Source organism: Paenibacillus sp. MB22_1 (assembly GCF_047200555.1).
In the GTDB taxonomy this organism is placed as follows: Bacteria; Bacillota; Bacilli; order Paenibacillales; family Paenibacillaceae; genus Fontibacillus; species Fontibacillus phoenicis.
On the sequence record NZ_JBLADV010000001.1, the window covers coordinates 288357 to 346027 of the forward strand.

The 57671-nt window shown below is 46.6% G+C and carries 40 protein-coding genes (2 of these 40 cut by a window edge); 36 read left to right on the forward strand and 4 right to left on the reverse strand.

The genetic code is table 11. From position 1 onward, the window contains the following. From ACL02P_RS01320 to ACL02P_RS01335, 4 genes are all read left to right on the forward strand, one after another. A protein-coding gene (locus tag ACL02P_RS01320) for an HIRAN domain-containing protein (RefSeq protein ID WP_316010949.1) crosses the window boundary here: on the forward strand, positions 1-194 show its 3' portion. Its footprint begins 184 nt before the window's first position; 194 of the gene's 378 nt are visible here — the last part of the coding sequence; its start codon lies off the left edge, out of view; its stop codon occupies positions 192-194. 54 nt (positions 195-248) lie between these two features. Further along, complete coding sequence (locus ACL02P_RS01325) at positions 249-1202, forward strand: helix-turn-helix transcriptional regulator (RefSeq protein ID WP_074730127.1); 954 nt, start codon at positions 249-251, stop codon at positions 1200-1202. Positions 1203-1384: 182 nt separating this feature from the next. Further along, positions 1385-4207, forward strand: coding sequence for a PD-(D/E)XK nuclease family protein (locus tag ACL02P_RS01330; protein WP_412836660.1), 2823 nt, complete (start codon positions 1385-1387; stop codon positions 4205-4207). Beyond that, positions 4200-5621: a UvrD-helicase domain-containing protein gene (locus ACL02P_RS01335; RefSeq protein ID WP_412836661.1), complete on the forward strand. Its 1422-nt coding sequence runs from the start codon at positions 4200-4202 to the stop codon at positions 5619-5621. The genes ACL02P_RS01330 and ACL02P_RS01335 overlap by 8 nt, the downstream gene beginning before the upstream one ends. A gap of 38 nt (positions 5622-5659) precedes the next feature. On the opposite strand, the gene ACL02P_RS01340 is transcribed toward ACL02P_RS01335, so the two are convergent. Beyond that, positions 5660-6550, reverse strand: coding sequence for an AraC family transcriptional regulator (locus ACL02P_RS01340; protein WP_412836662.1), 891 nt, complete (start codon positions 6548-6550; stop codon positions 5660-5662). Positions 6551-6678: 128 nt separating this feature from the next. Here ACL02P_RS01340 and ACL02P_RS01345 point away from each other — a divergent pair, with 128 nt between their 5' ends. From ACL02P_RS01345 to ACL02P_RS01360, 4 genes are all read left to right on the forward strand, one after another. Next, the gene (locus ACL02P_RS01345) at positions 6679-6900 is read left to right on the forward strand and encodes a hypothetical protein (RefSeq protein WP_412836663.1); all 222 of its coding nucleotides are present in this window, start codon (positions 6679-6681) and stop codon (positions 6898-6900) included. A gap of 111 nt (positions 6901-7011) precedes the next feature. Then, the gene (locus ACL02P_RS01350; RefSeq protein WP_009227150.1) at positions 7012-8340 is read left to right on the forward strand and encodes an IS1380 family transposase; all 1329 of its coding nucleotides are present in this window, start codon (positions 7012-7014) and stop codon (positions 8338-8340) included. Between the two features lie 189 nt (positions 8341-8529). Next, complete coding sequence (locus tag ACL02P_RS01355; protein ID WP_412837299.1) at positions 8530-9129, forward strand: phytanoyl-CoA dioxygenase family protein; 600 nt, start codon at positions 8530-8532, stop codon at positions 9127-9129. Positions 9130-9328: 199 nt separating this feature from the next. After that, positions 9329-10426: a glycoside hydrolase family 117 protein gene (locus ACL02P_RS01360; RefSeq protein WP_143811925.1), complete on the forward strand. Its 1098-nt coding sequence runs from the start codon at positions 9329-9331 to the stop codon at positions 10424-10426. A gap of 110 nt (positions 10427-10536) precedes the next feature. Here the strand turns inward: ACL02P_RS01360 and ACL02P_RS01365 are convergent, their stop codons facing one another. Then, a complete protein-coding gene (locus ACL02P_RS01365) occupies positions 10537-11331 on the reverse strand; it encodes an IclR family transcriptional regulator (RefSeq protein WP_412836664.1) in 795 nt (264 codons plus the stop codon). Positions 11332-11515: 184 nt separating this feature from the next. On the opposite strand from ACL02P_RS01365, the gene ACL02P_RS01370 reads away from it, so the two are divergent. The 15 genes from ACL02P_RS01370 to ACL02P_RS01440 all read left to right on the forward strand — a co-directional run bounded on the left by ACL02P_RS01370 (position 11516) and on the right by ACL02P_RS01440 (position 34038). After that, positions 11516-12619: a mandelate racemase/muconate lactonizing enzyme family protein gene (locus ACL02P_RS01370; protein WP_036645474.1), complete on the forward strand. Its 1104-nt coding sequence runs from the start codon at positions 11516-11518 to the stop codon at positions 12617-12619. Positions 12620-12642: 23 nt separating this feature from the next. Beyond that, entirely contained in the window at positions 12643-13659 is a 1017-nt protein-coding gene (locus ACL02P_RS01375; protein WP_036645471.1) for a (R,R)-butanediol dehydrogenase, read from the forward strand. A gap of 15 nt (positions 13660-13674) precedes the next feature. Next, complete coding sequence (locus ACL02P_RS01380; RefSeq protein WP_412836665.1) at positions 13675-14445, forward strand: SDR family oxidoreductase; 771 nt, start codon at positions 13675-13677, stop codon at positions 14443-14445. Positions 14446-14578: 133 nt separating this feature from the next. Then, the gene (locus tag ACL02P_RS01385) at positions 14579-15385 is read left to right on the forward strand and encodes a sugar phosphate isomerase/epimerase family protein (RefSeq protein ID WP_036645469.1); all 807 of its coding nucleotides are present in this window, start codon (positions 14579-14581) and stop codon (positions 15383-15385) included. A 92-nt stretch (positions 15386-15477) separates the two neighbouring features. Continuing rightward, on the forward strand, positions 15478-18555 hold the full coding sequence (locus tag ACL02P_RS01390; RefSeq protein ID WP_412837300.1) for a glycoside hydrolase family 2 TIM barrel-domain containing protein: 3078 nt from the start codon (positions 15478-15480) through the stop codon (positions 18553-18555). A 134-nt stretch (positions 18556-18689) separates the two neighbouring features. Beyond that, positions 18690-21050: a glycoside hydrolase family 2 protein gene (locus ACL02P_RS01395; protein ID WP_009225474.1), complete on the forward strand. Its 2361-nt coding sequence runs from the start codon at positions 18690-18692 to the stop codon at positions 21048-21050. Between the two features lie 123 nt (positions 21051-21173). Further along, positions 21174-22271: a CaiB/BaiF CoA transferase family protein gene (locus tag ACL02P_RS01400; RefSeq protein WP_412836666.1), complete on the forward strand. Its 1098-nt coding sequence runs from the start codon at positions 21174-21176 to the stop codon at positions 22269-22271. 42 nt (positions 22272-22313) lie between these two features. Continuing rightward, entirely contained in the window at positions 22314-23438 is a 1125-nt protein-coding gene (locus tag ACL02P_RS01405; RefSeq protein ID WP_412836667.1) for a CaiB/BaiF CoA transferase family protein, read from the forward strand. Between the two features lie 32 nt (positions 23439-23470). Beyond that, positions 23471-24649: an ABC transporter substrate-binding protein gene (locus ACL02P_RS01410; RefSeq protein ID WP_412837301.1), complete on the forward strand. Its 1179-nt coding sequence runs from the start codon at positions 23471-23473 to the stop codon at positions 24647-24649. A gap of 5 nt (positions 24650-24654) precedes the next feature. Next, on the forward strand, positions 24655-25845 hold the full coding sequence (locus ACL02P_RS01415; RefSeq protein WP_009225470.1) for a CaiB/BaiF CoA transferase family protein: 1191 nt from the start codon (positions 24655-24657) through the stop codon (positions 25843-25845). Beyond that, the gene (locus tag ACL02P_RS01420) at positions 25835-26608 is read left to right on the forward strand and encodes an enoyl-CoA hydratase/isomerase family protein (protein ID WP_009225469.1); all 774 of its coding nucleotides are present in this window, start codon (positions 25835-25837) and stop codon (positions 26606-26608) included. Before ACL02P_RS01415 ends, ACL02P_RS01420 begins: the two co-directional genes overlap by 11 nt. A gap of 77 nt (positions 26609-26685) precedes the next feature. Then, positions 26686-28152 (forward strand): aldehyde dehydrogenase, encoded by a 1467-nt coding sequence (aldA, locus tag ACL02P_RS01425; protein WP_412836668.1) that lies wholly within the window; start codon positions 26686-26688, stop codon positions 28150-28152. Positions 28153-28361: 209 nt separating this feature from the next. Continuing rightward, a complete protein-coding gene (locus ACL02P_RS01430; RefSeq protein WP_412836669.1) occupies positions 28362-30827 on the forward strand; it encodes a glycoside hydrolase family 2 TIM barrel-domain containing protein in 2466 nt (821 codons plus the stop codon). A gap of 286 nt (positions 30828-31113) precedes the next feature. Continuing rightward, the gene (dgoD, locus tag ACL02P_RS01435; protein WP_412836670.1) at positions 31114-32262 is read left to right on the forward strand and encodes a galactonate dehydratase; all 1149 of its coding nucleotides are present in this window, start codon (positions 31114-31116) and stop codon (positions 32260-32262) included. A gap of 267 nt (positions 32263-32529) precedes the next feature. Continuing rightward, the gene (locus ACL02P_RS01440) at positions 32530-34038 is read left to right on the forward strand and encodes a sulfatase (protein ID WP_144870467.1); all 1509 of its coding nucleotides are present in this window, start codon (positions 32530-32532) and stop codon (positions 34036-34038) included. A 235-nt stretch (positions 34039-34273) separates the two neighbouring features. Here the strand turns inward: ACL02P_RS01440 and ACL02P_RS01445 are convergent, their stop codons facing one another. Then, complete coding sequence (locus ACL02P_RS01445; protein ID WP_412836671.1) at positions 34274-35626, reverse strand: IS1182 family transposase; 1353 nt, start codon at positions 35624-35626, stop codon at positions 34274-34276. Positions 35627-35845: 219 nt separating this feature from the next. On the opposite strand from ACL02P_RS01445, the gene ACL02P_RS01450 reads away from it, so the two are divergent. The 6 genes from ACL02P_RS01450 to ACL02P_RS01475 all read left to right on the forward strand — a co-directional run bounded on the left by ACL02P_RS01450 (position 35846) and on the right by ACL02P_RS01475 (position 46155). After that, on the forward strand, positions 35846-36820 hold the full coding sequence (locus ACL02P_RS01450) for an ABC transporter permease (RefSeq protein ID WP_412836672.1): 975 nt from the start codon (positions 35846-35848) through the stop codon (positions 36818-36820). A gap of 18 nt (positions 36821-36838) precedes the next feature. Beyond that, positions 36839-37030 (forward strand): hypothetical protein, encoded by a 192-nt coding sequence (locus tag ACL02P_RS01455; RefSeq protein ID WP_412836673.1) that lies wholly within the window; start codon positions 36839-36841, stop codon positions 37028-37030. Between the two features lie 84 nt (positions 37031-37114). After that, entirely contained in the window at positions 37115-38020 is a 906-nt protein-coding gene (locus ACL02P_RS01460; RefSeq protein WP_412836674.1) for an IS1595 family transposase, read from the forward strand. Positions 38021-38076: 56 nt separating this feature from the next. Continuing rightward, positions 38077-38748, forward strand: a complete 672-nt coding sequence (locus tag ACL02P_RS01465) for a carbohydrate ABC transporter permease (RefSeq protein ID WP_412837302.1) — start codon at positions 38077-38079, stop codon at positions 38746-38748. 652 nt (positions 38749-39400) lie between these two features. Further along, positions 39401-41071: a sugar ABC transporter substrate-binding protein gene (locus ACL02P_RS01470; RefSeq protein ID WP_412836675.1), complete on the forward strand. Its 1671-nt coding sequence runs from the start codon at positions 39401-39403 to the stop codon at positions 41069-41071. Positions 41072-41163: 92 nt separating this feature from the next. Further along, positions 41164-46155 carry an S-layer homology domain-containing protein gene (locus ACL02P_RS01475; RefSeq protein ID WP_412836676.1) on the forward strand — a complete coding sequence of 1664 codons (4992 nt, stop codon included), beginning with the start codon at positions 41164-41166 and terminating at the stop codon, positions 46153-46155. An 87-nt stretch (positions 46156-46242) separates the two neighbouring features. Here ACL02P_RS01475 and ACL02P_RS01480 read toward each other — a convergent pair whose 3' ends face one another. Then, complete coding sequence (locus ACL02P_RS01480) at positions 46243-47175, reverse strand: AraC family transcriptional regulator (RefSeq protein WP_412836677.1); 933 nt, start codon at positions 47173-47175, stop codon at positions 46243-46245. Between the two features lie 126 nt (positions 47176-47301). Here ACL02P_RS01480 and ACL02P_RS01485 point away from each other — a divergent pair, with 126 nt between their 5' ends. The 7 genes from ACL02P_RS01485 to ACL02P_RS01515 all read left to right on the forward strand — a co-directional run. Then, positions 47302-48810, forward strand: coding sequence for a sulfatase (locus ACL02P_RS01485; RefSeq protein WP_412836678.1), 1509 nt, complete (start codon positions 47302-47304; stop codon positions 48808-48810). 533 nt (positions 48811-49343) lie between these two features. Further along, a complete protein-coding gene (locus tag ACL02P_RS01490) occupies positions 49344-51188 on the forward strand; it encodes a sensor histidine kinase (protein ID WP_412836679.1) in 1845 nt (614 codons plus the stop codon). After that, a complete protein-coding gene (locus ACL02P_RS01495; protein ID WP_089550019.1) occupies positions 51169-52788 on the forward strand; it encodes a response regulator in 1620 nt (539 codons plus the stop codon). Before ACL02P_RS01490 ends, ACL02P_RS01495 begins: the two co-directional genes overlap by 20 nt. A 27-nt stretch (positions 52789-52815) precedes the next feature. Further along, a complete protein-coding gene (locus ACL02P_RS01500) occupies positions 52816-54195 on the forward strand; it encodes an extracellular solute-binding protein (RefSeq protein ID WP_412836680.1) in 1380 nt (459 codons plus the stop codon). 177 nt (positions 54196-54372) lie between these two features. Next, positions 54373-55770: an extracellular solute-binding protein gene (locus ACL02P_RS01505; protein WP_412836681.1), complete on the forward strand. Its 1398-nt coding sequence runs from the start codon at positions 54373-54375 to the stop codon at positions 55768-55770. A gap of 63 nt (positions 55771-55833) precedes the next feature. After that, positions 55834-56703, forward strand: coding sequence for a carbohydrate ABC transporter permease (locus ACL02P_RS01510; protein WP_412836682.1), 870 nt, complete (start codon positions 55834-55836; stop codon positions 56701-56703). Positions 56704-56707: 4 nt separating this feature from the next. After that, positions 56708-57671 carry the 5' portion of a carbohydrate ABC transporter permease gene (locus ACL02P_RS01515; protein ID WP_412836683.1) on the forward strand. The gene runs 350 nt beyond the window's last position, so 964 of the gene's 1314 nt are visible here — the first part of the coding sequence; the start codon lies at positions 56708-56710; its stop codon lies beyond the right edge, outside the window.

Below are 57671 nucleotides of genomic sequence, written 5' to 3' on the forward strand. Positions count from 1 at the left end.
TACCGAAAGGATGCCGCAGCGCCGGCCGGATTTATGATAGGTTTGAGCATCATGTTTGCGGCATGGTGCGATTTGTCGTTAAGGATACGGCAATTGTTGAACTTACGCCGGGTCTAGAGGAAGTGTACATCATCAAAACGACAGAGAACGTTTCGTTTTCTCCTTATAGGCAGGAAGAACCAGGTAAAGCGTAGAATCCCAATGATGATAAGGATTTACATTCTATATGCCACGATAGGAGATATAGCATGACGGATAAAGTGATTCGGCTCTTTAAAATACTTCTCGCCATTCAATCCAATCCGGGGATTTCGGCCAAGGAGCTGGCGGACAAATGCGAGACAACGGATCGTACGATTTATAGGGACATGCGGATTTTGGACTTGATCGCACCGATTACAAACGAGGGTTACGGAAAAGGGTACCGTTTTGTCGGTAATTTCGCCATGTACCCGCTGAATTTCACGGAGCAGGAAGCGTTGGTGTTCTCTGTCCTGCCCTCCGTGTTGGACACCAGCAAATTGCCTCCAGGCTTTGAATCCGCCTACGACAAGGTGATGGCTACCCATGTGAAAGAAACCCGGAAGCGGTACGATACACTGGAAAATGTCGCAGACATGATCCAAATGGGCACCCCGGCTTATCGGGAGAACAGTGCCAACTTCTTGCTGCCCATCATGGAAGCGATTATCGCCAGTAAGACGATCAGGGCTGTTTACCATACCCAGAGCCGGAATGAATTGACGGAGCGCCAAATTGATCCGTACTATTTGGTCCCGCGGGATCAACGGTTTTACTTGATCGGCTATTGTCATTCCAAGCAGGACATTCGCACGTTTCGTATAAGCCGTTTCCGCCATGTAGAGTTGACAAGTAATCGATTCGACAAGGGTGATTTTAACATTGCTCAGTATATGAAGCATACCTGGTCGATTGAACGCGGGGATTCTTTAATCACTTTTAAGATTAAATTCCATCCGGATGTCGCCCGCTATGTGAAGGAAGAAGAATTGTTCGTGAGACCGAAGATGACCGATCTGCCGGACGGCAGCTTATTATTCGAGGTCACCGTCAACCACGAGCGGGAGTTTATGAATTGGGTGGTTCAGTACGGACCTTCAGCGGAGATTTTAGAGCCTGCATCTGTCCGGGAAAAGTTTAAGGAACAGCTACAGCGTTGGGGACAGTTGTATGGGCAGTAAGTTGCTGTTGTTGAAAGATAGACGAAAGGAAGGTATCCCTTTTGAAAATAGCAGGCACGTTTCTAGAACGTTTATATGATGCAATCCGTAGAGAGCCATTTCGCCGCAAAATTGTTATTGCTCCTTCCTACATCGAAGGACAGTCCTGGCTTATGCGAATATGCCGGGAATTAGGGCCGGTTATGAATGTGGAGGTCCAAACGGTTCAATCCTTTGTAAGAAGTCAGGTTCAGTTCTCCCTGTATCAACAAGGGCTGACTTTAATCGGGGAACAGCGGTCCTTTTGGATTATCCATCATGTCATGGAACAAATGGCTTCCAAGCCGGATTCCTACATCGCGGTGGATCAAGTAAAGCCTGGTATTGCCATGCATGTTCACCAAGCCATTATGGATCTGCGCCGTGCCGGAGTGAGTGCGGGGGAGCTTCGAGACGACCACTTTATGAGCCAGCAAAAAGGCAGCTATGTCAGAAAGGTGTTGTCAGCGTATGAGCGCTTTCTGAATCAGCGGAGCTGGATCGATTTCCCCGGCCTTTTGTCGCATATACCAACCCAATTGCCGGAAAACGTGGAGCTTATTCTGCCAGACCCTATGCCGCTTTCACCGGTTTCCGCTCGAATGCTGGAGCGGTTGTCAAACGGACGGATGACGAGGATTATAGCGGTTTCTTCCTTCACTGACGTCCAATCCACAATGCCGTTCGGAAAGGTTCAGTTCTATCATGCGACCGGAAGGCTGGCGGAGGTTCGCGAAGCATTGAGACGCATTATTCAGGGCCGGATGCCATTGGATGAAGTGGAGATGATCGTACCGGATGAAGAATATGCGTTGGTTATTTCGACCATGTGTGCTTCTTTCGGTATTCCCTGTTCCTATGCAGACGGGCTGCCTGTGATTACATCCGGAATGGGAAGAGCCGCACATTTTCTGCTGAACTGGTTGGAGTCCGGTTATCAGGTGCGGCAGCTCGTATTGATGCTGCAGCAGCAATTGATCACGTTCTCCGATCGTGACCAAGGAATAACGAATGCGGATTGTATTCGAGCCCTGGAGAAAAGCGGAATCGGCTGGGGGAAAGAACGGTATATCAAGTTGCTGGGGTCGGGGCATGTTCGGTTCCAAGGGGATGCAGATGAAAGACCCGAAGAACGGGAGCGGACGGAACAACAACAGCGGGATGACGACATCAAGAAGCATCTGACAAACCTCCTGGGAGAATTGTTTCCAGACGAAGCGGCGCTCTCATCTCCTAAGGGAATCTGGGGATGGCTCGTTAACATCTTGGATAGATTTGGTGTATGCGGAACGGAAGAGGATGCGATCGTCCTGCAAGAAATGAAAGGTATCGCTAAAGAACTGCAGGAATGTCCTGTTCCGGACTCGATGCCGTTTCAGCAAATGTTCTTGTATGCCCGAGACATGCTGCAGGAACTTCGAGTCGGGGTGCAACGGTTACCCAAGCCCGGATTCCTGTACATATCGAGTTTGGCGAACGGGGGGATCAGCGGGAGAAAACATACGTTTCTTCTCGGGATGGATGAACAGTCGTGGTCCGGGAATATCAGGCAAAATCCCATGCTTCTCGATGAAGAGTGCAGACGGATCGATGCCGGGCTTCAAACAGCCGTGCAGAGACAAAGAGATCGGCAACGCCTTCGTGATGGTCGGCTTGGGATGATAAGCGGCAATATCACATTTAGCTTCTCGTCGTATGACTTGGCAGAAGGAGCGACAGCAAGCCCGGCTTTTCAACTTCTACAGGTATTCCGAAAAGTATCCGGAAAAACGAATGCGGACTATGAGATGTTGCACCGAAGCTTAGGCGAACCTGTCGGGTATTTGGATGTAGAGCAGCCATCCTCTACTGAGCTAAATGGACTGCCATTGGACGCCTTTCATTACGTCTTCCGACAAATCCATGCGAATGTAAACCTTATGAGGGACCGGCAATCCTTCATCGAATCGGTCTATCCCTCGCTTCGTCAAGGCAGACTTGCACTCGAGGCACGCGGCAGCTCGCAAGTGACGGAGCATGACGGATATATAGCGGGGGATGAATGGGCTGATTATTGGAAAGGCCGGGACGAACGGACGCTTAGCGCAAGTCAATTGGAGAAGTACGCGGAATGTCCGATGCGATACTTTTTCCAATATGTGCTCAGGATTCGCGTGAAAGATCAGGTGACTTTTGACCGTACCTCCTGGCTGAAGCCGAATGAAAGAGGCTCGCTGCTGCACGAGGTTTATCGTCGTTATATGACGGAAGTCAACGCAAGTAAAGTCATGCCTATTACACACGATCATGCCCGTTTGCTTCGTATTGCGGAGGAGACGATTCTCTTGTATGCCGAGCGGATTCCGGCACCGAGCCCTCATGTGTTTGAGAGGGAACGGCAAGCGATGCTCCGGGATGTGGACGTGTTCTATCGCATGGAATTGCAGGCTAAGACGGCTCCCCGGTTTTTCGAACAAGAGCTCATCGTGGACGGCCAGCCGTTGCACCTTGAGCTTGGCGAGGACATGGCGATTACGCTGCGCGGGATCGTCGACCGGATCGATCAAGTTGCGCCGCATCAATATCGGATTATCGACTATAAGACCGGCAGTCCTCGGCCTTACAAGGAAAATGGCATGTTCGCAGGCGGTACGCAGCTGCAACACGCGCTTTACGCAATGGGGACGGAGCTATGGATGCGGCAAACGGGTGTGGATTCTGATGCAAAAGTGCTTGAAGCGTCTTACGTCTTTCCAAGCGAACGGGGGCACGGGCAAGTGATTGCACGCCCGCAAACCGAACGGAATCGAGTCACCGCGGTGATCCGAGGAATCCTTACGTCGATGGAACAGGGATTGTTTATTCCCGCTTCAAATCCTGCGGTCTGCCGATATTGCGACTATGCGGCTGTATGCGGAGAGCACGCAGAGATGATGGCCCATAAGCGAAAGGATGAAGCAAATTCGGAGCTGTTGCACACGCTGCTGGAGGTGGAGAACATTGAATGAACCATCCGATCAACAAGCTAGAAAGAGGATATTGGAGGAGCTGAACACGACCTTTCTGGTAGAAGCCGGTGCAGGCTCGGGCAAGACAACCAGCTTGGTCGGCAGATTGCTGGCACTCATCGAGTCCGGAACGGCGAAGATGGAGCATATTGCGGCGATCACCTTTACGAATAAAGCGGTGGATGAGATGAAGGAGCGTTTCCGCATTGCTTTAGAGCGGAAAACGGCTGATATTGAAGGCGAAACTAGAGAACGAATGGAAGAAGCTTTGGCCAATCTAGACCAAATCTTTATTGGAACGATCCATGCGTTCTGTTCCTCCATGCTTCGCGAGCGACCGATTGAGGCCGGATTGGACCCTTCTTTCGAAGAAATGGATGATGAAATGAATCGCGCGTTCCACGATCAATGCTGGGATGAATATCTGATTCAACTGCAGGAGGAAGATAGTGAAGCACTTGCCTCCTTTACCGAGGTGGGAATCGATGTAAGCATTCTTAAGAATGTCTATGATCGGGTATCCCTTTTTACGGACCTCCAAATCCCTTGCGAACCGGTTCATCGTCCTGATTTCAACCTAATCCGGCTCTCCCTGCTTCCCATGATCGAAGAAGCCAGCAGGTTTTTGCCGACATCTGAACCGGAAAAAGGGTGGGATAATCTTCAGGCAAAACTGCGTACTGCTAATCGTATGCTGCGGTTGTCGGATGAGCAGGACGATATGTTGATACTAACGCTTGCGAAGATGTTTGACTTCAAGCTGGATGTGAAGCAGTACAAATGGACGGAAAAGAAGCAAGCCAAAGCCATCTCCGAACGTTTTCACGATTGGCAAATCACGGTCCTGTTCCCCTTCCTTCAATCGTGGCGGGAATATCTGTATCCCAAGGTCATTCAATTTGTCCTGCCTGCATTGGATTATTGCAGAGAACGGCGATTGCAGGCAGGGAAGCTGAACTTTCAGGATCTTCTGATGTATGCATGCCGTCTGCTTCGTGATTACCCTGAGGTTCGCGCGTTTTTCGCCGGGCGTTACCAACAGCTTATGGTCGACGAATTTCAGGACACCGACCCGGTCCAAGCGGAAATGATGTTTCTCTTAACGGGAGCCGGCGATGATCCGAATGAACGGAATTGGCGGAAGCTTACTCCAAATCCAGGTTCCTTATTCGTCGTGGGCGACCCGAAACAGTCCATCTATCGATTCCGCCGTGCGGATATTTCCATTTATAACGAGGTTAAATCGCGGATTCAAGCATGTGGAGATGTGCTTCACTTGACCAGCAATTTCCGATCCGTCGATGCGATCGGCGATTTTGTGAACGGGCAATTTGTCGGCAAGCTTCCCGTCCGGGAAACCGATGTTCAAGCGGCGTATGTCCGGATGGAAACGAATATACCGAATCCATTATGAATAATATTTCACTACTGGATTATCATGCATAACAGAGACTATAGCAGCCTGCAGAACTTGCGATATTCGCCTGGAGGCATGCCCTCCCATTTATGGAATATCCGAACGAAGTAATGTACGTCGGAGTAGCCGATCGTATGTCCGATCCATTCGATAGTGCCATCTGTATCTCGGAGCAGGCGCTTCGCCTCAGTGTGACGGATCTGCTGGACAAATTTATTTGGGCTGACGCCCATACATTTTTTGAACAGACGTCCCATATAATCCACGTTGATGTTTAGCATGTCCGCCATCTTCTCGTTGGACCATCGATCCCCGACATTCTGCTCAATAGCAGAGACGAGTTCGGCGATTGCCAGTTGCATGCCTGCACTGGCAATCGCCCGATGCTGGTGATGCCGGAATGTTCTTGACAAATGAGAGAACAGCTGCAGCAGCAGGCCTTGGCAACACATCATATACCCGGCGGGCCGATGAGTGAATTCATGGATGATGGATTCCAGCACGCTGTATACCTCGGAGGTTGCATGCATGCTGCCAGTGCTCATCCATTCATGGAACTCCGCCATATTCGGCATAGTGCAATAATAATCATCGTCTTCATGATCAACGGAAACAATGATGTCCTCATCCTTAGTGATACGAAGCTCGTCGTAAAAATCGAAGTGAACGCCTAGAAAAAGCGCATCCGGATCCGATAGGACCTCTACTCGGTGCTTGAGTTTTGCTGGCAGCAGGAAGAACTGACCAGGTTGAACTAAATACGAAGGCTCCGATTCGATCTGTACCTCGACTTCACCATGTTCCAGCAGCAGGATCTCAAAATCCCGAATACGCCGTTCAATGACGCGTTCCTTAGTTTGCCTATGTTGCTGTGCCCAATGCACAACCGGGTTTAATTGTTTGGCTTGCGATGATGACTGCACCATAATTTTCCTCCTGTTTAATAAGTCGGTAAAGTACAACTATTGACCTCAATAGTTCAATTACAAAGAAGTATGGACATGATAACATAAGGGATATCAAGAGTCAAAAACATTTTGAGGAGTGAATAGGGATGTCGGATTTAAATAATCTACCAGAGCTTTCAAGTGATTATCAGCTTTCCAAGGAGCAAATTCAACAGTTTCAAGAAAAGGGACATATCAAGCTGAATCAGGTAGCTTCGAGCGATGAGGTTGCAGTATACCGTTCTATCATCGGGGAGAAAGTGAAAGAGCTTAATTATCATGATAAGCCGATAGAAGAGCGAGATACTTATGGCAAAGCTTTTACCTGAATCCGTGATAAAGGTTCTTTGAAAATTAAAGATAATTGAAGGAAAAAGCACCTCCGGTAAAGAAATTAAAAGAAAATCATAACTTTTCCAATTTCACCTGAGAGGTGCTCTATGAAGATCCAATTTGTCCGCTCGAAAGAGTTAATTCTCTCTACTCACGCCGGTCTTGCAACCGTTGGCGCTTTGCTTGCGCATACTGGACTTAGAAAGCGCCTGAATCATACAAAGATCAAAAGTATGAAAACACCGATTCATTCCCACGCCGATGTCATGAAGAGCTATCTGGGCCTGCTCTGCCAAGGCAAGAGCGACTTTGACCATATTGAGCCGTTTCGAAAAGACGATGTATTCACAATCTGCCTTCAGCTCCAAAAAGTCCCCTCCAGCCCGACTCTTCGCCAGCGTCTTGACGCCGCAGCACAGACGCCGGAATGGAACCGGATTTTACTTGAGGAATCCGCTGATCTCATTCGCAAGGTAAAGGCTCCATTAACAGGGCTGACAGCAGGTGAAAAGGCTTATGCGCCGCTGGATATCGACGTATCTCCTTTCGACAATTCCGGCACAAAGAAAGAAGGCGTATCTCGTACTTACAAAGGGACTGACGGCTATGCTCCCATCTTTGCCTACCTGGGCCAAGAAGGCTATGGCGTTAATGTGGAACTGCGTGAGGGCAGTGTGCATTGCCAGAAGGGAACAGCCGCATTTTTAGAACAGAGCATCGCATACGCCAAACGTGCAACGGACCTGCCGCTGCTCATTCGCATGGACGCTGGAAACGACAGCGCCGAAAATTTGCATGTTTGTCATCGCGAGAAAGCCGACTATATCATCAAGGCCAATCTCCGCAGAGAACCGAAGGAAATGTGGCTGCGCATTGCGGAAACGACGGGAATCGCCTGCCAGCAGCGCGAAGGAAAAGTCGAATATATCGGCGCGATAGAATTTCGCGAAAAGGGATTCGACCGCCCCCTTCGCCAAGTGTTCCACGTCATTCATCGAACGATTGATCGGGATGGACAAGTGTTGCTGTTCCCGGAAATTGAAGTGAGCGTCTATTGGACGTCGCTTCGCTGTGCCCCGTCACGAGTGATTGAGCTTTACCGCGATCATGGGACAAGTGAGCAATTCCACAGCGAAATCAAAACCGATTTGGATTTGGAGCGTCTGCCTGCAGGAAAATTCGCAACGAATGATCTCGTACTGCATGCCGGCTTGTTTGCCTATAACCTTCTTCGAATCATCGGCCAGGAGAGTCTGCGTGAGCATGACTCGCCGATTCGAAACAACGTGCAGCGTCGCCGTATTCGTACGGTTATCCAGAATATTATTTACATGGCGGCAAGATTGGTTCGACATGCGCGAGGTATTCGATTCAATTTCGGCTGCAACAGTCCGTGGTTTCCCGTTATCCGTCGTATTTACTGTGCCTTTACCTGACAGGATGGAATGTTATAGGGGTCAATAAGGCCTTGTCAGCCAAGGTCTGTTTGATCATGCGCTCCATCAGAGTGCGATCTCATTAAACAGTTTGTCAGCGTCAAAAATCGCACATTTTACAATAACAACCAGATTTTCAATCGAGCAATACAAAGCGTCACGGATTCAGGTTTTATCCAAATATCTAATATTTGGGAAAAATCCGCTGAAATCCAACGTTTCGTATTTGCGCGCCGGTTCGCCAAGATTGCAGCCGAGCTGATGGGGGTAGATGCGGTTCGAATTTATCATGACCAGGCGCTGTTCAAGGAGCCGGGAGGCGGAATCACGCCTTGGCATCAGGACCAAATCTATTGGCCTGTAGATACGGATAACTTCATCACGATGTGGATGCCGTTGGTTCCAGTCTCTGAGGATGTGGGCTCGATGAACTTTGCGAACGGCTCCCATAAATTTGGTTATATTAGCAAGCTGGCTATTTCTGATGAATCACAAAAAACGTTGGGTCAATATATCGAGGCCAAAGGTCTTGAGGTTGAAAATTATGGTGCACTGGCAGCGGGTGACGCAACTTGGCATTACGGTTGGACGCTGCACAGCGCACCTGGCAATCCGACCAACACTATGCGCGAGGTCATGACAGTTATCTATTACGCAGATGGCGCAAAGGTCATTGAGCCGGATACGAATGCCCGCAAGAAAGACCTGCAAAAGTGGCTTCCAGGCCTAGCTCCTGGCGATCTGGCGGCAAGCAAGCTTAATCCTATTGTCTATAAGAAGGATGTATAAGATCACAATTGGCTAACCCCAGTCTGCATACAGGCTGGGGTTCTTTCTTGAATTCTATTCTTCCACATATTCTTGACCAAAATAGAATAGAGAGTTATAATCTAAATGTCAAACAAAACGAAATGTATTCCGAAATTTATATTTATTTTATGGTAGAATGGTTTTATATCTTATAAAATTCAAGAGAGAGGGTATGGGAATGAAAAAAGAAAGCGCTGCAACAATTCGAGCCAAACAATATACAAAAAATGCTGACTGGTTCTGTGAGTTTAAGTATGAGCCTGTCGAAGGCTTGGGGTATGAAGAGGGAATTCATCGCCGTGATCCGAGTAGTGTAATTAAGGTAGGAGACTTATATTATGTATGGTATACGAAGTCGGTAGGAGAAGCCGTTGGTTTTAACACAGGCGATCCGGATAGTAAGGTGTTCCCGTGGGATCAATCCGATGTGTGGTATGCCACCTCTCCAGATGGCACAACCTGGACTGAACGTGGAATGGCAGTCGGACGGGGGCCGAAGGGGTCCTACGATGACCGAAGTGTGTTCACGCCGGAAATTCTGCATCATGACGGCAAGTTTTATCTTGTGTATCAAGTCATTGAAGGACAATATCTACTTAGAAAGTATGAGAATATTGCAATGGCAGTAGCGGAATCTCCAGAAGGTCCGTGGCGCAAGCTCGATGCTCCTATTCTTCGTCCTGCAATGAATGGCGAATGGTTCGGTGATGATGATAATCGCTTGACGGTGAAGCATAAAGGCGATTTCGACAGTTTGAAGGTGCATGATCCCGTTCTTTTTTATTATAATAATCAATTTTGGTTGTATTATAAAGGCGAGCAGAAGGGTGAAGAGATGAACTTTGGCGGACGGACAACCAAATGGGGGGTAGCGATTTCAGATCATCCTGAGGGTCCATACGTGAAATCGGAATATAATCCGGTTACCAATAGCGGTCACGAAACCTTGCTTTGGCACTATCGAGGCGGCATGGCTGCACTTCTCTCGACAGATGGCCCGGAGAAAAATACGATTCAATATGCACCTGACGGCATTAACTTCGAAATTGAAGCCGTTATCAAGAATCCTCCTGAAGCGGCAGGACCATTTCGGACAGAGGATACAGATCGTAGTCCGTTGGAGGGCATTCGTTGGGGCTTGTGCCACAATGTTCACACGAAATGGAATCATATTCTCAAATTCAGAACGGTTGAGGATTATAAGCATTATTATGCGAACAAGATTAATCCGGAGGTTCTCTGGTTAGGGAAGAAAGCGAAACAAAAGAAGGATTAAGAGGGATGAGCCGAGTTGTCTGCAAGGACGCTCGGCTTCTTGTATGCACACACTTGTATGCACACAATAAATAAGGACTCTGGCTCAAGAGCCAACGTCCTTTGTAGAAGTTAGGAAAGGTAGATGGAGCGCATGGAAGGCACGAAACCTAGTCGTTTGGAGATAAGAGAGGACTTCTCCTTGACGTACGCTTCCAGTTCATCCTGCTTTTCAAATATGCGAGCGGTTGGCCCGGCTACACTGATGGCTGCAATGACCTTGCCTGTATAATTAAAGATTGGTCCAGCGATGGAGCTTAATCCATCATCGTATTCCTCGCGATTGATGGCAATGCCCGATTGTCGGATCTTGCTCAGCTCTTGAAGAAATTGCTGATGGTCTGTTATCGTCGTTGGCGTATATTGCTTGAGCCCTTTTTCGTTGATAATCTTGTCGACAGCCTCAAGCGAGAAGTACGCCATAATGGCTTTCCCGAGACCTGTACAATGAACGGGGTTTCTTGAACCGAGAATCGCATTCATAATGACGGATGCGCTTCCGTCTACTTTATAAATGTAGATTACTTCACCTTCATTATAGACGGCGAGAAACGCAGTTTGGCCTGTTTGCTCAGCCAAGTCCTGTAAATGAGGAATCGCAGCTTCTACCAGATCAATGTTATGAAGTCCTGCCATACCGATTTCAATGGCCTTCAGTCCCACAAAATATTTCTCCGTTGACGGTTCCTGCATCACAAACCCAGCCTTCATAAGTGTCTCCAGTATGCGATGTGTTGTGCTCTTGGGCAACTGAGTCGCTTCCGATAATTCACCGATTCCGGATCCGCCTTTATTTAATGACAGCTGCTCAAGCAGAAATAATGCACGTTCTAACGTAGAATTTGTTTTATTCGCTTCAATTTTCAAAGAAAGCACCTTCTTTCATTTCATCTCTATTCCGTTATTTTAATTAATGTTTTGATATGAGTCAATCTTATTTATAAAATGGTACGTTGTTCTGATTTTATATTGACTAAACGCATTGTGTGTAATAACATTTAATTAATTGGAACGATTGGTTTCTGATCAATGATAATAAAGGGTGAACACAATGGCTAAAAGAAAGCGAATTACTGATATTCAAACCGACTATTTCCTCGTACCTTTGGTGGAGCAACTAGGAGATGCACGACATGGCATTCATTCTCACTTCGAATTGATTACCGTCACGATTGTGTTGGAGAATGGCAGTGAGGGGGTTGGATATACCTATACCGGAGGTGTTGGTGGAAGGGCTATCTGTCAGATGATCGAGCATGATCTGAAGCCATTTTTGCTTGGGAAGGACGCCAGCTGCATCGAGAAGCATTGGGAAGAGATGAATTGGAAGATTCATTATGTCGGTCGTGGAGGAATCGCCTCGTTCGCGATCTCGGCCATCGATATTGCCCTATGGGATCTTCGTGGAAAGAGCAGTGACGAGCCTTTATGGAAACTGCTTGGCGGTCATGCTTCTTCTACAAAAGCCTATGCGGGTGCGATCGATCTAAATTTCACTAAGGATAAGCTGCTGGACAATATTAAGGGTTATTTGGACAAGGGGTTCCAGGCAGTCAAGATCAAGCTGGGTCAAGAACGATTAGTTGAGGATATTGAACGAGTGGCAGCTGTCAGAGAGTTGATTGGACCAGATCGGATATTTATGGTTGACGCTAACATGAAGTGGTCAGTCGAGACCTCTATTAAAGCAGCACAACTGTTAGCACCATATAATATCTTTTGGCTGGAAGAGCCGACGATTCCCGATGATTATGATGGGTATCGTCGTATCGGTGCAGAGGGAGGCTTACCTATTGCGGCAGGAGAGAACTTTCATACCGTCTATGAATTTGTAAATATGATTACTCGGGGCAAGATTGATTTCCCTCAGCCGGATGCTTCTAATATTGGTGGTGTTACAGGCTGGTTGAAGATTGCGAATCTGGCATATGCTTATAACTTGCCAGTTTGCACACATGGCATGCAGGAGCTCCATGTCAGTCTGATGTCAGCTATGCCGAATGCTTCTTATCTGGAAGTGCACAGTTTCCCGATCGATCAATATACGAAACGACCGCTTGTCATTCAAGATGGAAGAGCTGTAGCGCCAGATGTACCAGGTACTGGTGTGGAATTCCGATGGGAGCTATTACAGCCTTATAAGCAAATATTTTAATGATATAACAGGGAGTGAACAGAATGAAAGCTGCATTTTATGAGGGAAATAAAAACATTGTAGTCGGAGCTGGATCGCGCAAAGAACCAGGACCTGGTGAGGTTGAAATAAAGGTGGCCTATGCAGGCATATGCGGTACGGATTTGCATATTTATCACGGGCATATGGATCATCGTGTAACGCTGCCGCAAGTGATGGGTCACGAGATGTCGGGAGTAATCGAGCGTGTCGGCAAGGAGGTGACATCCTATAAGCCGGGAGACAGAGTAACTGTAAGGCCGCTAGGGCCATGCGGTGAATGTCCTGCTTGTCAGGATGGATGCAGTCATATCTGTCATCGTCTTAAGTTTATGGGAATCGAGACAGACGGTGCTTTCCAATCATATTGGACTGTACCGGCCAGCACACTGCATATGCTGCCTGATGATCTCAGCTTGCAGCATGGTGCAATGATTGAGCCGTTGGCAGTAGCGTGTCATGACGTTCGATTGGGTAAGGTGGCGCCTGGAGAGTATGTTGTTGTAATTGGTGGAGGACCGATTGGTACGTTGATCGCACTCGTTGCCCGTGCCGCTGGTGCCAGAGTTGTCGTTGCGGAGATTAATCCATACCGGCTCCAACTGCTGTCTGAGATGGGATTTGAAATCTGTAACTCGAATGAGCAGGATCTGGCGGAATACGTTCAGGAGGCTACAGGCGGCAAAGGGGCTGATGTTGTGTTCGAGGTAACCTCATCGCTCGCTGGCGCCGAGGTTATGACCAAGCTGCCTAAGGTAAGAGGACGAATTGTAATCGTAGGTATCTTCAGTAAGCCTGTTCCAGTAGATTTGCATCGTTTCTTCTGGAGAGAGATTCAGCTACTAGGCGCACGTGTGTACGAACATGAGGACTTCGAGCAAGCGATTCAGCTTGCGGCGAGCGGTGAGCTCCAGCTTGAGCGTATTATCAGCAAGATTTACCCGATTGAGCAGATTCAAGAGGGCTTCGAGCAGATGGAATCAGGAAGCGGTGTTATGAAGATTCTTATCCAATGCAATTAAGTGGGAGGTAGCAAGATGGATATTTTGGAATTATTCTCATTGCGTGGCAAGAAAGCATTAGTGACAGGCTGCAAGCGAGGCATTGGCAAGTCAATGGCAGTTGCGCTTGCACAAGCTGGAGCGGATATTGTCGGAGTCAGTGCAACACTGGAGGAGTCAGGTAGCGAAGTGGAGCAAGAGGTTCGCAATGAAGGGCGAAGCTTCACCGGATATGCCTGCGACTTCAGTGACCGTAAAGCTTTGTATGCTTTCATCGCCAAGGTGAAGGAAGAGCATGCTGATATTGATATTTTGTTGAATAATGCCGGTACGATTATGCGCAAGCCGGCAGCGGAACATCCAGATGATTATTGGGATCACGTCGTCGAGGTGAACTTAAACTCCCAGTTTATATTGGCGAGGGAGATTGGGCAAGGAATGCTGGAGCGAGGTGCGGGCAAAATCATATTCACCGCTTCTTTGCTTACGTATCAGGGTGGAATCAACGTACCGGGATATGCGGCAAGTAAGGGCGGTATCGGACAGTTGACCAAGGCACTGGCTAATGAATGGTCCTCGCGGGGGGTTCAGGTGAATGCGATTGCACCTGGTTATATCGAGACTGATAATACCGAGCAGCTGCGACAAGACCCTGACCGCTACAAGGCGATCCTAGATCGAATTCCTGCAGCTCGCTGGGGAAGACCAGAGGATCTGAACGGGGCAGCTATTTACCTGGCTTCCTCTGCTTCAGACTATGTGACCGGAACTATTGTAACGGTGGATGGCGGTTGGATGGGCAGATAGCACTCTTAACGGGGGAAGGCGTTGGCATCACCGTGTCGTATGATTGCCATTTACGACCCGATTAGTGAGGAACGGGTGTTTGAGCTCGATTAGTATAAGTTGCATATGCATAGCTCGAAAAAAGGAGATATTCATGAAACTACAGTTATATAAAGCATTATGGGGAATGGAAGGCACGTATCGTGACCAATTCAAGCGGGCAGCGGATGCGGGTTATACCGGCATTGAAGCGCCTATGCCTCTGCCTGAGCAGGAGGAAGAATTCCGTGAAGCGCTTCAAGCCTACTCACTTTCTTATATAGCCCAGATCTTCACAGACGGTGAAGATCATATTCAATCTTTTAAGAAGCAAGTGGAGAGAGCTATCGGTTTCCAGCCGCAGTTTATTGTTTCGCACAGCGCTCGAGATCGCATGAGCGACAGTGAGCAGGATCGTTTCTTTGACGCGGCGCTGCGTATAGAGTCTGACAATGCCATTGTGGTTGCACATGAGACACACAGGCATCGGGCAATGTTTTCGCCATGGACAACAGCAAGGCTGTTGAACAAGTTCCCGCAATTACGCATTACCGCGGATTTTAGCCATTGGACGAATGTGTGTGAATCACTCCTTGAAGATATGGAGGAGGAGATCGCCCTGGCCATTACTCATACGCATCATATTCATGGCAGAATTGGCTTCTCGCAAGGTCCTCAGGTTCCGCATCCCGGAGCGCCGGAATGGACAGCGGAACGAGAACGCTTTGAGGGCTGGTGGAAGCGCATATTCAGCTACCGACTTTCTCAAGGCGAATCCGTCAGCACGATGACACCGGAATTCGGACCTGTTCCTTATATGCCGACACTTGCTTATACAAAACAGCCTGTAGCGGATCTATGGGATGTTAATGAATGGATCGCGACCAGGGTGAAAGCGAATTATCAGGTTTGGATATCTTGAGGAGGCAATAAATATTTGAGAGCACTTGGATCCCTTTGGAAACGAGTGCTCTTCGTATCATCTGTACATTTAACACTTACAATAATATAGGAGTGATAACGTTGTTGAAGATCGATAAATATTGGGAAGACCCCCATACCTTGCACATAAATCGTGAAAAGCCAAGGGCCTATTACATTCCGTATGCGAATGCAGAGACTGCTGCTTCGAAAAAGAGGGGAAGATCTCCCTATTATCAAACCTTGAACGGTGCATGGAAATTTCAATATCATTCCAGCGTAGAGGATGTGTGTGAAAGCTTTTACGAAGCCAACTTTGATGCAGAAGACTGGTCTTCTTTATTAGTTCCTTCCTGTTGGCAGAACAACGGATATGATCAAATGCATTATTCGAATCTCAATTATACGATACCGTGCGATCCGCCATTTGTGCCGGATGATAATCCAGCAGGACTGTATATTCGAGACTTTCACATCTCGTCGGAATGGAGTAACAAAGAAAAATATGTCGTGTTCGAGGGAGTGAATGCATGCTTCTATGTATGGGTTAATGGGAGTTTTGTCGGATATAGCCAGGGAAGTCGAATTCCCGCAGAATTTCGCATCAGCGATCACCTCGTTCCAGGCGTTAACCGAATGGCGGTTATGGTACTGAAATATTGTGACGGCACTTATTTGGAGGATCAGGATTTATGGAGATACACCGGCATATTCCGTGATGTATATATGCTGGCGCGGGATAAGGTGCATATTCGCGACGTGTTCGTTCGTACTTCGCTGTTGAACGACGACAAGGAAGCGAAGCTGAATATAGAGATAGAGATGACTGGTGAAGCTGTTGTACATGCTGTTCTGAGAGATCCAAGCGGCAATGTAATAGTAGAGATGCAAGAAGAAGTTAGACAGACAGGTCAGCTTCAGATGCAGGTTACTGAGCCTAAGCTTTGGAATGCCGAGCAGCCGGTACTATATGAACTTCTTCTATCCTCGGGAGAAGAGATTATTCGCTTCAACGTTGGTTTCCGCCGTGTTGAGATTCGAGAGGGCGTCTTTCAGATCAATGGCGTTCCCGTTAAACTGAAGGGTGTCAATCGCCATGATTCTCATCCGAGCCTTGGTCAGACAATTCCGCTGCAGCATATGATTAATGATCTTCAATTGATGAAGCAGCACAATATTAATACTATACGAGCTTCACATTATCCGAATGATCCTAGATTTCTTGAACTGTGTAATGAATACGGTTTCTATGTTGTGGATGAAGCAGATCTAGAATGTCATGGTTTAGCAATAGCTGAGACCTGGGACAACATGGCGAAGGGACTTGGCATGCAATCGTATCCTGCATTTCATGAGTTGTCGAACAATCCGGATTGGGAGGAAGCATTCGTCGATCGGGCGATTAGGATGGTGGAACGAGATAAGAATAATCCTTGTGTAGTGATCTGGTCGATGGGCAATGAGTCAGGCTATGGTCATAATCACATTGCCATGGCGAAGTGGACGAGGGAGAGAGACAACTCCAGACTGATTCATTATGAGGGAGCAGCATCCCTATATCTCGGTAATCCGGATGTAAGCGTGCTGGATATGGAAAGTCGTATGTATGCATCCGTTCCGGAGATTGAGGCTTATGCAAAAGATAAGTCAAATGACAAGCCGTTGTTTTTGTGCGAATACAGTCATGCTATGGGCAATAGCCCTGGAGATCTGCTGGATTATTGGAACGTGATCTATGCCGAGCCTAAGCTAATGGGTGGTTGTGTGTGGGAGTGGTGCGATCACGGCATCGAGAGGACGACCGAGCATGGAGAAGTGTATTATGCCTACGGCGGTGATTTCGGTGACAAGCCGAATGACGGGAATTTCTGCATCGATGGACTTGTTGCTCCAGATCGTACACCGCATACCGGTTTGCTTGAACTAAAGCAGGTGATAGCACCTGTTCGAATTGAAGCGATTGAGCTTGAGAAGGGACGGCTGTTCATTCGAAACCTGTATGACTTCATTGACCTATCCCATTTGGTGTTTTACTGGAAGGTGGAGCGAGAGGGCGTCCTCTTAGAAGAAGGCGAGCTGCGCGGACTGCGAACGCCTCCTCATTCCGGAGAAGAAGTACAGCTAGCATTTCAATCGGATAAAAGCGCGATTGGGACGATCTGCTTGACTATATCCTGCTGCTTAGAGAAGCAGAATATATGGGCGGAGCGTGGTCATGAGATCATGTTCCAACAATTTGAATATACGGCTAGTGAAGAAAGCTTGGCTCTTAATTCATATAAAAACAAAGCTTCTCATGTATCTATCCAAGTGCTTGAACAAGATCGCATGCTTCGTATAGATGGCTTCGACTTCAGTCACTCCTTTGATTTACGCAGAGGTGTGCCGAATCAGTTGACCAGACATGGCGTGCAGTTGTTGGAGCATCCTCTATCCTTCAATATGTGGCGAGCTCCACTTGATAACGATAGGGTGATAGCCTCTAGATGGGAATATGAAGGGCTAGAGCATGCCAGTATGAAAGTCTATCATTGCGATTGGGAGCAACCAAGCGAGGAAGAGGTTATTGTTACAACAGAATTTTCTTTAGGCATCTACACACGCAAGCCGATTGTGCGGGGGGTTGCTAAGTGGCATGTAGATGCTCAAGGTGCGATAACGGTGAAGACGAGTGTACAGGTGAAGGAAGAGATTGACTTCCTGCCTCGTTTTGGTCTGCAGCTTAGAATGCCTGCAGCAATGAATACGGTGGATTACGTCGGGTACGGACCGCATGAGAGCTATATAGATAAGCGTCAGAGCGTACGCAAAGGTAGATATTTGCAGCGTGTAGATCAGATGAGCGAGTGTTACATTATGCCGCAGGAGAATGGCTCTAGATGGGGCACGGAATGGGTCATCGTATCCAATGAGCTTGGCATGGGCATGTTGATGGATAGCACTGCATCTTTCTCGTTTAATGTTTCGAATTATTTGCCTCAGGATCTTACGGCAGCCAAGCACACGTATGAGCTGCGGAAGAGGAAGGAAACGATTGTTCAGCTCGATTACAAGATGAGTGGTGTCGGCTCGAACTCCTGTGGCCCTAAATTGATGGAGAAGTATCAGTTGAATGAGAAGCAGTTCGACTTCCAATTTACCTTAAGACCTGTATTTAAAGAAGATGAATGAAAACAGTATTGACGCAAAGTACAACCAAATGTATAATCGTTTAAAACGGAACAACGTTTCGAAAATTAGTTATAATTTATTATTTTTGGGTTGTTGTTCTGTAAAAATGCGATTGCAGTACTGGAGGTTCTGGAATGTCGAGAGTAGTGAAGGATTTAAGCGGAAAGCTCTGGCAGATGGAGAAGATGAGAGTAGGCGAAGGAGAACGAGAGGGATTCCATATCCTTCCTGCAGAGCGTCAAGGTGTAATCTTTAGCTGGAATTACGCATCTGTGCCAGGAGATGTATATACCGATCTTCAGCGTGCTGGCGAATTAGAGGACCCTTATTTTGGACGTAATATGCACAAGGCCAAGTGGGTGCAAGAATACGAATGGTGGTATATTCGGAGATTCAACGTCTCTGAAGAGATGAAAGGCAAGAAGATTCATCTGGAATTTGAAGGTGTCGATTATAGCTGTACCGTGTGGCTAAACGGCCAACTGCTGGGTAGTCATGAGGGTATGTTCTCTCCTTTTTCCTTTGAGGTCAGTCAATATTTGAACTTCGATAATTGGGCTGGTGGTTCGAATCAGCTGGCTGTCAAGCTTGATCCGCCGCCAAAGAACTTCCGCAATGTTGGAGGCAAGAAGGTGAACTTCTCCGGCGATTATTTCACTGGCTTGGTGCCATTCGGCATATGGCGTCCGGTACGCTTGGTTGCAACGGAGGATGTGCGAATTATTAATTATCGTTCAGAATCCGAGCTTAAGGAGGAAGGCGCTGTAGTCCATCTGCAAGTGGAACTCGACAACATGGCTGCAGAGAATCAAAGCATTCAACTTCAGATTGCGATGAAGGGCCACAACTTCACATCGGAGACAATCACTCGTACAGTGGAGGCTGATGTTCGATCAGGCAACGGTCTCGTAGAAGTAAGTGTAGAGGTTCCGGACGCAAAACTGTGGTGGCCTTGGGACATGGGAACTCCACATCTGTATGATCTGGAAATTACAGTTGCAAAGAATCGTTCTGAATTGGATCGTGTACAGGACAGAATCGGTATTCGTACGATTCAGATGGAGAAAAATCCGGGATTTACAGAAGAAGAATGCGAATATCCATGGACCTTCGTTATTAATGGTAAACGTCAATTCCTGCGCTCCGCATGTTGGGGAGGCCAGCCATCTTTCTTATATGGAAGGAACAGCACGAAGAAATATGAACATCTGCTGTCACTGGTGAAGGAATGCAATATTAACAATTTGCGAATTTTTGGCTGGCATCCGCCGGAGATACCAACCTTCTACCGCCTATGCGATGAGCTTGGTATTACAGTATGGACAAACTTCACGTTCTCCACACAAGCCTTCTCCAATGATCCAGCTTTTGTGGAATCCGTGTCGAAGGAATGTATTGAAATTGTGAAACTTCGCCGCAATCATCCATCCAATATTTATTGGATGGGCGGAGAAGAAGTATTCTTTACGGATGCACATGTAGAGAGCGGCAATAAAGAGCTTATGGAAGCGATCGGTGTAGCAATTGGAGCATATACGTCTGTTCCATACGGATTGGCATCACCGCTTAGCAATGAGTTCGGTCAGAGTATGGGATTCAAACCTAAGGAGTCCCAGCACGCTAATGAGCATTATTACGGCGGTGGTGGCACCTTCATGGAGGAATATTACCCTTCGCTTGATTGCTCGATCATTCCTGAATTAACCGCGGCGTCAGCTCCTTCGATTGAAAGCTTGAAGAAGTTTATTCCGGAGAATGAGCTATGGCCTATGGGACCAAGCTGGGGTTATCATTGGGCAGATATCCACATTCTCCAAGGATTGAACATTGAAGTGTTCGGCGATAAGAGAATGGATTCACTGGAGCAATTCGTAGAATCGACTCAGATTGCGCACGGCACAATTCTACAGTTTGCACTTGAATTGTACCGGAGACGGAAACCGCGGATGAGCGGTGTGTCACTCTGTCACTTCATTACGCATTGGCCCGACATTAAATGGGGACTCGTCGATTATTATGGCTTGAAGAAAATTAGTTTCGACTACGTAAAGACAAGTTATCAGCCGCTTCTGCCAAGCTTGGCATTTGAGAAAAGAAGATGGAATCCGGGAGAGACGTTCCAAGGCGAACTGTGGATTGTCAACGATTATCATAAGGAGTATGCGGATACGGTACTGGAGTGGACGCTTTGCAATCATAAGGACGAGGTCGTTCACAGCGGAGCAATAGCTGCACAGATCGCTTCGAATAGCGCCGCAAAATTTAGCGATATTGCATGGAAGGTTGATGCCGATGCCACAGGCCAGTTCACAGTCACGCTCAATCTGAAGCAAGCAGGCAGTGTTCTGGCAAGCAATGAATACAAGCTGCTCATTGGCGATCAAGCTGAGGCGAAGCGCATATGCAACGAGCATCTCGATGAAAGTAGGAAGCTGCGTGATGAATACGGTAGCAGCTATTACCGCTACAACCCAGAGCTCTGGGAGCTTGAGTAATCTAGAATATTTGGCACGAAGTTAACCATTCTTGATGCTGGAGGGGATGAACATACGCTCACGTTTGTTCGATCCCTTTCCCTGCTTTGAAGTCTGTTATGTCCATCGCTTAGGAGGGGTAGCTTGCTTCCGTTAGAGGGTTTGTTCGTTGTGGAATTCAGTACGCAGATTGCTGGTCCGTTCGCCGGGTTAAGACTGGCTGATCTTGGGGCACGTGTCGTCAGGATAGAGCAGATTGAGGATGAGCAGCTGCCGCTCAGCAGCTTGTACCGCAATAAAGAAAGATTGTTATTCAACCTCACTAGAGATCAAGATGTAGAGAAACTGCACAAGCTTATTGCTGAAGCAGACGTTCTAATAGAAGGTTTTCCTGTTGATTCCCCCCAGGCGGCCATGCTTCCTTATGAGAAAACGCAGGTGCTAAATCCTTCGTTGATTCATGCCAACATTACCGGTTACGGACGAGAGGGAGCATGGCGGAACAAGCCATATAGTGACTTGTTCGTCCAGGCGCTTACAGGTATACCCTGGTTGAATGGGAATGCGGATGATCCGCCAATTCCGTTTCCACTTTCGACTGTGGAAATGTTTGCAAGTGCCAACCTTGTTCAAGGTATTCTAGCTGCGCTTGTACAACGTTCCAAAGCGGGAGTTGGAATGCTGGTAGAAGTTAGTCTGCTGGAATCGGCGATTGATTATCAATTCGAGGTGCTGACCACTCATCTTAATGATGGAGGAAAGCTGCCGCAGAGAAGCTTGAGCCATAATGCGCATGCTTATCTTCCAGCACCATATGGTATTTACGAGACGGCGAGCGGATATCTGGCTCTTGCGATGGGGTCAGTGCTTGAACTGGGAAAGCTGCTGCAATGCCGCGCCTTAGCTTCCTATACAGATCCTGCTAGTTGGTTCTTGAAGAGGGATGAAATTAAGCAGTTGATTGCTGATCATCTGAGGAGCAAGCCGGCAGCTGTCTGGGTGAACGATTTGGAAGAAGGTGGATACTGGTGTGCCGAGGTGCAGACCGTAGACGATCTTCTTCGGCATGAAGGGTTTGTTGCCTTGCGTAATGTACAGAGCGTGCAAGTGGAGGAGCAAGGATTGTTCTTAACTACTTGTTGTCCTATTCGAATTGACGGTAAACACATGAGGAGTCGTCGAGGAATTGTACGAGCGGGCGAGGACAACTTCAGGATTGAGGAGGAATTCCAGTTGCTCTAGGCGTCATTGTTAAAGATTAAGTCGAAGTGAGAGTGAGATGTCATGATACCGAGACCGTTGGAGGGCTTATTAGTTCTTGATTTCAGTCAATTCCTGTCCGGTCCGTATGCCGGCTTGCGATTAGCAGATTTGGGAGCAAGAGTCATTAAGATTGAACGTCTGGACGGTGGGGATATATGCAGAAGATTGTATATATCTAATATGGAGCTGGACGGGGACAGTACGCTGTTTCATTCGATTAATCGGAACAAGGAAAGTTATGCTGTCGACTTGAAATCAGAATCGGACAGACAAAAGGTGAGGAAATTGTTAAGCCATGCGGATATTATGATCCAGAACTTTCGACCGGGTGTCATTGAGAAGCTTGGATTCGGATATGAAGAGGTAAAGGAGATCAATCCGTTTCTCATCTATGGTTCTATTAGCGGATATGGATGGGATACTCCTCTTCGTGGGAGACCAGGACAGGATTTGCTTATGCAGGCGTTCACTGGTCTATCCTGGCTGCACCGCGATGATGCGATACGCAGGCCCATCCCATTCGGTCTTGCCATCGCAGATATGATGACCGGTGCACATCTTGTGCAAGGCATTCTGGCAGCTCTTGTGCGTCGATCTGTACAAGGGGCAGGCGCACTGGTAGAGGTTAATATGCTGGAATCTACCTTGGACGTCATGCAAGAGATCTGGGATGAGAAGTGGATGCCGGGCAGGTGCTCTAACGAGGGTGCTGGAGAATCTGAATCCAGCCGATGGTTAAAAGGCCTGTATCCTACAGCTACCGAATATATAGCGTTAGAAGAAATGTCTCTGTATGAATTGGTGGAAGCGTTAGCAGCACACTTCCCTTCGGCAACAATCAACGAAGTGACAGCTGACAGCATACAACAATTATTACTAACAAAGCCTGCAGACTACTGGTGCATTCAACTGAGGAAAGCCGGCATTGCTTGTGAGGAGTTGCTTAACTGGGAACAACTTCTGGGGCAGGAGGCGTTCCTCGAGCTGAATATTACACAGAATATTTATAGAAGTAACGGTACTCGATTGACTGCGCTTTCTTGTCCCATTCGTTTGAATAGCTACCGGCTGCAATCCTCAAGGGGAGCACCTCACATCGGTGAGCATAACGGTGAAATCGAATTCGAATGGCTATCTCATTCGTAACTGTACATTTATGATTAAACCTTGTAGAGATGGTGATAAAATTGAAATTGAAAGGCATGACCTGGTCTCATGAGCGAGGCTTGAACCCATTGCTAGCCGCCTCAGAGGCATTTCGCAAGCTGGAGCCGGACGTCGAGATTGAATGGGATGCGCGTTCTTTATCGGATTTCGAGCTTTATCCGCTTGAGCTGCTTGCAGATAAGTATGATTTCATTATGATTGATCACCCTCATATTGGAACTGCGGTAGCGAAGCAGCTGCTGCTGCCCTTGAATGGTCTAGTAGAGGAAGCATTCCTGCAGGATCAGGAGATTCATTCGACAGGTCTGAGCTATGCCAGTTATACGTATGAAGGGAAACAGTGGGCGTTGCCTGTGGATGCAGCAGCTCAAGTCAGCGCATACCGGCAGGATTTGCTGGATCAGGCTGGACTGCAGCCTGCCCGAAGCTGGAGCGATGTGCTGTCGATTGTCAAGAAGCTGCCGAAGGGACAGTATATTGGTCTTCCGTTGGTTCCAGTACATGCCTATTCGACCTTCTTTACTTTATGTGCACAGCTGTCAAACCGGGCTTACTGGAGTGAAGGCATTGATCTTCCTATGGAGGTAGGGGAGCAGGCGCTCGCGCTAATGGAAGACTTGATGCCGTATCTTCATTCGGAATCGGTTCATCATGATCCCATTCAAATGCTGGATCTCATGGGAACCAGCAATGAAATTGCGTACGTCCCGCTTATTTACGGCTATTCCAATTATGCAAGAGAAGGTTTTAGACCATTCGTCACGAGTTTCGGCAATATTCCGTCTGACAGCGGTGTGCCAAGCGGAAGCATGATTGGCGGCGTGGGACTTGCGATCTCGTCGAAATGTCGGTATGTCGATATAGCTGCGAAGTTTGCAGTTATGGTGGCGTCTCCTTCCTTCCAACGAACGTCGTTTTTCTTGAATGATGGTCAGCCTGGTCATCGGGAAGCGTGGCTGGATCCCGAGGTGAATCGTATGTCCGGAGGTTTCTTCGAGCGTACATTGGAGACATTGATGCATGGCTCGCTGAGACCTCGATTCCATGGCTATATCAGCTTCCAGGAGCAGGCGGGTAATCTGATTCGTTATCGACTAATGAATCAAACACCTGAACGACAAATGGTCATTCAAACCTTAAACGAAATGCATATGCAAATCAGACGTGAATATCAGGAAGGGAGGAGGTGAACAGGATGAAGCTATTAGAGGATATCGTTGTATTGGATTTCAGTCAATATTTGGCAGGACCTGTATCTGCGCTTCGGCTAGCTGATCTGGGGGCTCGAGTCATCAAGATCGAACGACCGAATGCGGGCGATGGAAGCCGTCAATTAACCTTGTCTAATCTTCGGGTCGATGGGGAGAGTACCGTATTCCAATCGATGAATCGGAACAAAGAGAGCTATGCTGCCAACCTGAAGGATCCGGCCGATCTCGTTAGAGTCAAACAGCTGATACAGAAGGCGGATGTAGTCATAGAAAATTTTCGTCCCGGCACGATGCAGAAGCTAGGTCTGGACTATGAGTCAGTTAAGGAGCTGAATCCTGGCATTATATACGGCAGTATTACCGGCTATGGTGTGGAAGGTCCCTGGAAGAACAAACCGGGACAGGATTTGCTCGTGCAATCATTGTCCGGTCTCGCATGGCTGAACGGCGATGCCGAACAGCCACCGGTCCCCTTCGGACTGGCAACAATCGATTTGCATACAAGCTCGATATTTGTTCAGGCCTTACTTGGCTTGCTGTATAAGCGGGAGAAAACAGGTGTCGGAGGGTTTGTAGAAATTAGTCTGATGGAGGCAGCGCTAGACTTTCAATTTGAAGTGCTGAGTGCTTATATGAACAAGGAGCCTAGAGAACTTCCCAAGCGGAGTGGGTTCCACAATGCGCATGCCTATTTAGGCGCACCGTATGGCATCTATGAAACAAAGGATGGGTATATCGCTTTGGCTATGGGCTCCATTCTTACGCTAGGAAAGCTGCTACAGTGCGAAGAGCTGCTCCAATATACAGAGCAGGAGTCCTGGTTCGATGAGCGAGATACCATTAAGCAATTATTGAATTGTCATCTGAAGACGAGGTCGACAAAGCACTGGCTCGATATTTTGGAGCGGGCTGATTATTGGTGCGCAGAGGTGTTTGATTGGGAGCAAGCTCTCCAGCATGAAGGAATTAAAGTACTGGATATGTTCCAGGAGGTCGTAAGGCCAAGTGGAGCTGTGTTCAAGACGACCAGGTATCCGGCTAGGGTGAACGGCCAACTTCTTAAACATGTAAAGGGAGCGCCTCCTGTCGGCGAACATACTGCACAAATTAATAAGGATTTCGGGCTCGAGGCTTCCAAAGTAAACGATGATAGGGGGTTGATCGATGGAGAATAATGATATTCGGTATGAGGTTGACAACTATATCGGGACGATTACCCTATCCAGGCCAGACAAACTGAATACTGTCACTCGTGCGATGGGTGAGAGGTTGAGTCTTCTTTGTCAGGAAATTAATAGGGACAAAAGGATAAGGGTCGTCGTTTTGACTGGCGAGGGTGAGAAAAGCTTCTCGGCTGGAAGTGATATTGAGGTATTGGACGATTACGGAAGTCCATGGGATCTGCGTAACCGCGACGATTATTGTATGGCGATTCGCAGCATTCGCAAGCCCGTAATTGCAATGGTCAATGGCTATGCAATTGGTGGGGGACTCGAGCTTGCCTTGCATGCAGATATTCGCATAGCTTCTTCCAATGCTAAGTTTGGCGCAGGTGAAATAAAGCTGGGCTGGATCGGAGGCAGCGGCAGCACACAGCTACTGCCGAGAGTGGTAGGCGCAGGGAAGGCTGCAGAGATGGTCTTAACGGGCAGACTATTGACGGCAGAAGAGGCTTTGCGTTGTGGATTGGTAGAGCAGGTCGTTGAGTTAGATCAGTTGAAAAAGCTTGTCTACGAGACAGCGCACACAATTGCCGGATACAGTCCAATCGCTGTAGAGAACGCTAAGCTTGCGCTTCGTGCGGCTATGAATATGCCGCTTGATGCAGGCTTGCAATACGAGAACAGTTTGTTCTCCTTCTGCTTCACAACCAGGGATGCGCAAGAGGGAAAGGCAGCTTTTAAGGAGAAGAGAGCTCCAGAATTCAAGGGGATGTAAAGTTCGTAGAAGAAAGCCCTGTTAGAAAATTTTTATTCTTACTACCTCACTATAATAATTAAAGGAGATGGGTATACATGATGAAGGGCAATCGCAATGGACAGGAATATTATCGTTTATATATTGACGGTGAATGGGTGGATTCTGCCTCGGAACGACTAATTGAGGTGCAGAATCCAGCGAATGAAGAAGTGATTGGGCTTGTGAGCGATGCTACTGCCAAGGATGTACAGAGGGCACTGGAATCTTCTGAGCGGGCTCAACAGGCTTGGCAAGCGCTCCCTTCTGTGAAGCGCGCGTCTTATTTGGTGAAGTTGGTTGAGAAGGTGAAGGAGAAGCGAGAGTTTCTTGCCAAGCTTCTTGTGATGGAGCAGGGCAAGACGTACCGTGAAGCGCTTGGTGAAGTGGACGATACGATGGCTTATATGATGTACGCGGTGGAATCAGCCAACAAAATTAAAGGAGATATCCTTCCATCCAATAAGGAAGGAGAAATGCTGCAAATTCGCAAGGTTCCTTACGGTGTCACTATTGGCTTATGTGCGTGGAACTATCCGTTAGCCTTGATCGGCAGAAAGCTTGGCCCGGCACTGGTGACAGGCAATACTATGATTATTAAACCACATGAGCTGACGCCGATCGCATCGGCTGAATTTTTCAACCTGATTCATGAGGTAGGCTTCCCTCCAGGAGTAGCGAACTTCGTGACGGGCACAGGAGCTGAGGTAGGACAGCTTCTGGTAAGCAGTCCGATTACAAAGCTGGTAACTGTTACCGGCAGTGTACGGGCAGGTCAACAAATTTACAAGGCCGCTTCCGATAACATTACAGCTTTGTCACTGGAGCTCGGCGGAAAAGCTCCGTTCATCGTTCTGGAGGATGCGGATATTGACCAGGCGGCGGCAGCAGCAGTTTCCGCAAGATTCGCGAACTGCGGACAGGTATGTGTGTGCAATGAGCTGGTGCTGGTTCACGAACAGGTGGCCGAAGCTTTCACAGCCAAGCTGCTGGAGCATATGAAATCGATTAAAGTTGGAGATCCCTTCGATAGCAGTGTAACGATGGGGCCAAAAGCGAATGGCAATGATCTGAAGAAGATCGAAGAAATTGTTCAAGAAACGGTCGCACAAGGCGCCAAAGTAGCGGCAGGGGGCAAACGTCCAACTGGCGGCATTTTCGATAAAGGCTACTGGTACGAGCCAACTGTTCTTGTTGATGTGAAACCGGATATGGCTGCAGCACAGAAGGAAATATTCGGTCCGGTACTGCCGATTGTAAAAATCTCCAGCTTCGAAGAAGCGATTGAAATTACCAATTCAAGTGAGCTGGGCTTGTCTGCTTACTTGTTCACAAGCGATATGAAGAAGATGATGCACGGTACTGACGTGCTTCAGGTTGGCACCGTGTTCGTTAATCAAGGCATGTCGGGCTGTATGCAAGGTTATCATAGCGGACATAAGCTGAGCGGTCTAGGCGGCGAGGATGGAGAATACGGACTGGAAGGCTATATGCAGAAGCGTGTTGTCTACTTGAATTATAAGTAATGAGATTGGCCTGCGGTTTACCGACCGCAGGCTGATTCCCTATTAGGATTGGGTGATGAAGGAGACGACATCCTTCTTTACATTGATCCAATGGTTGAATTTATGATTGTATCAATCAGAAGGATCGTATAATGGCGCACGAAGAACAAGTTTTCTCTGTGTCGAGCGCTGCGTTTATAGATGAGGATAGATCAAGGGAGAGATAAGAGATGAGAGGTATTCCTTTTATTCAGGACTGGAAGTTTATGTTAGGGGAGCCAGAGGCTCCACACCTGCTGGCGACCGACGATTCCTCGTGGAGAACATTAAGTCTACCCCATGATTGGAGTGTGGAATTTCCCTTCGATCAAGAGAAAGGAGAAGCCTGCACTGGTTATCTGCCTGGCGGCATTGGTTGGTATAGAAAGCGCTTTATGACAACACCTGAGATGGACCAAAGCAAGGTAATTATTAACTTCGACGGTATATATAATCGAGCAAGCATATACTGCAATGGGGAACTTGTGAGTTTCCACCCTTACGGCTATTCGCCATGTCTGGTGGATGTAACCGATTACCTGAATGACATAGGTGAAGAAAATATCATTGCCGTGAAGGTTGATCATTCCCGATATGCGGACAGCAGGTGGTATACGGGCTCAGGCATTTATCGAAAGGTAGCCCTTCATATTGTTCCGAAGCTGCATATCCCAGTATGGGGCACCTATTATACAACGCCGGTAGTGAGTGACTCGTCAGCACTTGTGCAAGGCAGAATAACGTTGCAGAATGATGAAGCTGTTAGCAAGCAAGCTGAAATTATCGGCAAAATCTTTGGCCCTGATAATCAGCTTGTGGCCAAGCAAGTCAAGACTTGCTCCCTAGCAGCGAATCAATCGGAGGAGCTTTCATTAGAATGGACGATCCCAAATCCGCAGAGATGGGAGATTCATGCAGCCAAGCTGTACCGTGTAAGTGTTGAAGTTGTAACAAGCGGGCGAATCATTCAGACTGTAGAGGACACTATAGGGATTCGAGAGTTCAGATTTGATCCGGACAAAGGTTTCTTTTTCAATGGACGGAATACCTTGATCAAGGGTGTAAATCTCCACCATGATGGTGGGTTGGTAGGAGCAGCTGTTCCTCTGGATGTATGGAGACGCAGATTGGAGAAGCTGAAGGAATGCGGATGCAATGCGATCAGAACGGCCCATAACCCTGCGTCGGAAGATTTCCTGGATTTATGTGACGAGATGGGCTTTCTGGTCCAAGAGGAGTTCTTCGATGAATGGGATAATCCGAAGGATAAGCGAAGTAATGGCGGGGAACAGAAGGTTGATTATATTACTCGTGGACATGCTGAATACTTCCGTGAATATGCCAAACAGGACCTTCAGAATACTGTACTGCGGGATCGCAACCATCCTTGCATATTCCAGTGGAGCATTGGCAATGAAATTGAGTGGACGTATCCGAAATATAATGAGGCAACAGGATATTTTGGCATGAATGCATCAGGCAATTATTTTTGGACACTGCCGCCTAACGGGAAGGATAAAATACGTGAGATCATTCAGCAGCTGCCAAGAGATGCGTATGATATTGACAAAACAGCCCGGCTCTTGACTCGCTGGACCAAGGAGCTGGATACAACAAGACCTGTTACAGCAAATTGCATCCTGCCTAGCGCCAGCTACGAATCGGGATTTATCGACGAATTGGATATAGCAGGGTACAGCTATCGCAGAGTTATCTATGATTATGGGCACCATCATTATCCGGACAAGCCGATTATGGGAACAGAGAATGTGGCCCAGTGGCATGAATGGAAGGCAGTTCTGGAGAGAGAATATATTCCGGGAATTTTCCTCTGGACGGGCATTGATCATATTGGAGAAGCTATTCAGAAGCCTTGGCCTCGGAAAGGGTCGAATCTCGGTCTTCTGGACTTTGCTGGATTCGAGAAGCCTTCTTATCATATGTTCAAGAGCCTATGGAATGAAGAACCGCATCTTCATCTGGCAACGCAGGTTCTGGAGAAATCCTTGTACAGGCTAGATGAATCCGGTGAGCTGGTAGAGAAGAATCCGGGTGGCTGGCAGCAGCGGGTTTGGTTCTGGCACGACGTGAATTCGCATTGGAACTATCGGGATGGGGAGATCGTTGTAGTCGAGGTTTATTCGAACTGTGAGGAGGTATCGTTGTATCTGAACGATTCGCTGCTTGCTACGAAGCGTCTTGAACAATTTGAGGATCATATCTACAAGTGGGCTGTGCCTTATGGCGCTGGAGAATTGAAAGCCATTGGCAGACAAGGCGGAAAGGTAGTTGATTCGAAGCTTTATACGGTAGGGCCTGTGCATTCTATCAAGCTGCTAGCAGATAAGGATACGATTAGAATCGATTCAGACAGTGTCGTTCATGTAACCGTGCAGTTAGTGGATGCCAAGGGGCATGCTATTACAAACCAGAATGTAGAGCTTGAATTTGAGGTGGAGGGCGAATGCCGAATTCTTGGGGTGGACAATGGAAGCTCCGATAACGTACAACCTTATCAGAGCACTCGCCTTATGACGGAGCTGGGCAGAGGACTGCTCATTGTGCAAGGCTCTGTGCCAGGAAATCTCATGATCCGGGCTGTATGCACTCATATTCATAGCGTATCCAATACGTGTAATGTAAGCGTTATCGAGTAGTAATCCATTTCAAGGGAGGTCATCCGTTTGAACTGACATGCTTTTCTCCTGTTGTTCATTATAATCTGATCTTCTCCTTACCTGGACGCCGTAAGGCGTCATTGTAGTTTATAGAATGTATAGTCAGGTATGGCTGAAGGATGGATACATCGTTACTGTAAAGATTGAGAAGCTTGGCTCTCTGACCAATGTCATGAAGAAATGTTGCTCGTAGAATGTCTTGATTATCCGCAATCCTCAATATATGCAATTGGAAGAGAACCGTATTTTAAAGGAGGTTCATATTATGAAAATTAAAGCTGTGGAATTATTCCAGATCGAGCCTAGATGGTTGTTCGTGAAGATTAGCACCGATATGGGCTTTGAAGGCTGGGGAGAGCCTATTTTGGAGGGAAGAGCTTCTACCATTAGGGCAGCAGTCGAGGAGTTGAAGGACTATCTGATAGGGAAGGATCCGCTCAAGATCGAGGACCACTTTCAGGTCATGTACCGCGGCGGCTTCTACCGGGGAGGTCCCGTTCTCATGAGTGCGATTTCCGGCATTGAGCAAGCGTTATGGGACATTAAAGGCAAATATTATGACGCACCTATCTACGATCTTCTTGGCGGATCGGTTCGCGATAAAATCAAAGTATACGCCTGGATTGGAGGAGACAGGCCAAGTGATGTGAGCAGTCATGCTCAGAAGCAGGTAGCTCTTGGCTTCAAGGCGCTAAAAATGAATGTGACGGAAGAGCTTCATTATTTAGATGAATATAGGAAAATTGATCAGGCAGTGGAACGAATGCAGGCAGTACGGGATGCTGTCGGGCCAGACGTGGGAATTGCGGTTGATTTTCACGGCCGTGTTCATAAGACTATGGCCAAGATTCTAGTGAAGGAACTGGAGGCATACAGGCCAATGTTTATTGAGGAGCCTGTGTTGCCGGAGCATAATGAGGCGCTTAGGGAGATTGCAAGAATGACGAATACACCTATTGCAACGGGCGAGCGAATGTACACACGCTGGGGCTTTAAACAGCTGTTGCAGGATGGTTACGTAGATATCATACAACCGGATCTCTCTCATGCTGGCGGTATTTTGGAAACGAAGAAGATCGCAGCTATGGCGGAATCTTATGACGTTAGTCTGGCGCCGCATTGCCCGCTTGGACCGATTGCACTGGCTTCCTGCTTCCAGGTCGATTATTGCACGCCGAATTTCGTTATTCAGGAACAAGGGCTAGGTATTCAATATAATCAAGGTAGCGATGTTCCGGGTTACTTAATAGATCCGGACATATTCCAATATGAAGCCGGTTATGTTCGTGTGTCTGACAAGCCTGGTCTTGGTATTGCCATTAATGAGGAGGCTGTTAGAGAAGCTGCGAAAAAAGGCCATAATTGGCATTCACCTATTTGGCGCAATGAAGACGGATCCTATGCAGAATGGTAAAAAAGGTATTCGGATAAGGGGATTGTGCAGGAAACCGCTGTCCAATGGTGGCATTTGGCATATTGTTGTCATGGGCTTGAATTCGGATCAGCTATACATTGTCAGAACAATAGAGTTCTTGCTGTCCTCTGGTCAACGGGGCGTTCGTGAAGCAGGCCTGGATAGTGCATGAGTCATTGGATAATATTAAGGCTTGCTTCAACAAAGCACTGAGCGCTCCTGGTATCTTAGTGGTAATGTGATGAAAGAATGAATGGAGGAATATAGATGAAGCCTAACTTTCTTATATTTGTTGCAGATCAGATGCAAGCTCGTACACTGTCACTGCATGGACATCCCGATGTGCGAACGCCGAATCTGGATCAGTTGGGACGTGAAGGCGTTTCCTTCGCTAGAGCATATTGCAACAATCCAGTGTGTATGCCGTCGCGTGCGACATTGCTGACGGGGTTGACTCCCAGACAGCACGGCTGCTTGACGAATGGCAACGCCGTCCCCGAGCAGTTGCCTACACTGCCAGGGGTACTCGCTGAGGCAGGATATCGGACGCATGCCGTCGGCAAGCTGCATCATCAGCCGATCGGCTCTGTAAGTAATGGAGAGGAGATGGCCTTCTCCTGGGAGAGCAGGGAACGGTGGGAATCCGGGGAAATTACAGCATTGCCAAGTGGTTATTATGGCTACCAAACGACAGAGTGTGTAGGCGGACATGTAGACTGCTACGGCGATTATTTGACATGGCTTGAACAAGAGCTACCGGGAGGGAGACAGCAGCTACTGCGGGCAGGAGCCTATGAGAAGAATCTTTTATACGAGCAAAACTGGAAGATTGATCTGCCTGAATCGCTGCACTACAACCGGTGGATTGCAAACCGCTCTGTGGCTTTCCTTGAGAACCTTCAGCCGGAAGAGTCCTTCTATCTTTGGTGCTCCTTCCCCGATCCGCATCATCCTTTCGCTGCATGCCGTCCTTATAGTGAAATGTATGACCCACAGTCGCTGACATTGCCGGAGGGCTGGGAGAATGAAGCGGATTCGATCGATTGGCTAAAGGGATTACGGAAGGTTCATCCTGGTCATTCACAGTTCGATGAAACGACCTTAAGGGAAGTATTGGCACAAACGTACGGTATGATTACGCATATGGACAGCTGTATAGGAGAGGTGTTGGAAAAGCTGAAGGAATTAGGGCTATACGATAACACCGTTATCGTATTTATGGCTGATCATGGAGAATATTTGGGCTCCCATCGTCTATTGACCAAGGCGGAGTGGCCTTGGGAGGAACTACTGAATGTCCCGTATATATGGAAAGCCCCCCAAGCCGCTAAACAGGGCGTCTATCGAGACCGCGTAGTGAGCCTGCTTGACTTTGTGCCGACTATTCTTGATTTTGCGGGTATCGATCAGGCTGTAATGGATACTCGAGGCGTATACAGCGCACCTCCTTTAGGCTTGCCAGGACGTAGTCTGCGTGAAGCTGTTCAAGCGGGCAAGGAGCTGTCTGCTCGACCAGCATTGATTGAATATGATGAGGATTGGTATGCTCCAGAGACGACCCGTATGCGAACTCTGGTTGCAGAGCAATTTAAATTAACGTTGTTTATCAATTCGGAAGAGGGGCTATTGTTTGATCTTGTGGCAGACCCTCACGAGCATAACAATCTATGGAACGAACCGGAATACGCGCACGTCCGGCATACGATGACGGAGCAGTTGTTGCGGGAGCTGATTCGTACCGATCGATTTGATACGATTAGAATAACAGGAGCATAAGCAACTTGCCTAAGGCTGTCTAGGAGAGTGATTTTTTTACTTTCCTAGACAGCTTTTCTTTTTGTTCCATTTTAATAGGGATATTGACAATAACCGTTAGGTCAAATATAATAAAAACGAAACTAGTTTCGATTAATTACTAAACAATAAAAATATTGATAATATGAATCAATTTCATAATGTATAGTTACAGATTCGCAGATTAGCCCAATTTGTGCATATCCATTTTTGAAAATTATGCTGCTTGTTCATTCAAATGACGATTTAATCGATCACATACAAGTTTTGTACAATTGTAAACCAGTGCAACCAAGTTAAAATGAAACTTCGCTTTTTGACCGGTTCGATGTCGTATATTGTTCAATTGGAAGAATTCTTTTAAGTAAGCATTTACTCGTTCTACGGCAGATCGCTTCTTAGAGATTTCCTTCCATAGCTTCGAACCACGAGCTGGTGCCGTATATTTTCTTAGATCCGTTGAGATCTTCATTTTGTATACCTTTTGACAAAGTGTATCCTTCGCTAATGGGCAATGATCGCATTCTTTTGGACGAACATATTTCAGCGTTTCATACTTTGAATCATAACTGTCGTAACGATACGAATGCTCTCTGACACAAGTTGGCGCAAAGTGTTCGTCAAATCCAACAAGTTCTGGCTCTCGCCTACGGTTATAGGCAATCACGGCGTGTGCCTTCATTTTACGAACCTGTCGGTATATCGCTTCATAATCATAACCTGCGTCCATCGTTGCATAGGTGAATTTGAATTGTGGATGCTGTGAAACAAGCCCTTTTAGGAGAGGTATGGCGGCTTTACCATCATTCAAACTTCCAGAAGAGAGCATCGCTCCGAGAATATATTGACTCCGTGTACCTACAGCCAAATGACCTTTATAGCCAAACCAGAACGTGTTTTTCCCGTCACTGTTTTTCTTGACTCCCCACTGTGGATCAAGTGGCATTTGATCTTTTAGCACGTGGAAAGATACTTCAAGTTGTGCAGCAATTTCCTTCTCGAAGATAGGCTTTTGTTCCTCTTCTTCTTGCTTTTGTTTCAACCAAGCTTCACGTTCAGTCTTTGATTTTCGCCCACGCTTTTTAGGCTCCTGCTTATCCTTGTCTTGTTTTACAGGTGCTTGGTCTCGTGCTTCGATATGGGTAGCATCAATAGCAACTGTATCATCGGTAATGAATCCTTCTTTCATCGCTTGTGTAAGCAACTGGGTTTGAATCTCTTCAAGCGCATCGCATTGGCTCATCCTATTCACCAACCTAGAATAAGAGGCCGCTGATGGAATAGATTCTGACAACATAAAGCCACAATCCAAGCGGAACAAGATGTCATGCTGCAGACGTTTTATTAAATCTTTAATCGTCGGGATTCGTTCGATGATTCGGATGATCAATGAATAGACCATTGCTCTGTAATTCACTTCAATAGGCGCACCATAACGCGACGTTTTCTTGACCAAACGCAAAATAGGAGTGATGTCGATCGTAGCGAAGATTTCACGAAAACGATCTTTTTGTTCCATTTTATAAAGTTCTTGCAAGGTAAAAAGGCTCTCATGTCGAATATATGGCATAGGGAGTTCATCCTTTCATCTCATTCGGTATTGTGTCGTTACTGTACCTTTTCGAGATTTGGGGAGGTTCTCCTTTTTATGTGCCTTAAAATACTAGTCATAGCAAGACTTTCGATTTATGAAATTGATTCATATGTTTCATAAATATTTTTATCAGAAGATTGTAAACGTTTTCTAGGGAGGAATGAATTTAAGGATTACAGGCTTACTAGAGAAGGAGTGCTTTTTGTGGAAAATGTAAATGAATTCCGGCAGTTGAATGTTCCCGACATTAAGCGCAAGTTGCCTTTCAAACAAAAGGCTTCGAGGCTGATGAAGAGTTACCAGTTATACTTGTTTGTGCTTCCTGTCGTACTGTATTATGTGCTGTTCCATTACGTACCGTTATATGGTATTCAGATTGCCTTCAAGAACTATCTAGCCTTTAAAGGGATAGCAGATAGCCCATGGGTTGGATTCGAGCATTTCGAACGATTCTTCAATTCCTTTGAGTTTGAGAGAATTATTCTGAATACAATCAAGCTCAGCGTCCTGCAGCTTGTAGTGGGCTTCCCGGCTCCCATTTTGCTCGCGTTGATGCTCAATCAGTTAATGAACAAGAAATTCAAAAAATTTGTGCAGACCGTTATTTATGCACCTCACTTTATCTCGACGGTTGTTATTGCAGGCATGCTGTTTTTATTTTTATCGCCAGATACAGGCTTGATCAACAAAATCATTGAGGCGTTTGGCGGAGAACCCGTATTTTTTATGGGGGACCCGGATTGGTTCAGACCGGTATATGTGCTGTCGGAGATCTGGCAGAATACCGGCTGGGGAACGATTATTTATTTGGCAGCGCTTACGGCGATCAGTCCCGAGCTTCATGAATCTGCTGTTGTGGACGGCGCAAATAAATTTCAGCGGATCTTGCATATTGATATTCCCGGCATTATGCCGACAGCAGTCATTCTGCTGATTCTGAGTACAGGCAATATTATGAGTCTTGGTTTTGAAAAGGTATATCTTCTGCAAACATCTCTCAATCTTCCTTCATCAGAGATTATTTCAACTTATGTGTACAAAACAGGATTGGTCGGAGCCCAATACAGCTTCTCGACTGCTGTAGGACTATTCAACTCCATCATTAATTTCATTATTCTTTTAACGGTTAATCAAATAGCAAAAAAAGCTTCAAATACATCGTTATGGTAATAAGCGGGGAGGGTCAACATGTTTAAACGCAGTCTAGCAGATATCTGGTTCGATCGAGTGAATATGCTGTTGATTTTGTCAGGACTGGCCATCATTATCTATCCCCTCTACTTCGTAGTATTGGCCTCTGTTACGGATCCCGGAGCAGTTCAAATGACATTGTTCTGGCCGGAGAAGTTCAGCTTAGAGGGATACAAAAAAATATTTTGAATATCAAGTTGCCTCAGCAAATCCTTCACATACGAACATTTGTTTGATATACTAGGTGCAAACGAGTGTTCGGGAGTGGTTGGCATGGCACAACAAGAAGCGATGACGTTAAAGAGATTTCAAGAGAAATTTCATTCGGAAGACGCATGCCGCGAGCATCTGTTTCAGATTCGCTGGCCGAACGGCTTCTGTTGCCCCAAATGCGAGCACGATGCGTTCTACTTTCTGGAAAGCCGTAAGCTGTATCAATGCACGCGCTGCAAGTATCAGGCTTCGGTTACCGCCGGCACCATTATGCATAAATCCCATACGCCGCTACTGACCTGGTTCTGGGCGATTTTCCTTGTGGCGCACGATAAACGCGGCGTTTCCGCGGTTTTCCTTTCGCGCGAACTGGAAATCTCCTACCCCACAGCATGGTTAATGCTTCACAAGATTCGCAAAGCCATGGGAGATCGCGATGCCCACTACCAACTGGCCGGTTTGGTCGAACTGGATGACGCGTTCTTTGGGGCGCCGACCGAAGGCGGCAAACGCGGTCGCGGCACGGAACAAACCCCTGTACTGGCAGCCGTATCGCTGGACAGAAAAGGAGCGCCGAAATATGTGAAAATGAAGGTCATTCCGAATGTCAAAGGCAAGACGCTGGTCGATTTTGCCCGGCACCATATCGAGCCCGGTGCCACCATCAGCAGCGATGCGTACCGCTCGTATCGCAAGCTCGCGGAGGAAGGTTACGATCACCAGCCGCTCGAGTTTAACGTCAAGGAAAACCCCGATCATCTGAAATGGCTGCACACGATGATTTCCAATGCCAAAGCGTTTATTGGCGGCACCTATCATGGTCTGGCTCCCAAGCACCTGCAAGCGTATTTGGATGAATTTTGCTTCCGCACCAACCGCAGACGGTTTGAAGGCCAGTTGTTCAATCGACTGCTGACAGCCTGTGTTTCAACCGACACCATCACCTACCAGAAACTCATATCTTGACCTTAGCGGAGCTAACTTGATATTCAAAAAAAATATTAGATAGCGACAATCTATGGATTGGCTATAAAAACTCTTTTGTATACGCAATATTAGGTACCTTTATTAATTTATGCCTCACTCTTCCTGCGGCCTATGCTTTGTCGCGGAAGGATATGAAGGGGCGCAACTCGATTATGCTTTTCATTACATTCACGATGTTTTTCAGTGGAGGTCTCATTCCAACTTACTTGACAGTCAAGGAACTGGGTTTGGTGAATTCGGTATGGGCGATGGTCATTCCCAATGCCGTGGGTGCATGGAATCTCATTATTGCTCGAACGTTCTTCCAATCTACAATTCCAGATGAGCTTCTAGAAGCAGCGAAAATCGACGGCTGCTCGGATGCCAAGTTTTTCTGGAAGATGGTGCTGCCTCTTTCTCAGGCGCTCATCGCGATCATGATTTTGTTCTATGGTGTTGCTCACTGGAACTCCTACTTCAATGCATTAATCTATCTGCGTGATCAAGAGTTATTCCCACTGCAGCTCGTGCTTCGTTCCATTCTGGTTGAGAATCAGATCCAAAGTGACATGATGACAGATCTATCTACCGTGGGGGATCAGCTTCGAACGGCGGAGCTTATCAAATACGGCATGATCATTATTGCGGCGCTGCCGCTGCTGATCCTGTATCCTTTCCTGCAGAACTACTTCGTCAAAGGCGTTATGATCGGAAGCATTAAAGGGTAATTCAGAAGATCAAACGTTATTATGAAAGGGAGGTGAGCGCCTGGAAGTAACGAGATTTGCAACTGCTTTAAGCGTATATTTGCAATCTAGGATCTTGGAAATACAGCAGGGGTGTTAGTTCGAAACAAGGGGGGCGATATGGAGGAGGCGTCGATGAAAGGGTATGCATGAAATTTGTAATCGCTTTCGAAGATTGATGGGACGTTCCAGACTGGCTCGTAATGAATAATAGTTTTACTTTTCAGCTGGATCTTGAGGCTTGTAGCCTCTGGGATAGGAAGCGTAAGCCGAATGCATTAAGGAAGCGGTGGCGGACAGATCAATCTGCGTGATCCAGAAGATCAGGTCGTTGTAAAAGTGCCGCAAAACAGTAACTCTTCCAGTGAGTCGTACTTCTTATGAGATTGTTGGCTTACGAATGTCAAGTAGTCCTGGCGAGAACGAGATATAACTTTCAAAACAATCTCCAATTTCGTAAGAGTTAGAAAAATATCTTCTTAGCGATGATTGGGGCGTTCTGAAAAGTTCAGAGGACAGTTTGTTCACATTCCTGTTTTGGGATGAAAGAAGAAAAGCCTCTGGACGTCAGGTCGGAGCCGATGCGGAAAATTTAATTCCGGGAGGCTTAACAATAAATTGGGAGGTCGTCGAATTGGAAAATCGAAATAAAAAGTTGTTAGCTTTATTTATTTCAGTAGTTTTGATCATGAGTGTGTTATCCGCTTGTGGAGGGAATAACACAAATGAAAATGTACCGACTTCGAATGAACCGGATCAATCAGAAGCTTCGCAATCGCCTGAAGCAACGGATGGAGACGCAGAGAAGAGTGTATTCCCACTGGATGAGAAAGTTACGCTGGAGATGGTAGCTTGTAAGCATCCAAATAATGGACCATTTGATGAAATGGACTTTTTTCAGCAATATGAAGAGAAAACAAACGTGCATATTGATTGGACGGACATCGAATTCTCACAATGTGAGGAGCAACGCAATCTGATTCTTGCCAGCGGAGAGCTGCCTGATGCCTTCTACGGAACGCTTGCGCTGACAGGCAACGATGTCATCAACTATGGCGGTCAGGGCATGCTGGTTCCTCTAGAGCAATACATTACGAAGGAAACAATGCCGAATCTGTCAGCGTTGATCGAGCAGAATCCAAAATATAAAGCCATGTTGACGGCGCCGGACGGACATATCTATTCATTACCGAACATCCGTGAACTGATGCTGTGGCTCTCTCCCGACATGATGTATCTAAACAAAGAATGGTTGGATAATCTAGGACTTGAAGTGCCAACAACAATGGAAGAGCTACGGAACGTTCTGGAAGCGTTCAAGACGCAGGACCCGAACGGTAATGGCAAAAATGACGAAATTCCGTTCTCCTTCCTGTGGGATTTTGCGAACTACAATGTAAATGGCATCGGCTCTTTGTTCGGAGCCTTCGGCAGAGCGGACTCCGCTACCCATATCTTCGTCGAGGATGGCAAGGTGGTCTTCTCCGCGAAGGAGCCGGAGTACAAAGAAGCGATTAAATATTTCCATACCTTCTTCGAGGACGGATTATTTGATAAAGAGAGCCTTGCTCAAGACCGAAATCAACTTCTTGGTAAAGGAAGTGGAACGGAACAGCGTCTGGGTGGCTTCTTCGCCTGGAATGCTTTCTCTATAGTCGGCGTCGACAACGATCCGAAATATGTTGTTGTTCCGGCTCTGAAAGGACCGAACGGGGATCAAGTGTGGAGAAAAACAATGAATAATAACCAGGGCGTTAATCCGTTTGCCTTCTCGATGACAGTCGAAAATCAGCATCCAGAGCTTACAATGCAATGGATCGATCTGTCCTACGCAACGGATACCTCCATCGAAGCAGGTTGGGGCCCAATTGGAACGACATTGGAAGACAAGGATGGTACTTTGACGCTCAAGGATGCACCAGACGGCTTGACAACTGACGAATATGTATTTAAGACGGCACCAGTAGAAGCTCCTTACGCGATTCTAGAGAATACGTATGGTACTCGACTGGCAATGGCTGAAAAGGATAAAGTCAAGATTGACGGTATCAAAGAAAATTATTTGCCTTACATGACTTCAGAAACGTTCCCTCGCGTGATGTTCACTACTGAGGAGTCCCAAAGAATTAAAACGCTGGACACCGATTTGAACAGCTACATTAACCAAACGAGTGCCAAGTGGCTGCTTGAAGGCGGGGTAGAAGAGGAATGGGATAACTACCTGGACGATCTGAATAAGATGAAGGTTGACGAGTTAATCAGTATTTATCAGACAGCATACGACCGCTTCATCAGTGCCCAATAATAATTGCTTTCATAAGGAGGAGTTCCTCTGGAACACTGTTGCCAGAGGGAGTTCTCTATGTAAAACGCAAACAAAAATTAAGATGGGATGGTGTGCAAAAGTTGAAATCTTATTTAAATATTAAACGAATATTGGCTGTATTATTATGTACAGTATTGCTGATTGTATCTTGTTTCGCAGGCCCGACAACTGTAAGCTATGCGGTTGAGGCAAGCGATGAGCTTCCAGAGAATATCAGAATTGATAAAGCTGATTTCGATACGATTCCTGATGTTGCCGAGCATTACAAGCAACTGTTCGGTGATAATGCGGTATCCTATTTCAAAAGTGTAAACGGAGAGAGTCGTATTCAGCGTATTAATTTTTTGCAATATCCAGAAGGCGAATACCTGGAGGTTAATGGGCAGGTGACAATTGACATTCCTGCGATGGATGCGAGAGTATGGCGTCTGTTTGGTGATGTGCGATTCGAGGGTTCCGTTGCACAAACGATGGAGCTTTATGTCATTGACCCAAATGGCGTTGAGACACAATGGACGGTATTCAAAAATGGTGGCTGGAAAGACGGTGTCACAGGATTATATACGAACTATACGAAGATGGGATTCCAGGAATCCAACTCAACAGAAGGAATTACGCATCCTTGGTTAATTAAGGATGAAAACGGCGACGTCATTTATGACGGTTATAAAATGAAAATCGTCGGTAATGGTACGCTTCGAAGTGTCTATCATTGGGAAGAGGAAGGCGTACCGTTGGAATTCGATACATCCGCATGGACTGTTCTCGGAGGAGACAAGGAGATTCTAGATGTATCCGTTGATGTGGATGCGCTTACAAATTTAAGTATGAACGGTGTCAACAAGCTTCCTGAAGAGGTGTTCAAGCGCTATCATGTGAATAGCGGTCCGATCGGCGTTGAGCAAGCAGGCGGTGAAATCACAGTGCTGGACGAGGCCTATCACAAGACAACTAATGATTATGGGTTTATTCCTGGCCGCGGCGCGTTTCATTACACACTGATGACAAGCTGGGCTGGTCTTAAGGAAGATTCGGAGCGTCCTGGCTATGCGGACTTTACAACGACGAAAGAGATTTATGCGAAGAGTCAGCCAGCTATTGATAAATTCGAAAGCTTATATCCATCAATTGGCAAAGATTATGTGCTTACACTTGATGGATGGCCGAAGTGGATGTGGGAGAACCCGAATTCCGGTCAATCCGAGCATTTCGGCACACCGTCTTACTCGAACTTTGATGCTGCAGCGGATGCAGCTGCCCAGTTGATTAAGAGCATCGATACCAGATTCGATGGACTTGGTCCCAAGTACGTGGAAGTCAAAAATGAATCGACCATCCCGCAGGAATGGTGGTTCTTCCAGTCGGAGCCGGAGCAGGCTTGGAGCTATTTGTCCGAGTTCCATAACAAGGTAGCTGAGGCAGTTAAGGCGGAAAATCCAGATGTATTAGTCGGCGGTCCGTCAAGCGCATTCATGTATTTGGAAAAAAATGATTTTGACGAGGCGCGTGCCCAGTTGAAATTTATGGATGAAACAAAAGATTCTCTGGACTGGTACTCTCACCACTTCTATGAAAATTCGAACTTGTTTATTCACGACAGAGAGAACAATTCGGATGGCTTCCTGAGCGGACGAATGGAAGCGGTACTCGATTTGCTCAATGCTCACATGGTGAATACGGATAATGTGAAGCCCATCTATATTACAGAGGAAGGTACTTATAATACAGCCGGTAGTGATGCTGACTATTTCCAGAAGCTGGTTGCTCATAATGGCTACATGCTGCGCTTCATGAACTATTCCGATACGATCGGCATGCTGGTTCCATACCTGTATCCTATTATTAACTGGCGCCCTAACTCCAACGATACGTTCTATAAATATAATGAAACGATGAACGGGTTAATGGAAGAAATGACGCCACTGGAAGCTTATTTGGACATGTGGAAGGATTATCGGGGAGCGTTCCTGCCTTCAGAAGCAGATCAGGAGAGGGTCTACACGAATGCGGTTCGCTACAATGATAAGGTATATGTGGCCGTTCACAATCTCAACACGCAGCGTGTCAATCTTGATCTGAATGTTTTCACAGGAGATGCCAATATTGCAAGCGTGACACGGAAGCACTTCTTCCTTGAGAAGGGGAAGCTGACCTATGAGGAAGAGAATGTTGCAGATTTGGATAACGTGTACATGAGAGTGCAGGAGATGAGTGTTTTCGAGATCACGCTTGATTCCAATCCGTCGTTCACGAAAACGTGGGAGAGACAGTTTGCGTATGCTCCTGAGGAGCTTGTGCCTACAAGCCCAAATGCCCCTGCTGTGTTTAAGATTGAAAGTTTGCCGACAACTCTAGCTAAAGCGACGCTTCGCATAGGCTTCGGCAAAACAGGCAGCGGATTTACGACGGACATGTCCGTTGTTGTCAATCCGGACAATCCGGCAAATACGCAAAACTTCAGTAAGGATCTGGAGTACACGAACAAGCCGGGTGATTTGCTAACCTTTGCCGAATTTGAATTGGATGCGAGTAAGCTGCTGGCGGACAACACCATTCACATTACGATTCCGGAAGATGGCGGCTATATTACAAGTGTACAAATGATTCAGTACGATGAACAGGAAGCTCCAACAGGCGTGGCTACTGATGCGCTTACTGCCTCTATCGCGGATGCCAAGTCGAAGCTTTCGTCAACTGTTGTATCATCTACAGGCAATGAAGTTGAACCAGGAAATAAATGGGTGAAAAAACATATTCACGATACGCTTAACATTGAAGTGATGAAAGCGGAGGTTGTTGCACAGGATGCTTTGGCCACAGACAGCGAAATTAATACAGCGCTAGAAGATCTGACCAAGGCGATGGGGATCTTTGATCAATATACGAAAACGAAGGACACCCCTACAGGTAATCGTGGAGCTAAAATCTCTTTTGAAGACGGAGAAGCAGTAGATTATACGTACAATGTCGATACCGTGACGACAACGACAGACTCACAAGGCGCGACTGACGGCAGCAAAGCGCTTCATACAGAATTTACGTCCTTCACCTCCTATGCATGGGATACAACAGGCACATACTCAGGCAGTCTTGATTTCACAGCGCCAGAGGAAGGCTGGAGTCTGGGAGAGGATCCATTCACATTCGACGTTACGAATCTGAGAAATTACAAGATACAGCTGCGCGTAGAAATTTCGGACACGTCGGACATTAAAGGTACTTATTATTATGCATTAGGAGCAAACGCTTCGCGGAGCATCAGCATTGAAGATTTCGGCGTTGCGGGAGGAACCTGGCTTGCAGATGGCAATTTCCCAAGAAATACGGCAATTGATACAGAGAATATAAAGTTCATTCGATTTTATGTATTTTCTCCAACAGAAGAACCTGTTACAAACGCAGCACTTGCCTTTGACAGAATAATTATAGGCAATGTTCCGAACGAGCCCACTGAGGAGCAGCTGGCAGCCGAAGCGGCGGATGCGTTGTCGGCAGATTCATTAATCTTTGCAGAGGGAGATACGGCACAAGCTGTAACGAAACACATTTCGTTGCCATTAGTCGGATTGCATAATGCAAGCATTACATGGACATCCAGCCATCCGTCGATAGTGACGAATGACGGGGAAGTTTCGCGACCTAGATATGGAAGCGGGAATCAAATTGTAACGCTGACAGCAACCGTCACGATTGGAGCAGCAAGCACAACCAGGGATATTGAAGTAACTGTTCTTCAAAAGACTGCTACTTCTACTTCACCTGGAGGCAATAACAGTCCGATTAATCCAATGCCAAGTATTCCGCAGACAGCTAACGTAGATGTTCTGGTGGATGGCAAGAAGCATGACAATATTGCCGAATCGGTTACAACAAAAGAGGGAGATCGTACGGTTACAACGATTACTGTCGATCAGCAGCTCTTGAAGAACAGTCTGGGCAATATAGATAATGACGCCATCATTACGATTGTTGTTGCTAATAGCTCTGATGTTGTGCACGGCAAGCTTAATGGTCAGAGTGTGAAGGATCTGGAGCAGAAAAATGCTGTTATTGAACTACGGACCGATACTTTCTCATATAAGCTTCCTGTTCAGCAGATCAATATGATCGAATTATTTCAAGAACTGGGCTCGGATGTTAAGCTTGAGGATATATCCATTGATATGAAAATTAGTTCAGCGGCTGCCGATGACACGAAGGCACTGGAAAGCTCAGCAATGAAGGGGGGATTCACAGTTGTGTCCCCACCTGTGAATTTCAATATCACTTACACTTATGAGGGGAAAACGATTGAAGTTGATACATTCAACACGTTTGTTGAGAAATCCATCGTCATTCCGGAAGGCGTTAACCAGACTCAAATTACAACAGGGGTAGTGGTGGAAGAGGATGGCACAGTAAAACCGATTCCAACTAGAATTGTCAGACAGGATGGCAGCTATTATGCAATTATGAACAGTCTGACGAATGGCACTTACACAGTCATTTGGAACCCTGTCGCTTTTCAGGATGTGTCTGGACATTGGGCAGAGAACACTGTGAATGACTTGGGATCCAGATTGATAATATCCGGTGTTGAGGGCAATCGCTTCGAGCCTGATCGCACGATTACCCGTGCTGAGTTTACTGCTATTGTAATAAGAGCTCTTGGCTTAAATGCAGAGGAAGGCGAATCGGCATACAGCGACATTGCCAGAGGAAGCTGGTATGAAGCTTATTTGAATACTGCAACAACGTATGGCTTGATCAATGGCTATGCGAATGGTCAATTCGGACCGAATGAACTCATCACACGTGAACAGGTTATGAGTATCATGGAAAGAGCAATGGAGATTACCGGTTATGAGGCTGTTACGGACATGACCGAAGTGGATGAGATTCTGACAAGATTCAAGGATGGAACCGAAGTGGCGACATATGCGAAAAATGGTATTGCATCCAGCATTAAGGCAGGTCTTGTTATGGGCAGAAGCGAGGATGTACTTGCGCCCAAGGCAGCCATCACAAGAGCGGAAGTAGCTGAGATCGTTCGTAGATTGCTTGTCAATTCTGATTTAATCTAGTTGGGTATAAAAGATGCGTGAGAGACTTCTCTATGGCGGTCTCTCGCGCGTTATTTTTTGCGGGAATGAGAAATTTGTGTTGTATGCTCATTCTTGTTGTCTTCTCGCATCGCTCGGCGATATACCGTAATATCGGGAGAACGCCCGCGTGAAGGTGAACAGATCTGGATATCCGACAGTGAGTGCGATCTCGTGAATGGGCGCTTCTCGGTCTGTTGTGACGAGCTCGTGTGCTTTTGTCATTCGAAGCTTTGTCAAGTAGGCTTTAGGCGGCATCCCAAAGCGCTCACGGAAGGCAAATGAGAAGTGAGAACGGTGAACACCTACCTCGGCAGCAAGATTGTCAACCCGCAGCGGCTCTGCATAATGCAGCTGCATGTAGCGTGCGCAATAGTCGAGCCAGAGTGCTTGGACGGACGTTTCTCCCTTGTGTTGCTCCACTTCAGTTATTGGCTCCTTATGCGGCATGTGCCCGTTTTTTTGGGGGTTTACTGCGGACATTGTTAGCTGATGTCCGGACGATTGCTCACATCCGAGCAGCAACAAATCCAATAGTGCGTATACGTTGCTGAGTTGCTGATACGGTCGTCCGCCCATGGAGGTATGGATGCGTCGTAACAAGATACGAAGCTCTGCATTGAACCGTATGGACATAGACGGCCGACTTTGTGTCAGTCCCAGTGCTTCCACTGCAGCTGAAGTCTGCGGCCCTCCCATTGCAATCCAGCTGAGGGACAGTTCTGGACTGCTTTCTGCCTTGTAGTACCTGTAGGAGACATGGGGGAACAGGACGAACAGCTGTCCCTCCTGCAGCTCGTGTGAGTTTTCTTCATCCTCTAGGCACAGCTTTCCTTTCAGTATGAAGTGGAAGCTGTAACATTCAATTCGCTTCGGCCCGACATCATAGCCCGGCTTCGCGCGGTTGAAACCGGAGCGGAGCACATAGAGACCGGCGCTTCGCTGTAGGTCGCTCGGCACCTGCATGCGGATGTCCGCGTACTCGTGGGTGTATTCCTTCATGTGTCACCAACCTCTGATCTAACATTTTGTTAAACAGTATAACATTATGATATGTAGCCTGTGTACATATTTTGATAACATATCAATAATATCAAATATTTATAGAAGAGAAGGAGTTGGCGAACGATGAAAAAACCGAACATTTTACTAATTACGAGCGACCAGCAGCATTGGAATACGATCGGTGCCTTCAATCCGGAGCTGTCGACACCGAATCTGGACCGTCTTGTGCAAGAAGGGACGACCTTCACGAGGGCGTATTGCCCAAATCCGACATGCACGCCGACCCGCGCTTCCATCATCACTGGACAATATCCGAGTCAGCATGGGGCGTGGACGCTTGGTACGAAGCTACTGGAGGATCGGCCCGTTGTCGGGACTAATTTCAAGGAGGCAGGCTATCGTACGGCTCTGGTCGGCAAGGCACATTTTCAACCTTTAATGGGGAATGAGGAATATCCATCGCTGGAGTCATATCCGCTGCTGCAGGATCTTGACTACTGGCGTCAGTTCAGTGACAGCTTCTATGGCTTCGACCATGTCGAGCTTGCACGCAATCATACGAACGAGGCTCATGTTGGGCAACATTATGCGATTTGGATGGAGGAGAAGGGCTGTACAAACTGGCGCGATTATTTCTTGCCGCCGACGGGTACGATGAGTCCGAAGCAACTGCATCGATGGGACTTGCCTGAAGAGTACCATTACAATACATGGATTGCGGAGCGTACGAATGCGTTGCTTGAGCAGTATAAGAACAATAACGAGAGCTTCTTCTTGTGGGCCAGCTTCTTCGATCCGCATCCGCCGTATCTCGTGTCCGAGCCGTGGGATACGATGTATGATCCCGAGTCGCTGACCATTCCTGAAGTATCTCCTGGTGAGCATGATAACAACCCGCCACATTTCGGGATGACGCAGCAGAAGAGTCCGGACTTCTCGGCTTGGAAGGAGACTGGGCAGGCTATTCATGGCTACCACTCCCACTTGATGCCTGAGTCGGAGCGCAAACAGCTTGTTGCAACGTATTACGGCATGATCAGTATGATGGATAAGTACATCGGACGTATTCTGGATCGTTTGGATGAACTCGGTCTTGCCGAGGATACGATTGTAGTGTTTACAACAGATCACGGCCATTTCTTCGGTCAGCATGGGCTGCAGGCGAAAGGTGGCTTCATGTACGAGGACTTGATCAAGTTGCCGTTCATCGTCCGTTATCCGGGCAAGGTGCCAGCGAATGTACAATCGGATGCGCTCGTGTCGCTTGTCGATCTCGCACCGACGTTTTTGTCATTTGCAGGGCTGCCAATTCCGGTCTGGATGACTGGCGTTGATCAGTCTGCAGTATGGACGGGTAGCAAGAGCAGTGCGCGCGACCATATCATCTGCGAATTCCGACATGAACCGACGACGATTCATCAGCGTACGTATGTCGATCAGCGCTACAAGCTGACGGTTTATTACAATCAGCCATATGGCGAACTGTTCGATCTTCAGGAGGACCCTGGCGAGTTGAATAATCGATGGAATGATCCGTCCTACGCAAACTTGAAGTCGGAGCTTCTGCTGAAGTATGTATGGGCCGAGCTTGGCAAGGAACCGCTAGCGATGCCAAGAATATATCACGCTTAGAAACAGATACACCAGAACCTGAGGTTTCAAAGTGGATAGGGGTTGTTCCCAATAATCGACAGACCATTGAGTCAGACATTGTTTTTTAAATGTTTGGCTCGATGGTCTTTTTTTTTGAACGGAACGCTCAGCGAATCGCCTCTTCTAGGTGATGTAAGTCCAGTCGCGGGGAGTGCCAAGCCTCCAGCCAGCGTGAGGGAGATTAATAATAAAATCATGCAAAAATATAGTAAGGAATGACTGAAATGCTGATGTCTCAACTAAACAAAGCACTTGAGTAGGCAAAGATTTCAAGCTGCATTATTTATGCCAAAAGCAAGCTTATTTATCATGAACGTGCTAGCAGACGGAATCTTGCGTCGCATGCTGAGTAATATTTGTTTCATTAGGTGTGTTATATAATTGAGTTCAGCGAGCTTGTAACAGCGCTCATTTCTATTTTTGATTCCAAGCATTCATCTTGCAACAGGTTAGTGAAATCATGTAAGATCGCATTAACCGGATGAATAGATAGCAAGGATGGTGAAACTGGATTGCGGTCGTTCTTAAGAAAGATTTCGCTTTACCGTTATATCGGAAAGTCCTTATATCGCAAGGTGCTTTTTTCTTTTACACTCATTATTGCACTTATTATCTTCATTCTTGTATATGACTTCTATACACGAACAGCTGCTGATTTAAGATTGCAGGCTGTTGATATGCGTGTGAGTATGACGCAGCAATCGGCCTCGACACTTAACGCGTATCTATCGAATGTAAAGAGTTTTGCCTGGAATTATTTTGGCGATTCCGACTTTCATCAATTTGTACGGGGAATGGAAACAGATCCCGAAGGCCAAAGCTCCTATAGAAGCAAAATTTCCAACTTTTTATATAATCACCCCATTGTGTCTAATGTAGTCATATCGCAGCTGGATGGAGTCTCAATGAGAGTCGGCGGCATGATCAATACCTCTATTTCTGAGGATGAGATGCGTCGATTGAATAGTATTGCTATAGAAGGAAATGGAAGGGGAGAGTGGCTATCTACACATATGTATAGCGTCAGTTCCAATCAGCTGGATTATACACTATCGTATGTGCAGGCTATTCGTAATATTTCTCTGACCTCTCCTGGTCCTATTATTGGTGTAATGATCTATATGCTCTCCCCTGAATTCTTGAAGCAATGGTTGATGGAAATCGAGAGAGATGGTACGAATCGCACATATATCATCGATAAGCAGAACGGAACGATTGTTTACTCTGCCATGATGGATGAGAGAAGCAGTCAGGTTCTATCTGCAGAGGAGCTGGATATGATACGTACAGTAGACAAAGGATATTATTACCGGACAAGCTTCTCTGAAGATCAGCTTATTGTCTTCGAGAGTCTTGGTCAAACAGGCTGGCTCCTTGTATCTGAAGTGCCTGATCGGTTGTTGACGAATTCGGTTAATGACTTGACAAAGCGCACGATGTGGATTGGCGGTTTCACTTTAATGGTCTCCATGCTGTTGGCTGGCTGGATTTCGTCGCGTACCATAACCCCGCTCAAGGAACTGAGCAAAGGGATGAAAGCGATTGAGAAGGGGAATTATTCTGTTACTCTTCCGGTACGAACAGAGGATGAGATCGGCTATTTGAGTACATCCTTCAATCGAATGACACGAGAAATAAATCGTCTGATCAGCAAAGTGTATGAATCGGAAATTGTGAAAAAAAATGCTGAAATCAAGTCGTTGCAATCTCAGATTAATCCGCATTTTCTCTATAATACACTTGGCATCATCGACAGTATTGCTTCTGTGAATGGAGACGATCGGGTGTCAACGATCAGCAGGTCGTTGGCCAAGATGTTCAGATACAATATTAATGGCAATGATGTATCCAATCTAGCAGCAGAATTTCAACAAATACGACTGTATCTGTCGATACAGAAGATACGATTCGATAGTCGTTTGGACTACTCCATATATCTGGAGCCGGGACTTGAGAAGGTGCCTGTTCCGAAGTTGCTATTCCAGCCGCTTGTAGAAAATAGCGTGAATCATGGCATTAGTCCCAGTATTGAAGGAGGAACCGTTCGAGTCGAGGCGGAGCGTATTGATGATGACAGCTTGCAGGTGAGGATATGGAATAACGGAACTATTATGAATGAGGAGCGTCAGCGTTGGCTTCATCATCTGCTGCACGACGGTTCAATTGATGATGAAGGCAAGAGTAGTCACTCTTCAATAGGCTTGAGAAACGTAAAAGCTCGTATACGAATGCTATATGGTTCTCCATATGGTCTTTCATTTAGCAGTGATGAGGAATACGGCACAACCTTTACTATAACGATCAAAATGAGCTTGCCAGAGCAGGAAGGAGAGCAGGATGAACATTATCGTTCTTGATGATGAGCCGATTATCCGTCAGGGTATTGTTCACAAGATTCGACAAATTCAATTGCCCGTTGCAGTTATCGCTGAGGGTGGTGATGGTGTTAAGGGGCTTGAGCTTATAAAGGAATATCGACCGGATGTTATTATTACAGATATTCATATGCCGGGAATGGATGGCTTGAGCTTTATTCGACAGGCGATAGAGCTTGATCCAAAAGTGAAGTTTGTTATCGTTACCGGATATGACCAGTTCGAATATGCTCGTCAGGCGATTCGCCTTGGGGTATGCAATTATCTTGTCAAGCCGGTTGAAGACGAAGAGCTGTACACGACACTCACTACTCTGCTTGAACAGAAGGAATCCGAGATGCAGACTAATCATATGATCAAGGAGCTGAAGATAGTAGCCGAGGTCAGTCAAGAAGCTGCGAAGCAGCAGGCGTTGACTCAATTTCTTCAAGAAGAGGACTTTTCTGTTGCCGTTGAAGAATTAGACGAATTGGCTGCTTATGCGAATAGGTTCACAGCGATCGTTATCCAACTGGAGCCGTTCAAGATGCCGCATGAATCCTTCGGAGTTGAGGAAGAGGAACTCTTGTGGTTCGCTATCAAAAATATTGTAACAGAACGATTTTTAACGAATCGATTACAAGGAATATTTGTCCACCATTCCTTGAGACGTTATGAGCTTGTATACGTGTTGGGTCTTAAAGATGGACAAGATGCAGCGGTTGTAGTCTCAACACTGGAATCTATATCTTTCGGTATTCGCAAATATTTGAAACTAAGCGTTACAATCGGTGTTGGCCCTTATCAGATAGAAATTGCCAAGGTGCAGGAGAGCTATCGGGAGGCGAAGCAACTTGTTCGGAATGCCATTCTACATGGCAGCAATCGCATTTATCAGTTTAATCAAGTGATGGAGTCCTCTCATAATACCCAGCGCAAATCGTTTATCGGGAATGAGGATGCGAAGCTGCTGGGAGAATGGATTAACAAATTGGATACTGATAAAGTACATCGTTGGATAGAACGCCGACTTGGAGCGATCGTACAAGATCCAAGCTCTACTTATCTAATGGTAGAATGGTTCTGTGTGGACTTGTACCTATACCTCAACAAATATTTGCTAGCCAATGCTACCGATTCCAAATGGGCAATCGGAGAATTAGCGGATCTACAGCGCGAACTCCAGCAATCGACCACATGGTCTGACATTATCGATCGAATGAAGCGGCTTGTTACCAATATGATTGCTTTATTATCCAAGCATAGTAGTCTGGAGGGAAAGGAAATTATGGAAGCTGTGCGACTATACCTGGAGCAGCATTATGCCGAGCCGATTCAGTTGCAGATGATAGCGGAACGTTTCTTCATACATCCGAACTACTTCTCGAAGCGCTTCAAAGAAAAGTATGGGGAGTCTTTTGTCGATTACTTGAACAGTATTCGAATGAAGGAGGCTGCAGCCCTGTTGGGTGAAACGAATTTGAAAATTCGTGAAATAAGCGAGCGTGTTGGATTCGAGGATGCGGCCTACTTCAGTAGTGTGTTTCGCAAGTGGTACGGTGAAACGCCAAAACAGTACAGGGAGAGACAGTTGAAAAAATAAATTTTATATGTGGAAGTGGGTGTGACGATGAGGAGCTACAGGCAATGGAGAGCGGCTGTCGTACTTTCCTTATTTTTCTTGTCTTTACTCACAGCATGCTCCAAGCAAGAGACTTTGCACCTCAAAGGAGATTCCTCTCAGCAGGTTGTTGAAATTGTAGTGTGGGATAAGCCTTTTTCAGGTCAAGCAGATAAACCTTATTTCGATCGAATGTTCAAGGAATTCGAAAAGTTGTATCCGAACATACGGGTTATTCATTTGGAAGCGGCGTATGAGAAGGAAAGAGAGCAATTTATGACAGCGGTTGCGGGAGGAGAGCAGCCGGATCTGTTCAATGCGTCTTTTCCGGATATGGAATCCTATATCGATCAAGGCATACCAGCAGATATTACGGAGATGTGGGAGGCGTATGAGGATAAGGATCAATTCTCATCTATTGCGATGAGTGTGGCGACTAAGGATAAGCGAGTATATGGCATTCCCAATTTTATGTATGTGACAAGCCTACTTTATAACAAGAGAATATTCGAGGAGCAGGGATTGAATCCAGCTGAAGCGTTTCGTGATTGGGAAACCTTTGCCTTGGCTGCTCAGGCGGTTACTGACAGGAAGGATAATCGCTATGGATACGCTATTCTCGGAACAGAGTGGGCAGATTGGTTTTTTGAATATTATGTGTGGCAGGCAGGTGGCGATCTTACAAACAAGAATGATGATGGTACAGTCGAGTTGACTTTTACTTCCGAGGCGGCAGTCAAGGCTCTTCAATATTACAAGGATCTTCGGTTTCGCTATATGGCTACACAGTCGAATGTTCTTCAAAGTTTAGACGATAACAAAAAGGATTTTTACTCGGGTAGAGCGGCCACAATGATCACGACATCGAATTGGTTAGGTGAAATGATAGCAGCAGGGATAAATATGGATGACATTGGTGCAACTATGCTACCCGCAGGTCCATCGGGTGATTCCCTTGCTCAGATAGGAGGAGGAATATGGATTCTGAATCCGAATGCCTCCGAGGAGAAGCAAAAGGCTGCGTTTACCTATGCAACCTTTTTTATGTCCAAGTATGCAGTGGAACAACTACTGCAATTTCAGAAGGATAATTCCAGTATGCCGAATTTATTATCAGTTCGTACAGATGTTGATCCTTTCTCTTATGTGGAGGAAATGCCGGAACATCTGATTCATACTATTCAGGATGCGGTAGGTGAAAGTCGCCTCGAGTATTTCCTTAAGGCAAGGCTAAGCCCATATGTTGCCAAAGCCGTTCAGCAGGTGCTGCTGGACGAAGAAGCAGATCCCTTCGAGGTGCTGAGTGAGGCTCAGGAGCTTGCTCAGCGCGAGGTTGTGGACCCTTATAACAGTGAGATAAGGATGCAGACGAGCGGAGCTCCCAGGTAAGGGAGCCGCTCGTTTTTTTTATTGGCTACTTGTATGCGAAAGTTAAGATATTCATATGAACAGCTTAATATTTTCTTACAGTTCCATATCATTGTCTCTTTATAATAAAAGTTGTAAAGAAAAACAATAATAAGAGTTGTAAAGAAAAACACATTATTCGAATGAGGGGGTATATCAATGAAAAATAAGGTGAAACTAATGTCTGTTCTTGCTCTGACTCTCGTTGCATCGCTGTTCATGTCAGCGTGTTCCAGCAATAACGGCGGTAATAATGGTAGCGTTAACAATTTAAGTGGAGGCGATTCGACTTCAACATCGTCTGAGAGTGATAATGTAGTCGAGATCGTGGCATGGGACTTGCCACAGGATGGCGACCCGGCAAAGCCTTATTGGGAGCAAGTCCACAAGGATTTCGCAGAGAAGTATCCGAACATTAAAGTTGAGCATGTAATGCAGACGCTGACAAAGGAAAGAGAGCAGTTCATGACAGCAGTCGTGGGCGGTGAGCAGCCTGATCTATATGCGAATGCGTTCCCGGATATGGAGTCTTATATTGATCAAGGTATTACGGCTGATATTACTGAGTTGTGGAACAACTATGCCGAGAAAGATATGTTCTTGCCTTCCGCAATACAGGCAGCAACAAAAGACGGCAAAATTTATGGCATCCCTAATTTTATGTATGTAACGGGGCTTGCTTACAACAAGCAAATGTTTGCAGATGCAGGACTGGATCCAGCGGAAGCGCTGAAGAATTGGGAATCATTTGGTGAAGCGGCGCAGAAATTGACTGATTCGTCTAAAAATCAATACGGTTATGCCTTGCTTGGCACGGATTGGGCCGACTGGTTCTTTGAATATTATGTATGGCAAGCTGGTGGAGATCTGACAGAGTTGCAGGATGATGGTACAGTAAAGCTGACCTTTACGTCTGAGCCTGCTGTGCAAGCATTGCAATACTATCAGGATCTTAAGTTCAAATACAATGCGACGCAAAAGAATGTCGTACAGAGTCTGGATGAGAACATCAATGATTTCTATCAAGGTCGTGCGGCATCTATGATTGCGCCATCCAACTGGTTCGACGATATGGTATCCTCAGGTATGGATATTGAAAACATCGGGTTCTCTGTATTACCGCCGGGACCTGGCGGCACATCGCCAGCACAAGTAGGCGGCGCGGTGTGGATCTTCAATCCAAAGGCAACCCCTGAGAAGCAGCAAGCAGCGTTTACGTATGCGACGTACCTGATGTCCAAGGAGGTACAGGACGGCTTACTGCAGTATCAGATGGATAACGGTATGTTCCCGGATTTGCTAAGCGTAAGAACCGATGTGGATGCGTCGCAATTTGTAGAAGGCATGCCTCACGATTTGATTGAGAGCGTGCAAGCGGCAGCTGGCGAAGGACGTATGGAATATTTCTTGAGGAGTCGTCTGAGCCCTTACGTTGTAAAGGCCATTCAACAAGTTTTGATGGATGAGAATGCTGATCCGCTGATGGTTATGCAGGAAGCTCAAGACTTGGCACAACGTGAAGTCGTGGACAAATACAACGAAGAAGTTAAAAAATAATAGCCATTGGGATTCTCCTTGTTGGGAGGATCCCGATAGCCATTTTTGAGGTGAGGGAGACATATGTTGCGTAAATTAAACATTCGCTGGGTGCCTGTTCTGTTTCTGTTGCCTTCCGTGATTTGTTATTTACTTTTTAAGTATTATCCGTTATTGAATATGGCATATATCAGTTTTTTTGACTACAGCATCATTAATCCGCCTGGCAAATTTATCGGTTTTGCTAACTACGTCGAATTTTTACAATCAGCTACGTTTTGGCAAGCGATTTCAAATACATTTATCTTTTTCGTCTTATATTTAACTTTGACGTTCTGGATTCCTATTGTTCAGGCATTGTTTCTATATGATATTCGTAAAGGCAACGCGTTCTTCCGTTTCATGTATCAATTGCCGACCATCATGCCGCTTGTAGGCGGGGTTCTTGTTTGGAAATGGATGTATAACCCGGATTTTGGATTGCTGAACTATTGGCTTGATTTCATTGGATTAGGTCCTTATTTATGGTTGAATGATGCAACAATGACGAAGCTTGCGATTGTTCTGCCTGCCGTATTCGCCGGTAATGGTATTTCCCTGCTATTGTATTATTCTGCATTGAAGTCGATTCCAACTGAAATATTGGAGGCGGCCAAGATGGATGGAGCAGGTCCTTGGAGAAGGATGTGGACGATGCTATTGCCTAATATCAAATTTATTATTGTTATTCAATTTATTGCTTTTATGTCAAGCGTACTGCTTGCATATGACAATATATATATTATGACACAAGGCGGACCGGCAGGAAGCACGACCGTAGTGTCCATGCTTGTTGTTAATTCCGCATTCCAGCAATCCCGATTCGGTGTATCCGGGGCTATATCTGTGTTCATGTTTATTGTGATTGCGATATTGACCATCATTCAGAATAAAATTTCTGCAGAAAAGGATTGATCATATGGAACGTACACGCATAAGGGAAAAAGGGGAAAGATCACTCAAGATTACGGCTTATGTTGTGACGATATTGTTTGTAATCTTTGCGTTGATCCCTATTCTGTGGATGTTCGCTTCTTCACTCAAGACCGAAAAGGATATTAATTCCTATCCGCCCAAGTGGCTTCCAACGATTCCCCAATCTATTCAAGTAACGATTGACTACACGGGAATAGAGGAGACAGATCCGGAGTTCTATGAGAAAGACGCCATGAGAGCGATGTGGTATCCATGGATGAAAAATATCCGTGAGAGCATCGGAGATGTGACTGTCACAGGCGTGAAGGATGGTCACAGGATCTATACGGCAGAGACTATCTCCTCCATGTTCTTCGTAGGACAGCAGAAGGTAGTGCCAACAACGATCTTCAACGATAAGATGATGGATAACAAGTTGCCTATCATCCGGGAGAACAAGTATTCCAAGTTCAAATGGGAGGGTGACAAGGGCGAGAGCATTCAGGTATCTCCAGCTATTGAAGATTCTGATTTGTCAGGACGCTTTTTCGAATTCTATCAATCCAATGATTTGGTCAAAGGTCAAGTTGTTACAATTAGCGAGGAATCCAACTGGATTCGCATCTTTAGCAGCTATACGGCGTTGAATAAGATAGCGCAGGATACGGCTGGCTCACTGGGCTTCGCTCAATACTTCTTGAACAGTGCGATTATTACGGTAGCGAGTGTCCTTGTGCAGATGGTACTGGGGGGACTTGCAGGTTATGCCCTTGCTCATCTTATCGAGAGCAAGAGATGGAAGTTTTTCTGGATCATGTTCTTCTTGGCAACAATTATGATTCCCGATATTTCTTTGCTACTTCCGTTATATCTGCTTATGAAAGACTTAAATCTTGTCAATTCCCTGCTTGCCGTTATCTTGCCTCATACCGCTTGGGGGATTGTCATCTTTCTATTCAAAGGCTTTT

Excerpts from the sequence above, each read along its gene's own strand:
- ACL02P_RS01415 (WP_009225470.1), top strand. The coding sequence starts at position 24,655 with ATGAAGCTATTAGAGGATATCGTTGTATTGGATTTCAGTCAATATTTG.
- ACL02P_RS01385 (WP_036645469.1), top strand. The coding sequence starts at position 14,579 with ATGAAACTACAGTTATATAAAGCATTATGGGGAATGGAAGGCACGTAT.
- ACL02P_RS01350 (WP_009227150.1), top strand. The coding sequence starts at position 7,012 with ATGAAGATCCAATTTGTCCGCTCGAAAGAGTTAATTCTCTCTACTCAC.
- ACL02P_RS01345 (WP_412836663.1), top strand. The coding sequence starts at position 6,679 with ATGTCGGATTTAAATAATCTACCAGAGCTTTCAAGTGATTATCAGCTT.
- ACL02P_RS01380 (WP_412836665.1), top strand. The coding sequence starts at position 13,675 with ATGGATATTTTGGAATTATTCTCATTGCGTGGCAAGAAAGCATTAGTG.
- ACL02P_RS01440 (WP_144870467.1), top strand. The coding sequence starts at position 32,530 with ATGAAGCCTAACTTTCTTATATTTGTTGCAGATCAGATGCAAGCTCGT.
- aldA (WP_412836668.1), top strand. The coding sequence starts at position 26,686 with ATGATGAAGGGCAATCGCAATGGACAGGAATATTATCGTTTATATATT.
- ACL02P_RS01360 (WP_143811925.1), top strand. The coding sequence starts at position 9,329 with ATGAAAAAAGAAAGCGCTGCAACAATTCGAGCCAAACAATATACAAAA.
- ACL02P_RS01370 (WP_036645474.1), top strand. The coding sequence starts at position 11,516 with ATGGCTAAAAGAAAGCGAATTACTGATATTCAAACCGACTATTTCCTC.
- ACL02P_RS01485 (WP_412836678.1), top strand. The coding sequence starts at position 47,302 with ATGAAAAAACCGAACATTTTACTAATTACGAGCGACCAGCAGCATTGG.
- ACL02P_RS01375 (WP_036645471.1), top strand. The coding sequence starts at position 12,643 with ATGAAAGCTGCATTTTATGAGGGAAATAAAAACATTGTAGTCGGAGCT.
- dgoD (WP_412836670.1), top strand. The coding sequence starts at position 31,114 with ATGAAAATTAAAGCTGTGGAATTATTCCAGATCGAGCCTAGATGGTTG.
- ACL02P_RS01455 (WP_412836673.1), top strand. The coding sequence starts at position 36,839 with ATGTTTAAACGCAGTCTAGCAGATATCTGGTTCGATCGAGTGAATATG.
- ACL02P_RS01445 (WP_412836671.1), bottom strand. The coding sequence starts at position 35,626 with ATGCCATATATTCGACATGAGAGCCTTTTTACCTTGCAAGAACTTTAT.
- ACL02P_RS01460 (WP_412836674.1), top strand. The coding sequence starts at position 37,115 with ATGGCACAACAAGAAGCGATGACGTTAAAGAGATTTCAAGAGAAATTT.
- ACL02P_RS01340 (WP_412836662.1), bottom strand. The coding sequence starts at position 6,550 with ATGGTGCAGTCATCATCGCAAGCCAAACAATTAAACCCGGTTGTGCAT.
- ACL02P_RS01325 (WP_074730127.1), top strand. The coding sequence starts at position 249 with ATGACGGATAAAGTGATTCGGCTCTTTAAAATACTTCTCGCCATTCAA.
- ACL02P_RS01510 (WP_412836682.1), top strand. The coding sequence starts at position 55,834 with ATGTTGCGTAAATTAAACATTCGCTGGGTGCCTGTTCTGTTTCTGTTG.
- ACL02P_RS01420 (WP_009225469.1), top strand. The coding sequence starts at position 25,835 with ATGGAGAATAATGATATTCGGTATGAGGTTGACAACTATATCGGGACG.
- ACL02P_RS01430 (WP_412836669.1), top strand. The coding sequence starts at position 28,362 with ATGAGAGGTATTCCTTTTATTCAGGACTGGAAGTTTATGTTAGGGGAG.
- ACL02P_RS01480 (WP_412836677.1), bottom strand. The coding sequence starts at position 47,175 with ATGAAGGAATACACCCACGAGTACGCGGACATCCGCATGCAGGTGCCG.
- ACL02P_RS01330 (WP_412836660.1), top strand. The coding sequence starts at position 1,385 with ATGAATGTGGAGGTCCAAACGGTTCAATCCTTTGTAAGAAGTCAGGTT.
- ACL02P_RS01495 (WP_089550019.1), top strand. The coding sequence starts at position 51,169 with ATGAACATTATCGTTCTTGATGATGAGCCGATTATCCGTCAGGGTATT.
- ACL02P_RS01500 (WP_412836680.1), top strand. The coding sequence starts at position 52,816 with ATGAGGAGCTACAGGCAATGGAGAGCGGCTGTCGTACTTTCCTTATTT.
- ACL02P_RS01395 (WP_009225474.1), top strand. The coding sequence starts at position 18,690 with ATGTCGAGAGTAGTGAAGGATTTAAGCGGAAAGCTCTGGCAGATGGAG.
- ACL02P_RS01505 (WP_412836681.1), top strand. The coding sequence starts at position 54,373 with ATGAAAAATAAGGTGAAACTAATGTCTGTTCTTGCTCTGACTCTCGTT.
- ACL02P_RS01405 (WP_412836667.1), top strand. The coding sequence starts at position 22,314 with ATGATACCGAGACCGTTGGAGGGCTTATTAGTTCTTGATTTCAGTCAA.